Genomic DNA, 52,668 nt, shown 5'->3' with positions numbered 1-52,668 from the left:
CCCGCGGCTTGCGGCTCCTTAGGGCCGGCCGGCACCCCCAGAAAATTTACCCCAATAGGGCGACCGTGTGGAATAAATAACGGGGGTCCCCCGCCCCCGGGGGCCCCCGCCGCCGGGTCCGTTTTCATGTTCAAAGGACTCGGCCGTCATGGACTCCTATCGCAATTCCGATCCGCGGCCGCCGATCATGCAGGGCTCGCCGCCCGCCATGGTACCGCCGAAGCTCGACTGGGACCGGCCGCCGTGGAACCGCTGGGCGTTCCAGAACATCCGTGAAATTCTGCCGACCGCCGAAGTCTGGCGCGGCAATGGCCATCGCCACCGCTTCGAACGCGCCGAGGCCGATCTCGACGGGCTGACGGTCGAGGACAGCACAGGCGCGCCGACGACGCTCGCCGGGCTGCTCGACGAGACCTATACGGACGGCTTCCTGGTGCTCAAGGACGGCAAGGTCGCCTATGAGCGCTACTTCAACGGCATGGATGAGCGCACGCTGCACCTGTCGCAGTCAATGGCGAAGTCCCTTACCGGTTCGGTGTTCGGCATACTGGTTGGGCGCGGCCTGATCGATCCGGCCAGACCGGTAACGGACTACCTGCCGGAGCTCGGCGTTACCGGCTGGGCCGGCGCCAGTGTGCAGCATGTGCTCGACATGACCAGCGGCGTCCGCTTCTCCGAGGAGTACACCGACCGCTATTCGGACATTGGCCAGGTCGATGTCGCCACCGGCTGGAAGCCGGTGCCGCCGGGCAGCGATCCGGCCTTTCGCTGGCCATCGCACATGTTCGAGCTGATCCTGGGCTTGAAGGAAACGATCCGCCCGCACGGTGCCCAATTCGAATACCGCTCGATCGAGACCGACGTGCTTGCCTTCATCATGGAACGGGTGACGGGCAAACGGCTTCCGCAGCTGGTTTCGGAAGAACTCTGGCAAAAGCTCGGCGCTGATGAAAGCGCCTGCTTCACGGTCGACAGCGCCGGCTATGCGGTGGCCGACGGTGGCTTCAACGCGACGCTGCGCGACTATGGCCGCTTCGGCCAGCTGATCCTCGACAATGGTGGCGACGTCGTGCCGTCCGGCTGGGTCGAGGCGACGCGCAACGGCAGGCATGGGCCGGACTTCAGCCCCAGCCTGCCGGAGGGCAGCTATCGCAACCAGTTCTGGATCGAGGACCCGCGCTCGCGCGCACTGATGTGCCGCGGCGTGTTCGGTCAGATGATCCATATCGACTGGAACACCGGAATGGTCGTGGTGAAGCTTTCGACCTGGCCGGATTTCGCCAATGGTGGCTATTCCATAGCGACGCTGAAGGCCGTGCACGCTATCGCCACGGCACTTCGCTGAGCCCCACAAAGAAGAAACGACCCGGAAGGAAACGCCATGACCGGCAAGACCGTGTTCGAGACCCGCTATGGCTTCCGGCGCAACCAGGTGGTGCTCGCCAACTGGCGCGAGAACCCGTTCAACCGGTGGTCGTTCCAGAATCTCGACGAACTGGTGCCGACCGCCCGCGTGGCGGCGACGTCGGGCGTTGTCGAAACCCCCGTTCGCGATATGGGCGGCCTACTCGGCGGAAAGGTCGCGATCGCCGGCACACCGGAGACGGTGGCTGAATTTCTCGCACGTTCGAGCACCGACGCACTGACGGTGATGAAAGGCGGCAAGATCGTCGGCGACTGGTTCGCCCCGCATATGGATTTCGGCGCCCGCCACATCATCTTCTCGATCAGCAAGTCGGTGACAGCCATCATCGCCGGCATATTGCAAGGCGAGGGGATGTTCGACCCGGAAGCGCCTGTGACGGCCTACATCCCTGAAGCCGCCGGCTCTGCCTATGGCGATGCGAGCGTGCGGCATGTGCTCGACATGAGCGTCAGCCTCGATTTCGAGGAGGCCTATCTCGATCCGGAGAGCGCTTTCGCCCGCTATCGTCGCGCCACGTTGTGGAATCCGGGCGGCGGCACGGAGAGCCTGCGCGAATTCATTTTGACCTTGCAACGCCTTGCAGAGCCGCATGGCCAGACCTTCCGCTACCGCTCGCCGAATTCCGACCTGCTCGGCCTGCTGCTCGAGCGTGCGTCGGGCCAGCGTTTTGCCGACCTGATGCGCGAGAAGCTGTGGCTGCCGCTCGGCGCTGTCAGCGAAGCCTCGATCGGCGTCGACATGGAAGGCACGGCGCGCACGGCCGGCGGCATTTCGGTGACGCCGCGCGACCTGGCGCGTGTCGGCGAGATGATGCGGCAAGGCGGGGTGGCCAATGGCCGCCGCATCGTGCCCGAGGTGTGGGTACGCGACACGACCAGCACCGGCGGCAGTGCGGACGCCTGGCAGCGCGGTGCGATGCTGCCACTGTTTCCCAAAGGTCGTTACCGCAACAAATGGTACCAGACCGGTTTGCCGAGCGGCGCCTATTGCGGCATCGGCATCCATGGTCAGTGGCTGTATGTCGATCCCAGGACCGAAGTGGTGATCGCCAAGATGTCGTCGCAGCCCGAGCCGGTCGACGATCCGCTCGATGTCGAGATCGTCGCCTTCTTCGAGGCGCTGAGCCGCATGGTCTAGACTGGGCCCGAGCCGCCACATTAGCGCACGCTTTCCTGTGGACCCGCCGGGCTGATCAAAGCGCGGCGGTTGGCGGGCCGGACGTCTGCGCCTATGGTCGCCGCTCTTTGGGTGAGAGCAGGTACGACATGGCATCCGACATCAAGCGCATTGCAGCCATCATCGCGGCCGAGATCAGCGCGCGGCCCGAACAGGCGGCCGCGGCGATCGAACTGCTCGATGAGGGCGCGACAGTGCCGTTCGTGGCGCGCTACCGCAAGGAAGTCACCGGCGGCCTGGACGACACGCAATTGCGCAATCTTGCCGAACGGCTTGCCTATCTGCGCGAGCTCGACGCGCGCCGCGACACCATCCTTGGCTCGATCCGCGAACAGGGTAAGCTGACCGAGGAGCTTGAAGGCAAGATCGTCGCCGCCACCACCAAGGCTGAGCTGGAAGATATCTACCTGCCCTACAAGCCCAAGCGCCGGACCAAGGCCGAGATCGCCAGGGAACGCGGGCTGGGGCCGCTGGCCGAGGCCATCTTGGCGAACCGCTCATTGGTGCCTGCCGAACTGGCGCTGGCCTATGTCAGCGAAGAGGTGGCCGATACCAAGGCGGCGCTCGAAGGGGCGCGCGACATCCTGTCGGAACAATTCGCCGAGAATGCCGATCTGGTCGGAAAATTGCGCAGCTACATGAAGGAGCGCGCCTTCATGCGGGCCAGGGTGGTCGACGGCAAGCAGGAGGCCGGCGCGAAGTTCTCCGATTATTTCGACCATGTCGAGCGCTGGACAAATGTGCCGAGCCACCGCGCGCTGGCGATGCTGCGCGGCCGCAACGAGGAAGTGCTGTCGCTCGACATCGAGGTCGATGCCGATGACACCTCGCCGGTGAAGCCGGTCGAGCGGATGATCGCCAATGCCTATGCCATCGGCGGCAGCCTGCCCGGCGACCGCTGGCTGATGGACGTCGCCGGCTGGACCTGGCGTATAAAACTGTCACTGCACCTGACACTCGATTTGATGCGCGATCTGCGCGAGCGAGCCGAGGAAGAGGCGATCCATGTCTTTGCCCGCAATTTGAAGGATTTACTGCTGGCGGCGCCCGCCGGCTCGCGCGCGACGATGGGGCTCGACCCCGGCATCCGCACCGGCGTCAAGGTGGCGGTGGTCGACGGCACCGGCAAGGTGCTGACAACAACGACAGTCTATCCGTTTCCGCCGAGGAACGATGTGCGCGGCACCCAGGCCGAACTCGCCAAGCTCATCCGCCTGCACAAGGTCGAGCTGATCTCGATCGGCAACGGCACCGGCAGCCGCGAGACGGAAAAGCTGGTCGCCGACATGCTGTCCGACATGCCGGCGGATGGCGGGCCGAAGCCCTTGAAAGTGATCGTCAGCGAGGCCGGCGCCTCTGTCTATTCGGCATCGGCGACGGCGGCGGCGGAATTCCCCGGCCTCGACGTGTCGTTGCGCGGCGCCGTCTCGATCGCCCGGCGGCTGCAGGATCCGCTGGCCGAATTGGTCAAGATCGAACCCAAATCGATCGGCGTCGGCCAGTACCAGCATGATGTCGACCAGTACCGTCTCGGCCGCTCGCTGGAAGCGGTGGTGGAAGACGCGGTCAACGCCGTCGGCGTCGATCTCAACACCGCCTCGGCGCCGCTGCTGGCGCGCGTTTCAGGTCTCGGCGCGTCGCTGGCCGACGCGATCGTCGCGCATCGCGATGCGACCGGCCCCTTCGCCAGCCGCAAAGACCTGCTCAAGGTGCCGCGGCTCGGACCTCGCGCATTCGAACAATCCGCCGGCTTCCTGCGCATTGCCAATGGCAGCGAGCCGCTCGATGCCTCGTCGGTGCATCCGGAGGCCTATGGCGTGGCCAAGAAGATCGTCGCCGCCTGCGGGCGCGATGTGCGGTCGTTGATGGGCGACAGTGCAGCACTCAAGGCGCTCGATCCGCGCGTTTTCGTCGATGAGCGTTTCGGCCTGCCAACGGTACGCGATATCCTGGCAGAGCTGGAAAAGCCGGGCCGCGACCCACGTCCGGGCTTCAAGACGGCGACGTTTGCCGACGGCATCGACGATATCAAGGATCTGAAGCCCGGCATGCTGCTGGAAGGCACCGTCACCAATGTCGCCGCCTTCGGCGCCTTCGTCGACATCGGTGTCCATCAGGACGGGCTGGTGCATGTCTCTCAGCTGGCCGACCGGTTCATCAAGGACGCGCACGAGGTGGTCAAGGCCGGCGATGTGGTGAAGGTGCGCGTCGTTGATGTCGACATCAAGCGCAAGCGCATCGCGCTATCCATGCGCAAGGATGGTGGCGAAGGGGGCGCGTCGAAAGGTGGGCCGCGCGATACCGGAGGCGGCAGGCCGGCACCGCGTTCGCCGGCGCCTCAGCGCCAGCCGGAGCGGCCGGCACAGCAAGGCGCGTTCGGCGCGGCGCTGGCGGATGCGCTGAAGCGGAAGTAGTTACCACGCCAGAACGGCCGGCTCCTTCTCGACCTGGCCCAGCAGCCAGTCGCGAAAACTGGCGACTGGCGGATGGCCGCGCTTGTCGTGTGGGACGACGAGATAGTAGGCGCTGCGGCTTTGCATGGGCTGGCCTGGCGCCGGCACCAGCTGGCCGCGCTGCAATTCGCCTGCAATGAGGATCAGCGGCAGCAGCGCCACGCCGAGCCCCGCCATGCTGGCCTGGGCGGCGGTGCCGAACTGCTCGAACTGCATGCCAGGCCCGGTCGGCGCGCTCAGGCCCTGATGCTCGAACCATTCGGTCCAGGCGCCAGGACGCGTCGCCATATGCAGCAGCGGCAGGCGGCCGATATCGGCCGGTGAGGCGATGGCGCGGCCAGTGAGGAATTCGGGCGACACGACCGGCGCCACGGTTTCGCGCACCAGCAGTGTGGAGTCGGCCTCAGGCCAGTCCGGCAGGCCATAGTGGATGGCGGCATCCAGCCTCTCCCTGGCGAAGTCGAAGCGACCGACGCGGGTGACGAAATTGATGGTGATATCGGGATTGTTTTCGACGAAATCGGGGATCATCGGCATCAGCCAGCGCGTGCCGAAGGTCGGCAATATGGCAAGGTTCAGGATGCCGCTATGCCGATTGCTCATCAATCCAAGGGCTGCGTCACGCAACTGGCCAAGTGCTGAACGCACCGCCTCGGCGTAGATTTCGCCCGATGTCGACAGCCTGACATTGCGGCTGTCGCGCTCGAATAGCCGGCGGCCGAACTGATCTTCCAGCAACCTGATCTGCCGGCTGACCGCGCCCTGGGTCAGATCGAGCTCCTGGGCGGCAGCGGTGAAACTGCCTAGCCGGGCCACAGCCTCGAAGGCGGCAAGGGCGCTTATGTTGGGCAAAAGGCGGCGCTGGACACTCATGATCCATTCCTAACGCTCATTGATCGGTGAATCAATTTCGTTTGATTTTTTCGAGGCGCAAGCCGATAGAACGGGCCAAGATTTTGCTTCATGCATGTCGTCATTTTGAGCGACATGCATTGTTTGGGAGAAACGCGATGGCCGCCGACAAGAACGCATTCGTCTGGGAAGATCCGTTCCTGATCGAGGGCCAGCTTTCGGAAGACGAGCGCATGGTGCGCGACGGTGCGGCCGCCTTCGCCGCCGACAGACTGGCGCCGCGAATCGAGGATGCCTACCTCAACGAGACATTCGACACCGCGATCTTCCGTGAAATGGGCGAGGCCGGCCTGCTCGGCATCAACATCCCCGAGGAATTCGGCGGGCTTGGCGCGAACTATGTGACCTACGGGCTGGTCGCGCGGGAAGTCGAACGTGTTGACTCGGGTTATCGCTCCATGATGTCAGTGCAGTCGTCGCTGGTGATGTATCCGATCTACGCCTATGGCTCGGACGAGCAGCGCAAGAAGTACCTGCCCAAGCTTGCCAGCGGCGAGTGGATCGGCTGTTTCGGCCTGACCGAGCCGGATGCCGGCTCCGACCCGGGCGGCATGAAGACACGCGCCGAGAAGACCGCCAACGGCTATAAGCTGTCCGGCTCGAAGATGTGGATTTCCAACGCGCCGGTCGCCGATGTGTTCGTCGTCTGGGCGAAGCTGAAGGGCGAGAACGGCAAGGACGAGATCCGCGGCTTCGTGCTGGAAAAGGGCATGAAGGGGCTTTCGGCGCCGAAGATCGGGGGCAAGCTGTCGCTGCGGGCGTCGATCACCGGCGAAGTGGTGATGGAAGGCGTCGAGGTCGGCGAGGACGCGCTGCTGCCCAACGCAAAAGGCCTCGGCGGACCGTTCGGATGCCTCAACCGGGCTCGCTTCGGCATTTCCTGGGGCTCGATGGGCGCCGCCGAGGATTGCTGGCACCGCGCCCGCCAATACGGTCTCGACCGCAAGCAGTTCGGCAAGCCGTTGGCCGGCACGCAGCTTTACCAGAAGAAGCTCGCCGACATGCAGACCGAGATCGCGCTGGGATTGCAGGCATCCTTGCGTGTCGGGCGGTTGCTGGATGAAGGCAAGATGGCGCCGGAAATGATCTCGATCGTCAAGCGCAACAATTGCGGCAAGGCGCTCGACATCGCCCGCCAGGCCCGCGACATGCATGGCGGCAACGGCATCCAGATCGGCTACCACGTCATGCGCCACGCGCAGAACTTGGAGACGGTCAACACCTATGAAGGCACGCATGACGTGCATGCGCTGATCCTGGGAAGGGCGCAGACGGGGATACAGGCGTTTTTCTGAGCCGGCAACCGTTGCTTAAATTAGGTGCACCGCAACATCTCTGCTTGGAGAATGGCGGCCTGATGTGTCAGGGTTCGGCGAAATCGTTGAAACGCTGAATTCCGGGGCTTCATGGCAATTCTGGCAGCCGTCTATCACCTGACCCATTACAAATATGACCGGCCGGTGGTTCTCGGGCCCCAGATCATCAGGCTGCAGCCGGCGCCGCATTCCCGCACCAAGGTGCTCAGTCATTCGCTCAAGGTCGAGCCGGCGAACCATTTCGTCAATCTGCAGCAGGATCCTTACGGCAATTTCCTCGCCCGCTTCGTCTTTCCGGAGCCGGTGACGGAGTTGAAGATCGAGGTCGACCTCGTCGCCGACATGACGGTCTACAACCCGTTTGATTTCTTCGTCGAGCCGTCGGCCGAGGCGTTTCCGTTCGAGTATCCGGAAGAAATCCGCGACGATCTCGCCATCTATCGCACCCCGGAACCGGCGGGACCGCTGCTGTCGGCGCTGCTGAAGACCATCGATCGCAGCGCAGCCAACACCGTCAATTTCCTGGTCGACCTCAATGCGCGGCTGCAGCGCGAGATCGCCTATATCGTGCGCATGGAAACCGGGGTGTTCTCGCCGGAAGAGACCTTGGCCGCGAAAAAGGGGTCTTGCCGGGATTCGAGCTGGCTGCTGGTGCAGATCCTACGCAATCTCGGTATCGCGGCACGCTTCGTTTCCGGCTATCTGGTCCAGTTGAAGCCCGATCTGGTGGCGCTGGACGGTCCGCCGGGAACGGCGACAGACTTCACCGATCTGCATGCGTGGTGCGAGGTCTATCTTCCCGGCGCCGGCTGGATCGGCTTCGATCCGACCTCGGGCCTGCTCACCGGCGAAAGCCATGTGCCGCTGGCCGCCACACCGCATTTCCGCAACGCGGCTCCCATTTCCGGCATGGCGAGCTTCGCCAATGTCGAATTCGGCTTCGAGATGCGGGTCGACCGCATCGCCGAGCATCCGCGCATCACCAAGCCATTTTCGGACGAAAGCTGGCAGGCGCTCGACGCGCTGGGCAACAAGGTCGATGCAGCGCTTGCCGCCGGCGACGTGCGGCTGACCATGGGCGGCGAGCCGACTTTCGTGTCGATCGACGATTTCGAGTCGGCCGAATGGAACACCGCCGCCGTCGGTCCCACCAAGCGTGAAAAGGCGGACGAACTGATCCGTAAACTGCGCGAGCGCTTCGCGCCCGGCGGCTTTCTCCATTACGGCCAGGGCAAATGGTATCCGGGCGAAAGCCTGCCGCGCTGGACCTTTTCGCTCTACTGGCGTGCCGACGGCCAGCCGGTATGGAGCGATCCGTCGCTGATCGCACGCGAAAAGAGCGAGGCCGATATCGGCCCGAAGCAGGCCGAAAGCCTGCTCACCGCGATTGCCGGCGAACTCGGCATCGACAAGGCCATGGTCAGCGAAGCCTATGAGGATCCGGCCGAATGGCTGCTCAAGGAAGGCAAGCTGCCCGACAATGTCGATCCGTCCAACTCCAGGCTGGAGGATCCGGAAGAACGCAGCCGCATGGCGAAAGTGTTTGAACGCGGACTGACCAAGCCGTCCGGCTATGTGCTGCCGGTGCAGCGCTGGAACAGCCAGGCATCGGATCCGCGCTGGCGCTCGGAAAAATGGAAGACGCGGCGCGGCCGGCTGTTTCTGGTGCCAGGCGATTCACCGGTCGGTTACCGCTTGCCGCTCGGCACGTTGCCCTATGTGCCGCCGGAGCAATTCCCCTATATCGTGCCGGTCGACCCGTCGCTACCACGCGGCCCGCTGCCCGCGCGTGAAGCCATACTGGCCGGACCGGCTCCAGCCGAACTCGAAGGCGCCGACGAGATGGCGCGCCGCCAGCAGGCGGCATCGTTCACCGCTGCGACCGGCCAGCAGGAGCGGGTCGAGCAGGAGATCACCGAGATTGGCGGCGCTGTGCGCACCGCGCTTTCGGTCGAACCGCGCGACGGGCGGCTGTGCGTGTTCATGCCGCCTGTCGAGGCGCTGGAAGACTATCTCGAACTGGTCGCGGCGGCCGAGAACGCGGCAAAGGCGATCGGCCTTCCCGTGCATATCGAGGGCTACGGCCCGCCTCACGATCCGCGCCTCAACGTCATCCGCGTTGCGCCTGATCCCGGCGTCATCGAGGTCAACATCCATCCTGCTTCCAACTGGCAGGATTGCGTGGCGACGACGACGGCGATCTATGAGGAAGCGCGGCAGACACGGCTTGGCGCCGACAAGTTCATGATCGATGGGCGCCACACCGGCACCGGCGGCGGCAACCATGTCGTGGTCGGCGGTGCGACACCCAATGACAGCCCGTTCCTGCGAAGGCCGGACCTGTTGAAGAGCCTGGTGCTGCAATGGCAGCGCCATCCGTCGCTGTCCTATCTGTTCTCCGGCCTGTTCATCGGGCCGACCAGCCAGGCGCCACGCTTCGACGAAGCCCGTCACGACTCGCTCTACGAGCTTGAGATCGCGATGGCGCAGGTGCCGCATCCGGACCAGGGCAACGCACCCTTGCCATGGCTGGTCGACCGGCTGTTCCGCAATTTGTTGACCGACGTCACCGGCAATACGCATCGTTCGGAAATCTGCATCGACAAGCTGTTTTCGCCGGACGGACCGACCGGTCGGCTGGGGCTGGTCGAATTCCGCGGCTTCGAGATGCCGCCCAATGCACGCATGAGCCTCGCGCAGCAACTGCTTGTCAGGGCGATCATTGCCCGCGCGTGGAAAAGCCCGCTCGACGGCCGTTTCGTGCGCTGGGGCACATCGCTGCATGACCGCTTCATGCTGCCGCATCATGTCTGGGCCGATTTCCTCGACGTGCTCGACGACCTCAAGCTCAACGGTTTCGAATTCAGGCCCGAATGGTTCGACGCCCAGCTCGAATTCCGCTTCCCGTTCTGCGGCGAGGTTCAGCATGCCGGCATCAAGCTGGAGCTGCGCCAGGCGCTGGAGCCGTGGCATGTGATGGGCGAGCAAGGCGCGATCGGCGGCACCGTGCGCTTCGTCGATTCCTCGGTCGAACGGCTGCAGGTCAAGACCGAAGGGCTGAACCCGGAGCGCCATGCAGTCGTCTGCAACGGCCGCATCGTGCCGATGAAGGTCACCGACAACCGCGAAGTGGCGGTGGCGGGTGTCCGCTTCAAGGCCTGGCAGCCGGCATCGGGCCTGCATCCGGCGCTGCCGGTCAACACGCCACTGGTCTTCGACATCTATGACCGCTGGTCGGGACGTGCGGTCGGCGGCTGCGTCTACCATGTCGCCCATCCCGGCGGGCGCAATTACGACACCTTTCCGGTCAATGGCAACGAGGCGGAAGCTCGGCGGCTCGCCCGCTTCGAACCGCGCGGCCATACGCCATCCGCCTATGTGATCCGTGAAGAACAACCAGCGGAAGACTTCCCGATGACCCTTGACCTTCGGCGGCCGGCAAGACTCTGATCAGCGATGGCAAAGGGGAATCACAAGAGGGGACACGGCAAGCCGCGGACCCACAGCCTGCTGGAGCACTACCAGCCGATCGACGGCGTCGTCGACGAGATGGTCGATGCGTCAGGCAATCCTCGCCCGGCCTGGAAGCATTTTGTCGAGGCGCTCGAGGAACTTGGCGCTGAAAAGCTCGGCCAGCGCTTTGCCCGCGCCGACCAGTATCTGCGCGATGCCGGCGTTTATTACCGCGTCTATGACAAGGCCGGTGCCAATGAGCGCGAATGGCCGCTGGCGCATGTCCCGGTTCTCATCGAGGAGAGCGAGTGGGCGGCGATCAGCGCCGGCCTCGTGCAGCGCGCCGAACTGTTCGAGGAAACCATCGCCGATATCTACGGGCCGAACCGGCTGGTCGAGAAAGGTATCCTGCCGGCGGGATTGATCGCCGCCAGCCCCGAATATTTGCGGCCTGTCGTCGGCACCAGGCCGGCCGGCGGCCACTTCCTGCATTTCTGCGCCTTCGAGCTCGGCCGTGGACCTGACGGCCAGTGGTGGGTGCTGGGCGATCGCACGCAGGCGCCGTCCGGCGCCGGTTTCGCACTGGAAAACCGCGTCGCCACCACACGCGCGCTGTCCGACATCTATGGCGAGATGCATGTGCACCGCCTTGCCGGCTTTTTCCGCCGTTTTCGCGATGCGTTGATCGGCATGGCCAAGGAGACCGACGGCCGCGTCGCCATCCTGACGCCGGGGCCGCTCAACGAAACCTATTACGAACACGCCTACATCGCCCGCTACCTCGGCATCATGCTGCTCGAAGGCGAGGATTTGACCGTCTCCGGCAGCCGGCTGATGGTGCGCACGGTTTCCGGCCTGATGCCGATCAGCGTGTTGTGGCGGCGGCTCGACGCCGCTTTCGCCGACCCGCTCGAACTGCGCCCGGATTCGCAGATCGGAACGCCGGGCCTGATCGAGGCGATCCGCCAGGGCGCGGTTGCTACCGTCAATGCGCTGGGCTCCGGCCTGATGGAGACGCGCGCGCTGCTTGCCTTCCTGCCCAAGATTTCACGGGCCTTGCGTGGCGAGGAATTGCTGCTGCCAAGTGTCGCGACATGGTGGTGCGGGCAAGCTACCGAGCGCGCGCATGTGCTGGCCAATATCGATCGCATGGTGATCGGGCCGGCGCTGTCGACGAGGCTTGCCTTCGAGGACGACGATTCAACGAAGCTAGGCTCGGCTCTGTCGGCCGGGGAGCGGGCGGAACTGGTGGCGCGCATTGAACGTGATGGCGGCGATTTCGTCGGCCAGGAAGCGGTGACGCTTTCGACGACGCCCGTCTATGTCGGCGGCTGGCTGGAGCCGCGGCCAGCGAGCCTGCGCGTCTACCTGGCGCGAACGCCGGAGGGCTGGACGGTGATGCCGGGCGGTTTTGCCCGTATCGGCCTGTCGCTCGACCCGACGGCGATCGCCATGCAGCGTGGCGGCCAGGCGGCGGATGTCTGGGTTGTCAGCGACAAACCGGTGGAGCGCGAGACGCTGCTACCGCAAGAAGGCGACAGTTTCAGCCGCACCAGGCCCGGCAGCCTGCCCAGTCGCGCGGCGGAAAACCTGACCTGGCTCGGCCGCTATATCGAGCGCTCGGAAGACACGGTGCGCATCCTGCGCGCCTACCATGTGCGGCTGGCCGAAACCTCCGACCCGGATATGCCGCTGCTCGCCGACATCAGGGATTATCTCGAACCTTTCGGCATCGATGTGGAGACGGCGATCCCGTCAGGGCTGATCGGCACGCTGGATAGCGCGGTCTACAGTGCCGGGCAGATCCGCGACCGCTTCTCGCCCGATGGCTGGCTGGCGCTGAAGGACCTGTCGAAAACCATCCATCAGTTCGCAACGACGGTCGCGCCCGGCGACGACGCGACCCGGGCGATGACAGTCATCCTGCGTAAGCTCGCCGGCTTTTCCGGCCTGCTGCACGAGAACATGTACCGCTTCGCCGGCTGGCGCTTCCTCGAGATTGGCCGCCGGCTGGAGCGCGGTATCCAGATCTCCCGCACGCTGTCGCGGCTGACCAGCGCCAAGGCGCCGGACGGCGCGCTCGACATGATGCTGGAAATCGGCGACAGCGTGATGACCCATCGCCGCCAATATCCGGTGCAGGCCGGTCGGCGCACGGTGATCGACCTGCTGGCGCTCGATCCGCTTAACCCGCGCTCCATCCTGTTCCAACTTGAAAGGCTGAAGGCCGAAATCGGCCTGTTGCCGTCGCTCGGCGGGGAGGGGCAAATGTCGCCGGCGGCGAAGGAAATCCTGCAGCTCAACACCCAGATTGCCATCAAGGAGCCTTCGGACATGACGGCAAAGGCGCTGGACGACCTCGCCTATGAAATCGGCGGCCTCTACAACAGCCTCGCCAAAGCCTATTTCGGATAAAGCATGCTCTACGACATCAGGCTTCATCTGCATTACGATTACGCTGCGGCGGCCGGCGGCGGTCGTCATCAGGTGCGCGTACTGCCGTCGACGATGTCAGGCGTGCAGCGTGTCATCGCCGCATCCCTGTCCTTTGCGCCGGCACCCAACGAGCGTTCCGACTTTTCCGATTTCTTCGGCAACAACGTCACCTCGATCGCCTTTCGCGACGCGCATGACGCGCTCGACATCAGGATGAGCGCCCGCGTGTCGGTGTCTCGGCCCGAGCCCGGGCTCGACGTGTCGCCCGATATCGCCCGGCTGAGGCAGGAGCTCGCCGCGGTGCGGTCTCTGGCACCTGATGCACCGCACCATTTCCTGACGTCCAGCACCCATGCCGGCATCGACGATGCGATCACCGCTTACGCACGCGACAGCATCGCCGGCTCTGCCGCCGGCACGGTCATGAGCCTGTGCAATCGCATCTATCGCGATTTCACCTATGACGGCGAAGCGACAACGGTGCGGACCCGGGCCAGTGATGCCTTCAAGTTGAAGCGCGGCGTCTGCCAGGACTTTTCGCACATCATGATCGCCGGCCTGCGCGGGCTCGGTATTCCGGCCGGCTATGTCAGCGGCTTCTTGCGCACCATCCCGCCGAAGGGCAAGCCCCGGCTGGAAGGCGCCGATGCCATGCATGCCTGGGTCAAGGTCTGGTGCGGGCGCGATGCAGGCTGGCAGGAATTCGATCCGACCAACGGCATGCGGGCCAGCAACGACCATATCACCGTCGGCCACGGCCGCGACTATTCGGACGTGGCGCCGATCGTCGGCGTGCTCAAGACCACGGGGGGACAGGTTGGCGAGCAAGCTGTCGACGTCATTCCGGTCGTGCTCGAAAGAGCCTGAAGCAGGTCGTACACGCAGGTATTTGCGCTGCAATTCGGGATGGACAAGACTGCTTCTCAAATACCGATGCCGCCGCTAGTCTGTATTCGTTTCGGGGTGACGATAGTTGTATCCTCAAGCGCATGGCGCGAGGTTTTGTAATTGAGAGCAATCAGCGTCGTCATTCCTGCCTGTAACGCGGCGGCGACCATCGCTGCAACGCTGGCGTCGCTACGCAGCGAGGCCGAGATCATCGGCGAGATCTTGCTGGTCGACGACGCGTCGACCGATGGGACGGCAACCATCGCGCGGGAGGCCGCGGCACAACTGTCGTTGCCGCTGCGCGTGCTGTCGGCCAAATGCCGCGATGCAGGCGGTGCCCGCAATTTGGCGCTGGCCGAAGCGGTCTATTCCTGGGTCTACCTGATCGATGCCGACGACCTGCATCTGCGGGGCGGGTTGCGCGCACTGCTCCGCAAGGCCCGGGAGCAGCCGGAGGCCGACATGATCGTCGGTGCCTACCGGCGACGGGTGAACGGCCAGGACCGGCAGATCAAGATGCCGAACGGCTACCAGGCTGCGTGCCTGGCAAATGCTTCGGCCTATGTCAAAGGCGACATACGTTCGGTCGCCGTGGGCAGCGTTCTGGCATCGCGGACCCTGATCGGCGAGACGCGGTTCCCGATCGGAATGGCCTATGACGAGGACACGCTGTTCTGGGCACGGCTGATGAGCAAGGCATCGCTCGCCATGGTTTCGCAACCTGTCATGGTCTACGAGGTTTCGCCGGTACGTTCCGATGACCGCTTTGCCATCAACCCGGTGCGGCGCTTCCTGGACTGGCGCCGGGAACTGCGCACACTCACCGACTGCAACATCCCGTTGTCGGCCCTCAAGGCCAGGGAAGGCCTTGTCGCCCTCAAGATCGCCCGGGTCCACTATGCGCGCGGCGATCTGGGCACCGCGGCGCGCTTCCTGGCGGTAGCCGCGGCCGCGCCAAAGCGGCGCTCAGAAGCTTGGCGCTGCCTGCGCTACAGGTTCAAGCTCGCGGCGCGGCGGCGTTTGTCCGCGCCGCCGATCAAGCTGGAAGGCGCTCTGTAGGCGCCAGCCAACACGATATCGGCGCGAGACGCTTTTCGGACGGCGCGTGGAACCAGCGGTCGGCCAGTGGCTTATCTACGGAATTCGCGTGGAGCCGACATGTTGCAAAAATCCGGATTGTCGCCCAGCCGACCGGCTGGCCAGGATGCTGTGTCGCCAGATGGCGCGCCCAAAAACGGGGCACAAAGCTCGGCCGACCATGCGTCGCTTAGCTATGTCAGTGATGCTGAGCCCGGTATCCGGCGGCTGAAAACAGGCAAGGGGTTTTCCTACCAGGGACCGGACGGAGGGACAGTTTCGGACACTACCAGGGCCCGCATCGAGGCGATCGTCATTCCGCCGGCCTGGAGGGATGTGTGGATTTCGCCGGACGCGGACGGCCATATCCAGGCAACCGGCAGGGACCAGCGCGGACGCAAGCAATACCGCTATCATCCGCAATGGGCCGAAGAGCGCGATGGTGCCAAATATTCGAGCCTGGTTGCTTTCGCCGAGAGCCTGCCGGACCTGCGGCACAGGATCGACAGCGATCTGCGCCGTCGTGGCCTGCCGTTCGAGCGTGTCGTCGCCGCGGTCGTCTGGCTGCTCGACAACACGATGATCCGCGTCGGCAATGCCGCCTACGCCCGTGACAACAAGAGTTTCGGGTTGACCACGTTGCGCGACCGGCATGTGGATATTGTCGGTTCAAGCCTGCGCTTTGCCTTCAAGGGCAAGTCGGGCAAGGAGTGGAAGCTGAAGCTGGTCGACCGCCGCATCGCCAGGATTGTGCGCGGCGCACAGGACCTGCCAGGCCAGAAGCTGTTCCAGTATCTCGATGAGGACGGCAACAGGCGGCCGGTCCGCTCCGAGGACGTCAACCGCTATATCCGTGAGGCGGTCGGTGACGCCTTCAGTTCGAAGCATTTCCGCACCTGGGGCGGCACCATTCACGCCGCGTCGCTGTTTGCCCAAACGGAACTGCCGCAAAGCCGGGCGCAGCGAAACAGGGCGATGAACAGCGTTATCGACAAGGTTGCCGAGCGGCTGGGCAATACGCGTGCCGTCTGCCGCAAATGCTATATCCACCCGCGGGTCTTCGAAGCGTGGTCCGAGGGGCGGTTGCTGAATGAAATGGCGCAAGCCAACAAACGCAAACGCTCAATCGATGGTCTCGATGACGAGGAAGCTCTCGTGCTGCGATGGCTGAAACCGCGAGAAAGCTGACCAGCGCGGCCGGCCGTGGCCAAATCCGCCACATCTGGATTTTTTTATCGACGTGGTGTCGGGATCGGTCTTACTGTTTCGTCCTTTGACAGAGAAAAGGACCAGCCATGCTCTACGCAATCCTCTGCTATGCTTCCGAAGATGTCGTCTGCTCCTGGAGCAAGGCACAGGACGACGAGGTCATGGCCAATATCCTCGGCGTTCAGGAAAAATATGCCAAGGCCGGCCGGCTTGGCCCGGTGGCACGGCTTCTGCCGACGACCGCCGCGACGACCCTGAGAAAGGTCAAGGGTGAATCGGTCGTCATCGATGGGCCGTTCGCCGAGACCAAGGAACAGTTTCTCGGCTTCTACACGCTCGAATGCGCTGATCTCGACGAGGCGGTGGAGTTCGCCCGCGAGCTTTCCGAGGTCAACCCGAGCGGTGGGTCGTATGAAATCCGGCCGGTTTCGGTCTTTAACCCAACAAGGGTTTCCGCATGACCGAAATGGCCTGGATAAGCTCCGCGATCAGCGCCGCCCGCCCGCAGGCCATGGGTGCGCTGCTGCGTTATTTCCGCGATCTCGATACGGCGGAGGAAGCTTTCCAGGACGCGTGCCTCAGGGCGCTGAAGAACTGGCCGCAGAACGGGCCGCCGCGCGACCCGGCGGCCTGGTTGATCTTCGTCGGTCGCAACAGCGGCATCGATGCGGTGCGCAAGCGCGCCAAGCAGGCGCCGATGCCGGAGGAAGACCAGGTTTCCGATCTGGAAGACGCCGAGAGCGATATCGCCGAGCGGCTGGACGGGGCGCACTACCGCGACGACATATTGCGGCTGCTGTTCATCTGCTGCCATCCTGATCTCCCGGCAACGCAGCAGATCGCGGTGGCGCTGCGCATCGTCTCCGGTCTTACGGTCAAGCAGATCGCGCGCGCCTTCCTGGTTGGCGAAAGTGCCATGGAGCAGCGCATCACTCGCGCCAAGGCGCGCATTGCGGACGCCGGCGTGCCGTTCGAGACGCCGGGCGCGGTCGAGCGGTCGGAACGGCTCGCCGCCGTCGCCGCCATGGTCTACTTGGTCTTCAACGAGGGCTATTCGACCAACAGCGGCGAGGCGCCGGCCCGCGCACCGCTGTGCGAGGAGGCGATCCGGCTGGCACGGCTGTTGCTGCGGCTGTTTCAGACCGAGCCGGAGATCATGGGGCTGACGGCGCTGTTGCTTCTGCAGCATGCGCGCGCACCGGCCCGTTTCGACGGGAGCGGCGAGATCGTGCTGCTCGAAGACCAGGATCGCAGCCTGTGGAGCCGCAAGATGATCGATGAGGGGCTGGCGCTGGTCGACAAGGCGCTGCGCCATCGCAAGCCCGGTCCTTACCAGGTGCAAGCGGCGATTGCCGCGCTGCATGCGCGGGCCGAAAAGGCCGAGGACACCGACTGGAACGAGATCGACCTGCTCTATCGCTTGCTCGAGCAGATGCAGCCGTCGCCGGTGGTCACGCTCAACCGGGCCGTCGCGGTCTCGAAGGTGCGTGGACCGGCAGAGGCGCTCGCCATGATCGAGCCGCTGGAAGAACGGCTTTCCGGCTATTTCCATTTTTTCGGCCTCAAGGGCGGCCTCTTGATGCAGCTCGACCGGGGCGACGAGGCGCGCGTCGCCTTCGACCGCGCCATAGCGCTTGCGAACACGGCGGCGGAAGCTGCCCATATCCGCATGCATATCGACCGGCTGATCAAGGACGGTGCGGTACGCCCAGCGGCCAAGAAGGCAAACTGAGCGCCATCTGGCTCAATCGTGCAGTTTGGGCTTAGACCATGCCGGGGTGGTGATTTTCCCTTGAACCGAGTAATGCCACGCGATGATCGTGCCTTAGGTGCCTTTGTGCACGCGGGCAGCATGGCGCCAGGCTTTGACCGGCGTGCCTTTTGTGCATGTCGTTGTCCCAAAACCGCTGGGCACTTTTGGGCGACATGCATTATGAGCGACTGGATCTGAAAGGGACAAGAATGACGATAGGCAAGGAAACGACCGAACTGCTGGCGAAACTGGGTGTGGCCAAGGAGACGCTTGTCGGCGGCGACCTGATCGTGCGCAGCCCGGTGACGGGCGAGCAGATCGCGGCGCTGAAGACGATCTCACCGGCTGACGCGGCCAAGGTGATCGATGCCGCGCACAAGGCCTTCCAGGCCTGGCGCATGGTGCCAGGCCCGCGGCGTGGCGAACTGGTGCGGCTGGTCGGCGAGGAGCTGCGTACGCACAAGGCCGAGCTTGGCCGGCTGGTCTCGATCGAGGTCGGCAAGATCCCGTCCGAGGGGCTCGGCGAAGTGCAGGAGATGATCGACATCTGTGATTTCGCCGTAGGCCTCTCCCGGCAATTGTACGGCCTGACCATCGCCACCGAGCGCCCAGGCCATCGAATGATGGAAACCTGGCATCCGCTCGGCGTCGTCGGCGTCATTTCCGCCTTCAACTTCCCGGTGGCTGTGTGGTCGTGGAATGCCGCCCTGGCACTGGTCTGCGGCGACGCAGTGGTGTGGAAGCCGTCGGAAAAGACGCCGCTGACCGCACTTGCTTGCGAAGCCATCTTCAAACGTGCGGTCAAGCGCTTCGGCGCGGACGCACCTGATGGCCTGGCGCCGGTGCTGATCGGCGATCGCGCCGTCGGCGAGATACTGGTCGATCACCCTAAAGTGCCGCTGGTTTCGGCGACCGGCTCGACCCGCATGGGCCGCGACGTCGGTCCGCGGCTGGCCAAGCGCTTTGCGCGCGCGGTGCTGGAACTCGGCGGCAACAATGCAGGCATCGTCTGCCCGACCGCCGATCTCGACATGGCGCTGCGCGCGATTGCCTTTGGAGCGATGGGCACGGCCGGCCAGCGCTGCACGACGCTGCGGCGCCTGTTCGTGCATGACAGCGTCTACGACGCCTTGGTTCCGCGCCTCAAAAAGGCCTACGAGAGTGTGTCTGTCGGCAATCCGCTGGAGACCTCCTCGCTGGTCGGGCCGCTGATCGACAAGGCGGCCTTCGATGCCATGCAGAAGGCGCTGAAGGAAGCCGCCGCCCATGACGGCAAGGTGACCGGCGGCACGCGGGTCGAGAACGGCCACCCCGATGCCTACTACGTGCACCCGGCGCTGGTCGAAATGCCAAGCCAGGTATCCCCGGTGACGGAAGAGACCTTCGCGCCGATCCTCTATGTGATGAAATATTCGGATTTCGACGCCGTGCTCCACGAGCACAATGCGGTGGGCGCCGGCCTGTCGTCGTCCATCTTCACCCGAGACCTGCAGGAATCCGAGCGTTTCCTGGGTGTCGACGGATCGGATTGCGGCATTGCCAATGTCAACATCGGCACCTCGGGCGCCGAGATCGGCGGTGCCTTTGGCGGCGAAAAGGAAACCGGGGGCGGCCGCGAGAGCGGCTCCGACGCATGGAAGGCCTATATGCGGCGCGCCACCAACACGGTGAACTATTCCAAGGCGCTGCCGCTCGCCCAGGGCGTGTCGTTCGACATCGACTGAAGGGCTCGCCGGCTTGGGCATCCCGCACGGGGGATGCCCACCGGTCAGCTGCCTGCTGGCGAGTCAAAGGCCTTGACGAACGCGGCATCGATGATAGCCAGCTTGACGGCCTGGGCGGTCATGTACTCCCGGTAGAAATCGCCCGACACCCACATCACCGAATTGCCGCGCTGGCCAAGCCAGCCAACGCTGCCGAGGTCTTCGGCATCCCGCAGTTTGCGTGCCAGGTGGGTTCGCGACAGCTTGAGCCATTTGGCGAAATCGCCGATCGAGACGACGCCAGTCGGTATTGCAGCGAGGCCGGCATGGTCGGGATCGACGCCCGATATCAGCCAGTCCATGACGACGCCGCCATTGTTAAGCCAGGTGAACAGCGAAAAGGTCTGCTTGGGCTCGCGCACGGGACTGGAGGAGATCAGCCCGTCAGCCACCAGCGGTTGCACCCTGGCGAGCGCATAGGGCCGCTCCAGAAACGTTGCCAGACGGTTCGCGCCGTCGAGACTGTCCAGTGTGTGCAGATGAGCCATCATCCAGCCGGCGAGCGTGTCCAGCGTGTTCACTGTAGGCTGTATGGGGCGGATGCGGCCATCCTGAGCTGCCGAGAGGTGCTCGATGAAATTGTAGTGCAGCATCTCCTTGAGGAAGGCGTCGGCGGTGTTGCGGCTGGCGACGGAATTCTCCCGGATGACGTCGATGAAACGCGCCGCCGTCAACTGCTTGCGGTAGTCATCGGGCTCCCGTCTGAAATGCAGGGCAAGGCCGATATGCGCCATCAGCCAACGCTGCTGGGTGGCAAATATCGAGGCAAGCCTCGGGTTCGTCTCGTAGGTCTGGATAAGCGCCTGCGCCTGGGCACGGACACAGCGATGCAATGCCGGGTGACCGGCAATATGGTCCAAGGTCAGCGCCATTCTCCCCCCGTGCGTCAAGCCCCCCAACGCGAAGACGCAGATCACATTTTCAGCCTTCAAGGCCCGTGTCCAGACGCGCCCGCTCTATAACAGGTTATGATCGCCAGTAGACAATGTTCACGGCCCGGGCAGATATCGATCGCGCCGATCCTTCAGCGGTCTTCCGGAGCTGGAAAACAGGCGTCGAAGGCCGCATCGACAATGGCCAGCTTGGCGGCCTGGACGGTCATGTACTCCTGGTAGAAAGTGTTCGATACCCACATCACCGAATGGCCGCGCTGGCCGAGCCAGCCGATGCTGCCGAGTTCCTCGGCAGCGCGCAGCTTGCGGGCGAGGTGGGTCCGCGACAGCTTGAGCCATCTGGCGAAATCTCCGATCGAAACCACGCTGGTCGGAATCCGGTGCAGGCCGGCATGATCGGGGTCGATGCCCGACATCAGCCAGTCCATGACGATGCCGCCATTGTTGAGCCAGATGAACAGGGAAAAAGTCTGGTTGGGCTCGCGCACCGGCTTGGAGGCAAGCAGGCCGTCCGCCACCAGAGGCTGCAGCCTGACAACCATGTCGGGCCGCTCCAGGAACCTGGCCAGCCGGTTGCCACCGTCGAGATGATCCAGCGTCTGCAGATGGGCAAGGACCCAGCCGGTGAAAGTCTGCACGGTTGCCGCCGTTGGCTGCAAAGGGTGCGTGCGCCCGTCGCCACCCGAAACATACTCGGCGACATGATAGTGCAGCATCTCCTTGATGAAAGCGTCCGCCGTGTTGCGGCTGGCCACCGCGTGCTGGTGTACGAACTCGATGAAACGCGATACCGTCAGCTCCTTGCGGCGGTCGTGCGGATCGCGCCTGAAATGCATGGCAAGGCCGACATGACCCATCAGCCAACGCTGCTGCGTGGCGAAAATGGAAGCCAGTCGCGGGCTCGTTTCATAGATGTTGATCAGCGCCAACGACTGTGCCTGGACACAGCGATGCAGGGCCGGATGGCCGGCAATGTCTTCCAGATTCAGCGCCATCCTCCTCATGTTCCGAGTTAACTCCAACAGCGGAGTCGCGTCCACATTTTCCAGCCTTCGATAGCTGTGTCCAGAGGCACCAAATGCGAAGAGCAAGCCCAACCCGAACATGGGGCCGGCCACGATCGGTTCATGGGATCCGCTAACCGATTGCTATGGCTTGGAAAACCCCTCCCAATAATAGTCAGCCGGAGGGCCGCCCGTTGAATTGACCTTCCCCAGGGCCCGGCATAGTTTCCGCGACATCCGAGCGGCGGGGGCACGCCTTCCCGGAAGTGAGTTCGAAAGCAGAAGCCAATTAACGAGCGATGAAATCTCGCGCGGTGGCGAAGTTTTGCCGAACTCTACCTCGAAGGACGAGTGATTGAGTGAAGTATACAAGCAAGATCGCGGTTGGCAGGGATAACGACTGTCACCCAGTTTTCGGTGAGCTGGCAGCCCGTAAGGGATGGTTGATCCTGTTTGCCGTCTCGGCGTGCCTGTGGCTTCAAGCCGGCGCGTTTGCGCAGACAGCCAGCCAGATCACGCCGCCCAGCTTTCGGCCGCCGCCGGCAGCCAACACGGCAGGTGTTTCCATTCCCGAAGGTGAGGGCCTCGAGGCGCCGGCGGGCGCCGGGAAGCTCAGGGTCAAGCTCGGGGATGTCAGGGTCGAAGGCGGCTGGCCCGACATGGCTGACGCAACACGCAAGATCGTTGCCGGCCTTGCGCACCGCACGGTGACGGCGGCGGAAATCTTTGCCGCGGCGCGAAAACTCGAAACCGAATATGGACGGGCCGGCTATGCGCTGGCGCGGGTGGTGCTGCCGGCGCAGAAGCTCAACGACGGCGCAGGGCTCCGGCTGGTCGTCGTCGACGGCTTTCTCGAACGGATCGACACCAGCAATCTGCCCGAGCGCATACGCGGGCGGGTCGAGGCAACGCTGGCGCCGCTCGTTGGACAAAAGAGCATCAAGCTGTCGGCGATCGAACGCAAGCTGCTGCTGGCTGGCGATACGCCCGGGGCCCGGCTGCGCTCAACCTTGCAGGCCGGAACAGCCAAAGGCGCCAGCGTGCTGGTCATCGATGGCAAATATCGCCCGATCGGCGGCCAGGCGACCGGGGACAACTCGCTATCGCCGTCGTTGCAGCGCTGGTCTACGGGCGTCGGCGTCGATTTCAACTCATTGCTCGGCCTCGGCGAACTCGTCTATGTCAGGGCAGGCGGCTACCCCGATGGCGGCGAGAGTGGCCTGTTCACGGATGGCCCACGCAATCGCAACTATGCCGCGGGCATCGTCGTGCCGATCGGCTATGACGGGCTGACGCTCAACCTGGAAGCCAGCCGCACGCAGGCCAATCCGACAGCCGAGCCCGGCACGCTCGGCTTCGGCAGCGCCTTCGAGCGTTATTCGGCGCGGCTTCGATATCCCTGGATCCGCAGCCGTGCGCTTACGATCAGCACCGAACTGTCCTTCGACGTGCAGAACGACACGCTCGACGCGGTGACGCCGATTTCGCTGCCGATCGCCGAGGACCGGCTGCGCATTGCCCGGCTCGGTCTCGACGGCATCTGGTTCACACCGCTTGGCGGCGTCTTCATCGGCAACGTCGTTGCGTCCTTCGGTATCGATGGGCTCGGCGCGCGTTCAGCCGCCGATGCGACGCCGCTGCTGCCACTGTCGCGTCAAGGCGCCGACGCCGATTTCCAGAAGCTGGAGGTCTCGGCCAGCTACAGCCAGCCGCTGGCCACCCATCTCGGCCTCGATCTCTACGCCCGCGCGCAGACCTCGTTTGGCAAGCCGCTGCTGCAGTCCGAACAGATCGGGCTGGTCGGCGCGAACGGTCTGTCGAGCTTCGACGCGGGCGCGCTGCAGGGCGATGCCGGCTATGTGCTGCGCGGCGAGCTGTCCTCACCCTGGTACGTGCCGTTCACTGGCGGCATCGTTTTGTTGTCGCCCTACGTGTTCGGCGCTGTCGGCCAGGTCCATCTCGAAATGCCGACCGCGCTCGAGACGGCCAACATCGTCGGCGCGTCATACGGGCTTGGCCTGAAGGTCGGCACCGCGCTGGCGGGCGACGCGACCAACGCCAGCCTGACGCTGGAATGGGGCCGCCAGCATCGTGACAACCATCTGCCGACAAGCGATCGCTTTTCGCTCAGCGGCGCCGTCCAATTCTAGAGAGATGACCATGCAGCGCAAAGCCCACCTCCCACGGCGGCACCTGAACCGCACCGGCGCGCCGTTGATGGCGCTGCTTTTGACGTCGACGGCGCTTGTCGGCTTCACGTCGGCGCGGGCACAGGAACTGCCGACCGGCGGCAGCGTAGCATCCGGCGGCGTCACCATCGCCAACCCATCGTCGTCGCAACTGAACATCAGGCAGTCGACCAGTTCGGCGATCGTCAACTGGCAGAGTTTTTCGATCGGTGCCGGCGCGACAGTCACTATCGACCAGCCATCATCCTCGGCAACGATGCTGAACCGCGTCACCGGCGGTACCAAATCGACCATTGCAGGCCAGCTCAATGCCAATGGCCAGGTGTTCCTGGTCAATCCCAACGGCATTGCCATCTCCAAGACCGGCAAGGTTAGTGCCGCCGGCTTCGTCGCGTCCTCGCTGGGCATCAGCGACGAGGATTTTGAGGCCGGAAAGCTGGAGTTCGAAGGCAATGGAGCTTCCGCTGCCGTCTCCAACCAGGGTGCGATCAGCATCGGGCGTGGCGGCTATGCCGCATTGATCGGTGGCAGCGTCGACAATGCCGGCTCGATCACCGTGCCGCTTGGAAAGGTCGGGCTCGGATCGGGTGAGAAGGCGGCGCTTGATTTGTCCGGCGACGGCTTCCTGCAGGTCTCCGTGCCGACCAAGGCTGACGGCAGCAATGCGCTGGTCAGCAATTCCGGACGTATCAGTGCCGATGGCGGGCTGGTCGAACTCAAGGCGGCTGCGGTGCGCGATGCCGCACGCCAAGCCGTCAACATGTCCGGTGTCATCGAGGCACGCACGGTGTCAGGTCAATCCGGCGCCATCGTACTCGGCGGCGATGAAGGCTCGGTCGAAATCACCGGCATGCTCGACGCTTCGGCCAAGGCCGGCGGCAAGGGCGGCAAGGTCACGGTCACCGGCCGCAAACTGAAGCTCAAAGCCGCCAAGGTCGATGCCTCGGGCAAGGATGGCGGCGGCAGCGTCAGGATCGGCGGTGACAAGCAGGGCAAGGGCACCTTGCAACGCGCGGTCACAACCGAGATCGATGCGAAGACGACAATCAGTGCCGATGCGACCGGCAACGGCACCGGCGGCACGGTCATCGTCTGGTCGGACGAGCAAACAAAGTTCGCCGGCAAGATTTCCGCACGCGGCGGTGATGACGGCGGCAATGGCGGCTTTGCGGAAGTGTCCGGCAAGCAGCGCCTCGACTTCACCGGTGAGGTCGATCTGCGCGCCCGCTTCGGCGACACCGGTGACCTTTTGCTCGATCCCTACAACGTCACTATATCGAACGCTGCCGGCAACACCGGCGGCAGCATGTCCGCCAACACCAATGACAGCGTCATCAACGTCACCACGCTGCAGAACCTTCTCGCAACCGCTAACGTCACCATCTCGACCGGCAGCGGCGGTTCGCAGGCCGGCGACATCACCATTGCCGCGCCGATCGCCTGGAACGCCAACACGCTGACGCTCAGCGCCTCTCATTCGATTGTCTTCAATGCGAACGCCACGATCGGCGGCGTCGGCGGACTGGCGCTCATCACCAACAATGGCGGCACCGGCGGCACGATCTCCTATGCCTTGGGCGCATCGGCGACCTTCACCGGCACGCCCGGTGCGCAGGCGCTGTCGGTCAACGGCCAGAGCTACACGCTGATCTATGATGTCAACGGCCTGCAGGCGATCAACAGCGGGCTCACCGGCAGCTACGCGCTGGCCAAGAATATCGATGCCAGTTCCACGTCCAGCTGGAACAGCGGTCTCGGCTTCATATCACTGGGCACCGACGGCAACAGCAACATCCAGAACGGCGGCAACGGCTTCACCGGCTCGTTCGACGGGCTCGGCCACACCGTCGACAGCCTGTCGGTGACGCAGTCCGCTGCCCAGTATGTCGGCCTATTCGGCTATATCGGCGCGGGCGGCCTGGTCCAGAATGTCGGCGTCACCAATGTGACGGTCCGGGGGTTTAGGACCCTTGGCGGGATCGCCGGGTTCAATGCCGGCACGGTGGCCCAGAGTTATTCGACTGGTCAGCTGTTCACCACGCAATACGGGTCCACCTCAGGCGGTCTGATCGGCGAGAACGATGGCGCACTCTCCGACAGCTTCTCGACAGTGGTCATCAACGCACGCGACACAAATGCCGCGGGCGGCGCGGTGGGCTTCAACAATTTCGGCACCATCGATCGCGTCTATGCCATGGGCGCTGTCGATATCGGCAGCGGCGGCGCGGCCGTCGGCGGCCTCGTCGGATCGAATTATGGCTATTCGTTTGTCGGCGAGGGCGGCAGGATAACCGACAGCTATTCGACCGGCGCGGTCAGCGGCGGATGGAATGTCGGCGCGTTCATCGGCAACAACCTTTACGATGGCGTGGTCACGGGCGCGTACGACACGTCGACATCCGGCCCCTACAACACCACATCCAGCGCCAAGCCTGCGATCGGCGGTGGCACCACCGGCCCCAATGTCAATGTCGTCGGCCTGTCGACCTCCAGCTTCCAGAATGGCGGCGCCAATGGACTGAGTGCCGCCTTTGGCGGCGGGACTGGCGGCCTCTATCCCTATCTGAAGAGCTTCTACCCCAATGGCGTCCAGGCGATCTCCGGAATTGCTTACAAGGATGCCGGCAACACGCCGCTGATTTCCGGTACCGGCCAACCCTATTACACAAAGAATCCCGGGCTGGTGTCCGTCGTCTCCGGCGGCGTGAACCTCGGCACAGTCTCGACCGGCGTCAACGGCTACTATTATCTCGCTCTGCCGGCCGGCGCGGTCTCGAACTCGGTGCTCGCTTACACCGTTGCCGAAGCGGACTCGGGCGCCAAGAATGGCGTGACCTTCCGGACCGGCCTGTCCGGCAGCAATGTCTCGAACCTCAACGTCTATGGCGACTGGCGGCTCGACGAGGCGGATGGCTCGATCGCCTCGCTGTCGGCGCTGAGCAGCGCCTATAGCGCGGCGATTGGGTCAACCTCTGTCGGCAGCCTGTCCTTCGCCAATCGCCAGATTGAAACCGCAGCAGCCACCTTCGCCCTCAACCAGGCGCTGTCGGTCGGCACCGGCACGCTGGCGCTGTCGTCGAATGGCGTGGTGACGCAGACTAGTGGCCTGACGGCGGCGTCGCTGGTTCTCGGTGGCACGGGTAGCTTCACCCTGACCAACGCCGGCAACCAGGTCGGCAACGTCGCCGGCAACGCCGGTTCCGTCGATCTGCGCGATGGTGCAAGCCTGACGATCGCCAGTGCTTCCAGCGCCCGTGGGGTTATGGCGACCGGGGTGAACACCACCGGTTCGGTGAAGCTTCAGACGACGGGCGATTTGACCATTGCGGCAAATGCGACAATCAGCGGAACGGATCCAGTGCTCTCGGCCGCTGGCCTGTTCGTCAACAACCGGGGCAGTGACGCCGTCGCCGCCACCAGCGGACGCTGGCTGATCTATGCGGCAAATCCCACCGGCAATACATTCGGCAATCTGGACAGTGGCAACACGGCCGTCTGGAACACGTCGGCGGGTGGTCTGGTGAGTGCGACAGGCAACCGCTATGTCTTTGCCTATCAGCCGACACTGACCTTCAAATCCAGCAATGCGACCAAAACCTATGGCGATACCGCCCTGCCGGCACTGACCTATTCAGTGGCGGGCTACCAGGCAGGCGTGATCGGCGCCTATCTCGGCGACACCGCCGCCACGACCTTCAGCGGCGGCCCAAGCGTCACGTCCGTCAATCCGCCGGGCAATACACAGGCCGGAGCAGGATCCTATGCAATCACCGTCGGCGCCGGCAATCTCGCGGCGTTGAGCGGCTATGGCTTCGCCTACAACAGCGCGGGCCTGCTTACCATCGGCAAGCGCGCGGTGACGGTGACGGTGACGCCGGGCCAGGGAAAGATCTATGGAGACGCCAATCCATCATCCTATGCATACACCGTTTCGGATCTCGGCGCCGGCACGGCCTTGGTCGGTAGCCTTAGCCGCACGGCAGGGAACAGCGCCGGGACTTATGCCATCAACCAGGGCAGCATCACCAACACCAGCAATTCGAACTACGACATCACCTATGTCGGCGCCAATTTCACCATCGCCAAGCGCGCGATCACGGTAACGGCCGATGCCAAGAGCCGTACCTATGGCAACTCCAATCCGACGCTGACCTATCAACTCACAACAGGCAGCCTCGTCAGTGGCGACAGCTTGGGCGGTTCTCTGACGACATCGGCGACGACGGCATCCGGTGTCGGCAGCTACGGCATTGCGCAGGGCACACTCAACAACAACAACTATGCGATCAACTATGTCGCCGCCAATTTGTCGGTGACGCCGCGCGCCATCACGGTGACAGCCAACGCCAAGAGCCGCATCTATGGCGACAGCAATCCGGCTCTGACCTATCAGCTGACATCAGGCAATTTCGTCAATGGCGACAGCCTGAGCGGCGCACTGGCAACAACGGCGACGACGGCATCCGGTGTCGGCAGCTACGGCATCACGCAGGGCACACTCGCCAACGGCAACTATACGATCAGCTATGTCGGCGCCAATCTGTCGGTGGCGAAGCGCGCCATCACGGTGACAGCCGATGCCAAGAGCCGCATCTATGGCGATGCCATTCCAACGCTGACCTATCAGCTGACCACGGGCAATTTCGTCAATGGCGACAGCCTGAGCGGCGCGCTGGCGACGTCGGCCACGACAGCATCCGGTGTCGGCAGTTACGGCATTACGCAAGGCACACTCGCCAACAGCAACTATGCGATCAGCTATGCCGGCGCCAATCTGTCGGTGACGAAACGGGCGATCACGGTGACGGCCGATGCCAAGAGCCGCATCTATGGCGACGCCAATCCGGCGCTGACCTATCAGCTGACCTCGGGCAATTTCGTCAATGGCGACAGTCTCGCCGGTGCGCTCGCTACAACGGCCACGACAGCATCCGGTGTCGGCAGCTACGGCATCACGCAAGGCACACTCGCCAACAGCAATTATGCGATCAGCTATGTCGGCGGCAATCTCGCGTTGACCCCGCGCGCGATCACGGTGACGGCCGATGCCAAGAGCCGCATTTATGGCGATGCCAACCCGGCGCTGACCTATCAGCTGACATCAGGCAATTTCGTCAATGGCGACAGCCTGAACGGTGCGCTGGCGACTTCGGCAACGACAGCATCCGGTGTCGGCAGCTACGGCATCACGCAGGGCACACTCGCCAACAGCAACTACGCGATCAGCTATGTCGGCGGAAACCTGTCAGTGGCACAGCGCGCGATTACGGTGACGGCCGATGCCAAGAGCCGTGTCTATGGCGATGACAATCCAACGCTGACCTATCAGCTGACCTCGGGCGATTTCGCCAATGGCGACAGTCTGAGCGGTGCGCTGGCAACGACCGCCACGGGATCATCCGATGTCGGCGGCTACAGCATCACGCAAGGCACGCTTGCCAACGGCAATTACGCCATCAGCTATATCGGCGCGGACCTTTCGGTGACACAGCGCGCCATCACGGTCACGGCCGATGCGGGCCAGAGCAAGATCTATGGGGACAGTGATCCGCTGTCCTACGGCTATGCGGTTTCCGGTCTTGGCGGCGGGACGGCGCTGGTCGGCACGCTTGATCGCGCCGAGGGCGAGAATGTCGGGACCTATGACATTGGCCGCGGCACCCTCAGCGATGCTGCCAACGGCAATTACGACATCACCTATGTCGGTGCCGGTTTCAGCATCGGCAAGCGATCCGTGACCGTCATTGCCAGCTCGGGTCAGGGCAAGACCTACGGCAATGCCGATCCGTTGTCCTATGGCTACACCTTCACCGATCTCGGCAATGGCGCGGCGCTGGTTGGCGCTCTCGACCGCACGACCGGCGAAGATGTCGGCGCCTATCAGATCGGGCAGGGCACACTCGCCAACGCGGCCAACTCGAACTACGACATCAGCTATGTCGGCGCCGATTTCAGCATCGGCAGGCGTGCCGTGACAGTCACGGCCAATTCGGGCCAGGGCAAGATTTACGGCGATGCCGACCCCTCCTCCTATGGCTACACCAGCACCGATCTCGGCAGTGGTGTGGCGTTGGTCGGCGCTCTCGATCGCGCCTTGGGAGAGAACGCCGGAGCCTACGCGATCGGCCAGGGCACGCTCACCGACAGCGCCAATGCGAACTACGAGATCAGCTATGCCGATGCCGACTTCAGCATCGGCAAGCGGGCGATCACCATAGTGGCGGATGCGCAGAGCCGGCCGCAGGGCATGCCCAATCCACCACTCACCTATTCGATCGGCGGTCTGGGGTTGGTCAACGGGGATACCTTCCTTGGCGCGCTCTCGACTGAGGCGACACAGGCTAGCCCTGCTGGCAACTATGCCATCGAACAGGGGAGCCTGACCCTCTCGGCCAACTATGAGCTGGCCTATGTCGGTGCCGATCTGGTGGTCTCGCCGCCCAACACGGTGCCGGCACCGGATGCGGCCAGCACGGTCGCGTACAACGCCGATGCCCATGCTGCCGGCGGGCCGGCTCGGGTTTTCTTCACCGGGCAGCCGGTGGATGGCGATGCGCAAACGCTGGTCGAAGACCCGCGCCTTGACGGTCCCGCCTTCTGCCAGGGCGTGGCGGACGCAGCTTCCGTCTGCAGCGTTGCCTCGGTCCGGTGGGAAATGGGGACGCGCTGGTTGGCGCCTTGACCGCGTTGCCGGCGAGACTGTCGGCAGCTATACCATCGCCCAGGGCGGCATCACCAACGCCGCCAATCCGAACGGCGATATCACCTATGACCTAATGCCATGGCCGCTTGGGACCCGGCCGTCCTTGCCGCGTTGCCACGGTCCGGTGAGCGTGCGGGCGACCACGATTTGACGCGGTCAATTATCACCTCTCACATCAGCGCTACTTCGTCAGCCGATCATGCAGGGCCGGCTTTCGCCGGCCGGTTGCTCCGATCGGGATCAGCCGCAGACGCGGACCTCTTCGATCACCCTGTGGTGGTGGCGCCAATGCTTGACCAGTTCGATATGGCAGCGATGATGCCGGTGATGGCGGCGATATTCGCCGTACCGGTATTCGCCATTGTCATATTGAACGTTCTGGTCGCCATCATACTGATTGTCATAATAGCGATCGCGGTGGTGGCGGCGAATAACGATCCCACTATCGGAATCGTCATCCGGCAAATATCGGTCGCCGTCGTCGGACTGGATGGTCACGCTTGCCGCTTGCGTCGGCGCAGTGATCCCCGCTGTCGCGGCCAATGCCAACAGGGAAGCCAGAATCAGCTTTTTCATCTCGTCCTCCTGCGTGTTCAAGACATGTTAACTCGCGGAAGAACCGGGCGTTCCGCTTAACTTTACACGCTTTGCGACGCGGAAGACATCAAGGCGTCATCGTCCACCCGTTCCAGGCGTACGAAGGCCGTCAGCGGCAGGTGGTCGGAGGCAACGCGCGAAAGCGGCGTGTCATGCGCGTTGATGGCGGCAATCATGCCGTGCCTGTTGGCCATGATCCGGTCGAGCGCCAGCAGCGGCAGGTTCGACGGGAAGGTGGGGACCGCCGGCGGCTGCGGGCCGAACGTCGCATGCAGCGTGTTGAGAGCGGAGCGGTTGCCAAGTCGCCATTCGTTGAGGTCGCCGAGCAGCAAGGTCGGTCTTTCGTCCGGGCTGTTCATCAGGTCGAGCACGACGCGCGCCTGCTGGGAGCGCGAGCGGCGCAGCAGACCAAGATGAGCGGCGATGATGCGCAGCGTCCGGCTTCCATCGAGGTCGATCTCCGCCACCACCGCGCCGCGCGGCTCCAGCCCCGGAAGCTTGATCTGGTGCACGTCGCGAACGACGCCCTTCTTGAACAGCAAGACGTTGCCATGCCAGCCATGGCCCTTGCCGGTGGCCGAAATCGGCACCGGAACCAGGCCGGTTTCCCGTTCGAGCCGGGGCAGGTCGAGAAGTCCGTCACGGTCGCCGAAGCGGTTGTCGGCTTCCTGCAACGCAATGACATCCGGGTCGATTTCGCGGATGACCCGGATGATCCGCTCCGGGTCGAATTTCCTGTCGACGCCGATGCATTTGTGGACATTGTAGGAGGCGACCAGCGTGCCGGTGGTGGCTGTCGTCTTGAGTGCGGCGGCGTTGGCCTTCTGCATCCGGCGGTCACGAAGGGAGAGAAGCATGCTTGCCGGGAGGCTGCGTCCAATTCTGTGCATCTCTGTGCTGCTCGTCCTCGCTGGCTTCAATTCAGAAGCAAGATACAGTCAAAATAGGCAATTTCGGCGTATGTTCCATGACAGACGAGTTCCTCAAGCGCACCTCCGCCTTAGAGATAGGGTGAACCGAGCCACAATGCCCGGTCGAACAGCCGGATAAGAAACGGCCGGGCTCGCAAGGCTTCCAGCGTCACCGGCACGGCGGAGGCAATCGCCGACCCGATGCGCACCTCGATCTCGCTGGCAAAGCCGGCATCGAGCACTTCCAGGTCGATCTCGAAGTTCAGCCGCAGCGATCGGGCGTCAAGATTGGAAGATCCGACATAGGCCCAGACCCCGTCGATCGACAGCAGCTTCGAATGATCGAAGGGTCCCTCGGTTCGCCAGACGCGGCAATAGTGTTTGAGCACCTGATCGAACTGCGCCATCATCGCGCGGTCGACGAGGAAAAGATTGTTCACCGCCGGCACCACGATGTCGATTTCGACCCCGCGCCTGCCGGCGGTGATCAGCGCGCTGATCAGTTCCCGATCCGGCAGGAAATAGGGCGACATCACGCGTATCGACTTGCGGGCGACCGAGAATGCACCGATCAGCAGCTTGTGGTTGGTCTCGTTGCTGGCATCCGGGCCGGAAGCGACTGCCCGCACCATCATCGGTGCGCCTGGCGATGGCGACAGCGGGGCAATGCGCCAGGCGTCGCCCTTCAGCGCCTCGTTGGTGGCGAAACGCCAGTCCTCGGCGGCGACCGAAAAGAGGTCGGCGACGATCGGGCCGGTCACCCGGAAATGCGTGTCCCTGGCGCTGTTGGAGCCGGCGAATTCGGCGGAGAAGCCTTTGCGGATGTTCATGCCCCCCGTGAAGGCGGCGACGCCGTCGACCACCAGGATCTTCCGGTGGGTCCTCAAATTGGCGTAGGGCAGGCGCAGGCCCATGACGATGTTGCCGTTGAAGACATCGGCGGGGATGTTGGCCTCGCGCAAATGCCCCAGGATGCTCGGCACCGAGTAGCGGGCGCCGACGGCATCGATCAGCACGCGGACGGTGACGCCGCGCCGGACGGCGCCGGCCAGCGCCTCGACGAAGAGCAGGCCGACGGCGTCATTGTCGAAAATATAGGTCTCGAGCAGGACGCTGCGCTCGGCGCCATCGATCGCCGCGCACATGGCGGCATAGGCCTCGTCGCCGGTCTCCAGCACATCGATTGCATTTCCAGGGTTGAGCGCGCGCCGCGCCACCCTGTCGCCGAGTGTCCGCAAGCCCGTGAACCGTTGCCCGTACCGCTCGACGATCAGGGCCTCTTCGACAGCGACGTCGCGCTCATGCTTGGCGGACACCGCGCCGTCGGCAAACGGGCGCTGGGCGGTGATCGTGGCACGGCGGATGCGGTTGATGCCGGCGACGGCATAGATCAGCACGCCGAGTATCGGGGACAGCACCATCACGCCGACCCAGCCGGTGGCGGCACGGACATCTTCCTTGGTCATGACGGCATGGACGATGCCGACCGTCGCCATCACCACGGAGATGATCGCCAGAATTTGAGGCCAGTGAGTCGCCAGGGTCTCCAACATGCCGAGACTATCCAGCGAGCGGTTGCAGAAGGCAATGCAGCCGCTCGTGCCGCGCATTCGGTGGATGGTGGCCTGCGGCCCTGGCTGAAGAGTTCGACCAGCCGCAGAGATCGATGGGTTGAAGCACCCCGATAGATCCTGTTCAGAAGGACAAACCTGACCCAGGGGAAGCATAGAGCCTGGCATCGTCCTGTTCTGCTCGGGGCCTCCGAAGCCTCTTATGCTTTGGTACCACCTCTATTGTATATCAGGAGGAATGATTTTAGTGATATAAACACTTTGATTGATGGCGAGGGGGGCGCCGAATGATGAAATTCAACTTCGATGGACCTCCCGGCGATGACGCAGCTGCCGACACGTCGGCAGAATGCCAACGCCAATTGCTGCCTCTCGTCCGTGAGATCGTTCAGGCAGCCGTCGCTGCCGGGTGGAGCGAGGAAGACGTTCTTCTGGGTTTTGTGGAACTTACATGGGATTTGTATGAGAATCGTCGCGACGATCTGCAATGACCGGCGGCAATCCGGTAGCTCTACATTGTTGAATGGCCGCCAAATGGCCAAATTGTCCCCTGAAGCAGGGCTCCGAATTCAGGTCAACCAGAGGCCTCGCGGCAGTTGGCAACTTTTGCGCGCGCAGCTTTTCACGATAGGAATTTTTTCTTGACTCGGTGACCTCAGCTATAGTACATATTCGCCCATGGTGTTGATTTGCGCCAGTGACCCGCCGCGCAGGCGGGTTTTTCGTTGATGCTCCGTCAGCCAATGCGCCGGCGAAGGTGTCGAAAAATGTTCCAGTCCCTCCCTTGTGACTGGTTCCTCTTATCCCGAACAAAATTTTTTCTTTGCGTACGGATGTTATTCACTATCCGTGGCATGTGCGTTACGCTGGGTCCGGGTCGGGCTAAGGGGGATTTCAGGCAGCGGACAAAGCGGCAGAGGCCAGGCATGAAAAATACGGACGATGCTCGGGACAGCGGCGATTCCTGGGGCGTCAATCGAGAACGGACAGCTCGATATGTCCTGGACATAATTCCTGAAAGCGCAGGTCCCAGGAGGGCCACCACGCGGAGGAGTGTCATATACTCCGTCCGCGATCCCGTCTCGCAGAAATTCCTGGCCAAGAAGCGTTCCACCGGAATTGTGCTGAGGCCCGCACGCGGAATGAGAGCCTCGCCCGGCAGCGACAAGATCACAGAATACGTCGCGCCACGCGTGCGGGAATATCTCGACGAAAACTTCGCGCGAAAAGTCGTCGCCGGATTGGCATTCGTCGCGGGAGTTTCACCGGACCCATTTCATAGCAAGGTTCGCCATGGCATTCGGCATGCCGCCACATCGCGGCGAGTTGCCGAAATCGCCTATCTCGCCGGCTTTTCGGATCAGAGCCATCTGGCCGTGGCGCTGAAGAAATACAGAGTGAGAACGCCGACCGGGGCCGGGCATGCTTCCCTCAAGAACTGAGGGCCCGGCCATGGCAAAATGGCAACGCCTGCTCGCCCGCGACGCGAGACCGGAATTTTCTACAAGGCTTGCTGAGTTTTTCAAAATACGTCCCGCTGCAAATCTGCCCCAAGCTCCGCAGGAGTCCTCTGGAATGTCATGCAGTCCGCGTATTGTTCGCCGTCCGGCCGGAACGATCCGATGACTGGCGATGCCGGTCAGCTTCGATCAATCACGAATTGTTTTTCAGGGGAACATGGAAGGAAGCCTTGGGTTGAACCTCATCTGGGACGTATCGGGAGGCCGAAAAATGCCGGGCGATGATGGTTTCCCCGGACCGGTTTCCGGAACCAACTCGCGACAGCCGACGCTCAACGCGAAAGGCGGGCTTTCCGTCCGCGCCGCGCGCCGCGTGCAGCAATTCCTGGACGAGAACTTTACGCGCAAGCTGGCGCTGGCTGATATGGCCGCGGTTTGCGGGCTTTCCCCCTATCATTTTGTGCGGGCTTTCTCGAGGACGTTCGGAATGCCGCCGCACCAGTACGTCCTCGACCTGCGGCTGGATTTCGCTGAAAGACTGCTTGCAGACAGCCGCATGACGATCACCGACATCGCCCACTCGAGCGGGTTTTCAAGTCAGAGCCATTTTACCACCGTGATGAAGAAATACCGGCAGCGGACCCCGTTGCAGGCACGGGTGGGAAAGCTTAACGCCAAGGTTAGGTGAGGCGACGCTTATTTCATTGCTTTGTTTCTTGGTTTTAAAGCATTGGCTAAGGTAACAAGCCGTTAACCTCTGTAGGTTTGCTGCGCTCTTTTCTCACAAGGCAGCAATTTCGTGAAATACCGCGGGCAGGAATCATGTCTTCCTGCGGTGGAGCGGAATTGTCAGACATTTCGTGCCGGCCAGCGGAGAGGGAACCATGACCGACAATCAGATTTCGAACGGCTCGCTTCTTGTTCAGCGTCGCGCGGCGCATTTCGCCGGGCACTGGATCGCGGGGGCCGATCATGGCTCACGCTCGACGCGCCGCCGCCTAATGGCGGTGCTGCGCATGGCTCATTGCGTGCTGGGCATGGGGCGCAAGCGCCTGGGGCTGGGAACGCTGGGCGTCGGCGGGATGTCGGCGGCGGCGCTTGCCGTGATGGGGATCATGATCCCGCAAACGGCTTTCGCGCAGCTCGCCATTGGCAACGGGACTGTGACCAACGTCGCGAACTGCACGACTCCCTCCGCAGGGATACAAAGCACTGCCATCGGTTGTGCCAGCACCGCCACCGGGTCCGCCTCAACCGCCGTCGGCGATGGTGCCAAAGTGAATGGCGACGACGGCGTGGCACTGGGCACCGGTGCCACGGCAACGGGCAACGCTTCGATCGCTATCGGCTACACGATGAGTGCCAATGGCCTCAACGCCATAGGCATAGGTGTCTTCGCGGGCGCAACCGGCGTCAACGCGCTCGCTGTAGGCGGTAACGCCAAGGCCAACGGGGACGGAGCAAGCTCCATTGGCGTCAACTCAGTTGCAACCACAGGCGCGGCCGCCTTTGGCCTGAACGCGCGTGCCGACGGATTGAACTCGACGGCGATCGGCTATGTTACCCGGGCGACCGGGCTGCGCGCCACCGCTCTCGGGTTCGGGGCAACTGCATCCGGGCTGGATTCGCTTGCCCAAGGTAACAGCGCCACCGCAACCAACCAGAATGCCATCGCCATCGGATTCCAGGCGACCGCGACCGCGATCAACGCCGTCAATCTTGGCAACCGAACTGTTGCGGGAGGGGGCGCGCTGGCCCAGAGTGCCATCGCCATCGGTACGGATGTGACGGCGTCCCAGGTTGACTCCACCGCGATCGGGCGCGCGAGCAAGGCAACGGGAACGTCCGCCATAGCGATGGGCGCGACCTCGATTGCGAGCGGCTCTGCCAGCACCGCGGTCGGCAACGCGTCCGCTGCCAGCGGCATAAACGCCTCCTCATTCGGGACGGGTGCAAATGCGATAGGAGACAATTCTCTCGCAGCCGGCGTCAGTGCCAACGCCGGCGGAGTCGGCAGCACCGCGCTCGGCATAGGTACGTCGGCCGGCGGCGCCAGTTCGGCAGCCGTGGGCTTCCAGGCCCAGGCCGCCGGCACCAATGCCGCAGCCGTTGGTCCCCAGGCAAATGCATCGGCGATAAACTCGGCAGCGTTCGGCAACGTCGCCACGGCTTCGGGCCAATTCGCGCTGGCCCTGGGCAATTCGGCCGTATCGAGCGGAGTAGGCTCGGTCGCGGCGGGCTCTGGAGCCCAGGCCACGGACGTCTCCACCACGGCTTTGGGTAACAACGCCGCGGCGACCGCCGCAAATGCCAGTGCGCTGGGATTGGGCGCCACGGCCAGCGGAGTGTACGCCACTTCGCTCGGTTCCACATCCAAGGCCACCGGTGCCCGTGCGTTCGCCGGTGGCCGTTCGTCCACTGCGGGAGGCGACGACTCCATTGCCATAGGCACGACATCCATCGCGACAGCGGCGAGCTCGACAGCAGTTGGAGCGGGCGCTGTGGCACAAGACGTCAATGCGATTGCCATCGGTACCGCCGCCGGCGCTATCTCCGCCGACTCCGTCGCCATCGGCACGGGCGCGACCGCCGATGGCGGCAAGGCGGTCGCGATCGGCTACGGCAACGTTGCCTATGGCGACGGCGCGGTCGCCATAGGCGATCCGAGCTATGCCAGCGGCACCGGCGCCTTCACCGGTGGCGCCAACAACATCGCCAACAGTGACGGCACGGCGAGCGCCACCGCGGCCAATACGGCCAACGGCGCCGTCGCCATCGGCAACAACAACAAGGCCATCGGGCAGGGCTCGGTGGCACTGGGCAACGGCTCGACCGCGGGTGCGGCCGGCCTCGCCGGCAATGTCGCGCTGGGTAATGGCGCGACAGCGGCGGCGAGCTCCGGCGACGTGGCGCTCGGCTCCGGCTCGGTGACCACCACGGCCGTCGGCACGGCGAGCGGCGTGGTCAACGGCACGACCTACGCCTTCCAGGGCACCAACCCGCTCTCGACCGTCAGCATCGGCGCGGTCGGTGCGGAACGCACGCTCACCAACCTGGCGGCGGGGCGCGTCAGCGCGCTCTCGACCGATGCGATCAACGGCTCTCAGCTCTTCGCCACCAACCAGGCCGTCGACGCCATTGGCGTCACGCTCAGCAACATCAATGTCGGCGGCGGCATCAAGTATTTCCACGCCAACTCGACCCTGGCGGATTCACAGGCTCTCGGAACGGATTCCGTCGCGGTCGGCCCGAACGCCGTGGCCAACAATGACGGCGACGTGGCGATCGGCCTGAATTCGACATCGGGCGCAACGACCGCCGTCGGTGGCACAACGATCGGCGGCGTCAACTACACCTTTGCCGGCGCCACACCGGCCGGTGCCTTCTCGGTCGGCTCGGCGGGCGCCGAACGCCAGATCCAGAATGTCGCGGCCGGGCAGTTGAACGGCGGTTCGACCGATGCGGTCAATGGTTCGCAGCTCTTCGCCACCAACCAGCAGGTCACGCAGAATACGACCGATATCGCCAATATCGGCAGTGGCGTGACCGATCTCGGCAACACGATCAACAACATCGCCGGCGACACGTCGACCGCCTATACCGACGCCAATGGTGTGGGCATCCGCTACGCCCGCACCAACGAGGCAGGCTTGGCGCAAACCGATTCCTTCGCACAAGGCGTCGGCTCCACCGCCGTCGGCTACCAGGCGACCGCCACCGGCGTCAGCGCACTGGCGCTCGGCCGCGACAGCAATGTCAGCATCGACGGCGGCGTGGCGCTTGGCTCGGGTTCGGTCTCCGATCGCGCGATCGCTCCGCTTACCGGGCAACTGCCCGCCGGCCCAGCCAACTTCATCCAGTACAACACGACCGACAAGACGCTGCTCGGCGCCGTTTCGGTCGGCGATGCTACCTCGTATCGGCAGATCACCAATGTGGCCGACGGCACGCAATCTCAGGATGCGGTAACGCTTCGGCAGCTGCAGGGCGCCATCGCCTCCGTCTCGGTGACGTCGACGAAATACTTCCATGCCAATTCGGCGGCGGGCGACTCGCTGGCGGTCGGCGCGGAATCGGTCGCGGTCGGCCCGACGACGGTCGTCAACGGCGACAACGGCATCGGCATCGGCAATGGCGCCACTGTCGAGCAGGATGCACCCGGCGGCACAGCGATCGGCCAAGGCGCCCACGTGATGCTGGCCGACGGCCTGGCGCTCGGCACCAATTCGCTGGCGTCCGGCATCCAGTCGGTGGCGCTCGGCGCCGGCGCCCAGAGCACCTTCATCAACAGCGTTGCGCTCGGCGCGCAGTCCATCACCAGCGTCGGCGCGCAGGCCGGCTACACGGCCTTTGCGCTCGCCGGTTCGCAGACCTCGGTCGGCGAGGTGTCGATCGGCGCCGCCGGGGCCGAACGCAAGCTCACCAACGTCGCGGCGGGCTCGGCCGATACCGACGGCGTCAACGTCTCGCAATTGCGCGGCGTGACGCAAAACGTCAGCAACCTGTTCGGCGGCGGCACGACCGTCAATCCCGACGGCTCCATCACCGGCCCGACCTACACCATCCAGGGCAACAACTATTCCACCGTCTATGACGGCTTCACGGCCGTCGACAATGCGCTGACCAGCATCAGCAATGGCGGCGGCATCAAATATTTCCACGCCAACTCTACGCTGGCCGACAGCATCGCCGGCGGCACCAACGCCGTGGCGATCGGGCCGGAGAGTGTGGCGAGCGGCACCGACAGCCTGGCTGCGGGACATGGCTCGACGGCCACCGGGCAGGGCGCCGTCGCGCTCGGCCAAGGCGCCAAGGCCAACAACGCCAACGATGTGGCGCTCGGTTCCGGTTCGGTGACACAGACCGCCGTCGGGACCTCCAGCACCGTCATCAACGGCAAGACCTACACTTATGCCGGGACGACGCCGACCGGAACCGTCAGCGTCGGCGACGCCGGCGCCGAGCGGACGATCACCAATGTCGCCGCCGGCCGCGTCGATGCCGGCAGCACCGATGCGATCAACGGCTCGCAGCTCTACGCCACCAACACGGCGATCGAGGATCTGAAAGCCGGCGTCGGAAACCTTACCCAGAACGCGGTGACCTATGACACCCAGGGCGGCAACAAGACGAACACCATCACGCTGCAAGGTGGCGACGTCAACGCGCCGGTCGTCATCTCCAATGTCGGCCCCGGCGTCAAAGGGACCGATGCGGTCAACGTCGACCAGATGAACCAGGGCCTGACCGCGGGCAAGAGCTATACGGACAACCGCGTGGCCTACGCTATCGATACGTCCAACGACTACACCGACAAGGTGGCGGTCACGACCTTGCAGCAGGCCAACGACTATACCGACCAGAAGCTCAGCCAGCTCAATTCGGACATCAGCGGCATCCGCGACGAGGCGCGGCAGGCGGCCGCGATAGGCCTTGCGGCCGCCTCGCTGCGCTATGACGACCGGCCCGGAAAGCTGAGCGTCGCGGCGGGTGGCGGCTTGTGGCGGGACGCAGGCGCGTTCGCCTTCGGCGCTGGTTACACCAGTGAAGACGGCCGCATCCGGGGCAATCTGTCGGGCACGGCCGCGGGTGGGCATGTCGGTGTCGGCGCCGGCATCAGCTTCACCTTGAACTGAGGCAGGAATGAAAGGACTTGTTGCCCTGACCTGCCTGGCGCTCTGCGGCGGCCTCGTGCCGTCCGCCGGGCAGGTCGCGTCGACCTACAGGATCAAGCCATCGGACGTAGTGGTGCCGCCCGAGGTCAAGCTCGGAGACTATCAGCGCACCATCCGCCCATTCGATAACTGGACGCTGATCTGCGACGAGAACCTCAAGGCTCGCAAGAAGGTCTGCAACGTCTCGCAGATCATCGAGGACGCATCAGGCAAGATGGCTTTCAGCTGGTCGCTCGCCGCCACCCAGGACGGCAAGCCGTATATGATCCTGCGCACCGCTCCGAACGCCAGGAGCGATGGCCTGGTGTCACTGAAGTTCGATGGACAGAAGCAGCCGATCGACGTGCACCTGAACGGCTGCAACGAAATGGTCTGCGTCGGCATGTTGCCGGTAGGCCCCGTCATGCGCCGACAGATCTCGCAGAATGCGACACCGGCGATCTCCTATTCGACGGTCGACGGTCAGACGATCACCGTGACCGCAACGCTCAAGGGGCTGTCAGAGGCCCTTTCACCACTCAAATAACCGGGGCATCACCATGAGCCAGCAGGACCAGTTCACGTCCGCGAAACGCACTGCGACCGTCGAGGCGGATCGGCAGAGGCGGGCCGAGTCCCCAAGGCGGCGCTGGCCACGCGTGGCCGGATATTCACTTCTGGGATTGGTCGTGGCGGGCCTTGGCTTCGCCGCAGGGAACTATGCCGCCATCGCCAATCTGGTCGGCGGCGCGACGGCCGCACCCGCAGAAACTGCGGCGGCCCCCGTGCTTCCGGACACGCCCTTCCTCGAGCATGTCAAGCAGGCCGGAGTGCAGGCCTGCTCGACCGTCTATCCGGCGCTCGGACAGATTCTGACGAACGGCACGAAATACAGCGTCAAATCCCTGTGGAACGACCAGGCCGCCGACAAGCACGCCATCCAGGCCTTTGTCGGCATGGATTATGCGTCGGAACGCTATAGCGGACCGGCCGCCGGCATCGTCTTCGCATCGCCCACCGCCACGGGTTGCGAAGGGGCGATGGTGCGGGTGGCGCCATTCGCCAGCCCGTGCGCCGACATCGCATCCATCCTGCCGCAGGGCAGCAAGATTACCGACCATCTCGGGCAGGTCGAGGTCTACGAGCTCGGCGGCAATGCCGGTGAAGCGCTTCTCCTGCCGACGGGCAAAAGCTGTGTGGTGATCTCCCTCGCTTCGGCGGCGAAGTAGGACGCGAAGCGATTGAGGTTAAGGAAAGGATGCCGACCATGAGATTGCAGGCTTTGGCAGTTTTGGGCTTGACCCTGTTGTGGAGCGGACAAGTCGTCTCGGCCGACCTTGTGGCCCCATCGGAACCGCAACAGGAGGAAAAAGGCATCTGGGCGGCCATTGCCTATTCGCAGGCCGATAGCAAATACGGCTTCTTCTGGGGCGCCGACAAGCGGCAGGAAGCGAAGGACATCGCACAGAAATATTGCGAGAACGCGGGCGGAAAGGCCTGCAACGTCGTCACCGTCTTCCGCAACCACCGCCATTGGAATGATGACGACGAGACCGGCTTTCCCTACAAGCACTGCGGTGCACTCGCCGTGGCAGACAAGGTGGAGAACCGTTTCACGCCCTGGGGCGTGAACTCGGCCGAGACCCGTCGCGAAGCGGAGGATCTCGCTTTGCAGGCCTGCGAGGCGGCGGGAGAGAAATGCAAGATCCGCGAGTGGGTCTGCACATGAAGCCTGGCCCGAAGGCCGTCTCCGCATGTGGGGCAATTCTATTCTCGTTGATGTCGCCGGTGTCTGCCCAGCAACAGGTGGCGGCTGTCCCGGATGGACCCTCATCGCTGCGTGAAGTCTATCAGGATTGGAGTGTGACCTGCTCGGTTCGAGAGAAGGCGAGAGTGTGCTCGCTCGCGCAAGATCAGGTCCAGCAGAACGGGCAGAGGCTTCTTGCCGTGGAGATCGCGGCACGCCCGGACGGCTCGACGACGGCTACCCTGCTTCTGCCCTTCGGCATCCTGCTCGACCCGGGCGTGACGCTGCAGATCGACGATCAGCCGCCACTGTCCCCGCAGCGCTTCAGGACCTGCCTGCCGACGGGTTGCGTCTCGGTCTTTACCGTCGATCGGCCGACGCTTGGAAAGCTGAGGGGAGGCTCGGTGCTGAAGCTCAATGTGACGACGGACGCCGAGACCCCGCTGAGCTTCCCGGTCTCGCTTCGCGGCCTGACCGCGGCGCTCGACCGCATGGTGGCGTTGAGCGCAAATTAGGGTGCGCGCTGACCCAGCTTTTGGCCGCAATCAGCGACATGACGCGCACGCCGGCCGCCGCGACGGAGTATTTTGGGGCGGCTGCCGAGAGGGCGTACCTGAAAATGGCTCAACTTCAGGTTGGGTCATCAACAGCCGCCATACCCACATGGCATGATTCTGGCCATATCGGCCCACTGACCTGCCGTTTTTCGGGCTATCCCGCAGAGTGCGGCGTCCGGATACAACCGTAGCGAGCCGACGTTATGTGCTATTTTTGCTACATCTCGCAGCCTTGTTGCCCAAAAAGGCTATTTAGCGACTTCTAAATCAATAATCGCTCACATATTTCGTGAATTTGTGAATAATCCACCGACGGGCAGGCCTTGGCTTGGTTAGCGCTCTGAAAAGGACGCTGGGGAAACGTTAGGGTGGGATTGATGAATACGACAAACATGTCGACCATAGGCAGGCGCCTTGGTCTTTTGATGGCGGCCACCATGCTGACCTGCGGGAGTGCTCATGCGCTTACGCTCAAGGAGGCGATGGCTGTCGCGGTGGAATCCAATCCCGAGATTGGACAGGCGATCGAAAATCGCGAAGCAATCGAGTTCGAGTTGCGGCAGGCCAAGGGCCTTTATCTTCCCAGTGTCGATGTCGAGGCATCGGCCGGCGTTCGCCGGCTCGACAATTCATCCCGGCGCTCCCTTTCCATCGAAGACGATGCGCTCTATCCGGCTGAAACGGATCTTACAGTTTCGCAGACGCTTTATGACAGCGGCGCAAGGCGGGCCGAATTGAACCGCCAGGCATCGCGCGTCGACGGCGCTTCGTTCCGTGTGCTGGAACGGTCCGAATTCATCGGGCTGTCCGTTGTCCAGGACTATCTGGAGTACATGCTGCAGGCTTCGATCGTTGTCGAAGCGAAGAAAAATCTCGGCTTCCACCAGGGAATTCTCGGCGACATCCGGCAAGGCATTTCGGGCGGCGCGCTGAACGAGGCCGACCGGCAGCAGGCCGAGGAACGGCTGTTTGCCGCCAAGGCGCGCATGCAGGAGGCGACCGAGGAACTGGAAGCGGCCAAGATCCGCTTCTTCAAGACCGTCGGAAAGCCACTGACCAGCCCATCGAGGCCGGGCGATGTCTCGGCTGCGCTCCCGCGATCGCTTGACGAGGCAATAGGGTTGGCGCGCGAAAGCAATCCGCGCGTGCACATGGCCAACAGCGACATCGACGCGGCGGCTTCCCTCGTGGATGCCGCACGGGCAAAATTCGGCCCCTCCATCATCGCTGAAGGTCGCGCCCGGGCGGGAACTGACATTGACGGCGACGATGGCGACACCAGCGACCTTCAGGCGCGCGTGGTCCTGCGGTGGAATCTCTACCGCGGTGGTATTGACAAGGCCAACGAGCAGGAGCAGATCCGCCGCACCAGCGAACAGCGCCTGGCGCTGCATCAGGTGCAGCGCGAAATCGAGGAAGCCGTTCGCACGTCATGGGATCGCCGTTTCCGGCAAGCCGATCTGGCAAAGACCCTGAGGCAGCAAGCCGCCGCCAATGAGAAGCTGGTCGCTTCCTATCGCGAGCAGTTCAAGGTTGGACAGCGCTCGCTGCTCGACGTGCTGGATGCGCAGAATACGCGGTTCAACACGGCAACGCTGGCGGATACCGCGTCCTACGCATCGCTGTTTGCCCAGTACCGGCTTCTGGCCGCGACCGGACAGTTGCTGAAAACGATGAACCTTCAGCCGGCAAAGCAAGCGACAGCCTATGCACGCACCGAGTTCGCAGCACCGGAAACCGCGGACACTGAAACTTATGCGCGGACGCCATCGGAGCAGAAGAACGACCTGCCATTCGATATTCTCGCCCCGGTGAGGAAGAAGTAAGACGACGCAAGGCCCAGCGAGCGTCCTGACGGGCAGATCGTGAACCAGCAACCCAACATCCTCTCCCCCAAGGAGGCGTTCAAGGCCTGTTTCTCAGCCGTTGCCGGATATCTCGGCAGGCCGAGCGCGGAGACCGTGCTGTTTGCCGGCGTGCCGCTCTCGGACACGCGAATTGCGGTCGACGACATCAGGCACCTTGCCGAACGCATCGGCCTGGAAGTCACCGAGTTCAACCACCGGGATTTTCTCAGGGGGCGTATCGATCTGCCCGCAATCGTCTTTCGCGTCAGCCAATTGCCCGTTGCCCTGCTCGCTCTAGGCGAAGACGATGCGTATATCACCGCGCCCCAGGAAGACGGCCGCACCGCGATCGGCCGATCGGAACTGGCCGCCAGCTACATCAGCGGCGGCGCTTCCTTCTCGATCACCTACGCCAATGCCGCCGAGACCATGTCGGTCGGCTCGGCGGCCAGGATCGAGCGGAGACATTGGCTCACGGGGACGATGGGCGCTTTCTGGCGCACCTATTCGAAAGTCGTCCTGGCGGCGGTGTTCATCAATCTGCTGGCCATAGCCTCGCCGATCTTCACCATGAACGTCTACGACAGGATCCTGCCGAACAAGGCAATATCGACACTGTGGGTGCTGGCTCTCGGCATCGGTGCGGTCATCCTGTTCGACCTGCTTTTGAAGACGGCCAGGGCCTCCCTCATCGACTATGCCGGGCGCAAGGCGGATCTCCGAATATCCTATCTGCTGTTTGAGAAAGTGTTGAACTCGTCGCTGTCGGCGCGCCCCGGATCAACCGGTGAATACGCAAACAGGGTCACGCAATATGAATTCGTCAGGGAGTTCTTCACCTCCAACACCATAAGCGTGTTCATCGACACGGCATTCGTCTTCGTCTTTCTCCTTGTGATCTATGCAATAGGCGGCTGGCTGGTGATCATACCGGCGCTGGCCTTCGTGATGTCCGTCATCGTCGGCCTGATCACCCAGCGCCGCATCGGCAAGCGCGTCGCCGCCTCGATGAACGAAGCGTCGCAGCGCCAGGCCCTGCTGGTCGAATCCATCTCGACGCTGGAGACCATCAAGTCGCTGCGCGCCGAGGCGTATCTGCTGCGAAAATGGGGAGAGCACTCCAAGAACGCCGCCAACACGTCCGAGAAGATCAAGCAGCTTTCGGCGGCGGCGGGCAACATCACCCAGTCCATACAACAGCTGGTCACCGTCGCCCTGGTCGTGGCCGGCGCTTATGCCTTCTCGGAAGGGCATGTTTCGACAGGAGCAATCATAGGAACGGTGATGCTGGCGAGCAGGGCAGTGGCGCCGCTCGGCCAGATCGCCATAACGTTGTCCCGGTTTCGCCAGGCCATGCTCTCGCTGAGAATGGTGAATTCGATCATGGCTCAACCGGAAGACCGACCCGACACGGTGGGCTTCGTCAACCGCCCCATTCGCAAGGGGGCGATGGTGTTCAGGAATGTCGGGTTTGTCTATCCAGGCTCGGAAAACGAGGTTTTGACCGGCCTGAATTTCTCGGTCAAGCCGGGTGAGCGGATCGGCATCATCGGCCGCATAGGATCGGGAAAGACGACGATGGGCCGCCTGATCGGCCGGCTTTTCCTGCCGACTTCCGGTGAGTTGCTGCTGGATGGGATCGACATTCGCCAATATCACCCGTCGGAGGTTCGTGCTGCGGTCGGCATCGTCGCGCAGGCTGGCGATCTGTTCTCGGGCACCATCAAGGAAAACCTCCTGATGGCATGCCCCGAGGCTACAGACGAACAGATCATCGAAGCGGCAAAGGCGGCCGGCGTCGACGATTTCGTTTCACGCCACCCGCGCGGCTACGACATGAATGTCGGCGAGCGCGGCACCAATCTTTCCGGCGGCCAGAGGCAGACCGTGGCGATCGCACGCCTGCTTTTGACCAAACCGAAAATCGTCTTTCTGGATGAGCCGTCGGGCTCGATGGATCTTGCCTCGGAACGCCAGTTGATCAAGCAGCTCAAAGTCGCTTTCGACCGCGACACGACGCTGATCGTCTCCACACATCGGTTCAGCATGCTTGAGCTGGCCGACCGCCTGATCGTTATCGAACGGGGCAAGATCGTTGCCGACGGACCGAAGGACCAAGTCATACAGGCGTTGCAGAAAACAAGCGCCTGACAAAACAATTATTGCTGCATCCAATGCGTTGGGGCGTGGGAAATGCTTGCCAGGGAAGATCGACCGCCGCTGTTTGCGTCGGCGTCCATATTCATCATCGGAGCGCTCTTCGTGGTCTTTGTCGCCTGGGCGTCCTTTGCCGAAGTCGATGAGATCGCACGCGGCGACGGCAAGGTCATACCCGCTTCCAAGACCCAGATCATCCAGGCGAGTGAAGCCGGTGTCGTTCAGGAAATCGCCGTGACGATTGGCCAGGTCGTCAAGAAGAACGATCTCATCATTCGTCTGGACAACACGCTCAATACGTCCAGTCTCGGCGAGCAGCAGGCCAAGGCGCGCGCGCTGGAAGTGCGCATAGCAAGGCTGAAATACGAACAGGCCGGCAATCTCTCGGGCCCATTTCCGTGCCCGCAGGACATCCAGTCGGTCGCTCCGCAAATCTGCGACAATGAACAGAAGCTGCTCATTGCCCGGCGCGGGAACTTCGACAACAAGCTGTCCGTGCTCAAGTCACGCCTTGATCAGCGCGAGAGGGAACTGGCCGAGGCGGTGGCCAATTCCGACCGTCTGACCAAGAACCTGGTCGTCAGCGACCAGGAGGCAAAACTGGTCGACGCGATGGTCAAGAAAGGCCTGATGGCAAGGACCGAGCAGCTCCGGGTAGAGCGCGAACAGACCGAACTCAACGGCCAGCTGAACCTGGCCGGCGAAACAATAAAGAAAGCCAAGGCCGCGATCACGGAAGCCCAGCTGCAGGTCGAGGAACTCGGCCTGCAACTGCAGCAGGAGGCGTTGGACGACCTTACCCAGGCGCTGGCGGAACTTTCGGTGGTGGATGAAACCATAAGGGGGGCCACCGACAAGGTCGCGCGCACTGACATCCGGTCTCCCGTGGATGGCATCGTCAACACGCTGGAGCTCAACACGGTCGGGGCCTTCGTCCAGCCTGGCGCCGTCGTCGCCGGCATCGTGCCGACCTCCGAGACGTTGCTGGTGGAGGCACGGGTCTCGCCACGGGATGTCGCGTTCATCCGCCCCGACCAGGAAGCCCTTATCAAGGTCACCGCCTATGATTTCTCGATCTTCGGCGGCATCGAGGGCAAGGTCTCCAACATCACTGCCGACAGCCTGGTCGATCAGAAAACCGGGGAACCCTACTATCAGGTGCGCGTGGCGACGGACAAATCCACTCTTCAAAGAGACGGCAAGGCCTATTCGATCATTCCCGGCATGATCTGCTCGGTCGACATCAAGACCGGGCGCAAGACGATCCTGCACTACCTCCTGAAGCCGATCAACAAGGCGCGCGAGGAGGCAATGAGTGAGCGGTAGCGCCAGCCCTCATCCTGATGGCGAGCGACTGCTTCCGCCAGTCGCGGCCGAGGATTTTGGGCTTGAATTTCGGGTCGTGGCGCGTGGCGGCATAAGACGCGGCATCCGCTTGGAGCGGGCATTCTGGTTGTCGCTGAAGCAGATGGCCGAACGCAGGAAATGCACGATCGGCATGCTCATCGACGAGATCGCCGAAAGCCAGGCACAGACAGGCAATTTGACATCCGCGATCCGGGTGGCCTGCATGCGTGGATTGGCGGATGAAAACCTGACCTTGCGAAGGCTTGCATCGATCAACACCATCAACGCCATACTGGTCGCTTGCCCGTCCCCGGCCTTTGCGCTGGCATCGTCGAAGAAGATCCTGTCGTTCAACGCGCCGTTCCAGCAACTGGTCAAACGTCAATTGCCGATCGCCCCAAGCGATGACGCACGGCACGATCTCAAGCTGGCATTGGACCTCAACGTAGCCGACATCTTCGCGCGGCTCGATGCCAATGGCGAATCGCCGGTGGCCACCGGCTTTGTCATCGGTGCGGGTGACCGTCGTTACCGGGGGCAATTGAATGCGGTGCGGGCTCCGGTGCTCGAGCCAGAGCTGCTGATGGCGTTCGTCTTCGGCGGTTGAATCACCACCAATCCAACGAGAACTTATGGCTGAAAACCTTCGCCAGGTGCGACGGTTGCGAAACCGCCTTTGATGTCAGCCATCTGGGCTCCGCCCGGTCTTGAACCGTGGATCCAGGCCCGGTCCGTGCTGAACGAATAAAGCGGAACATAATCCGGGAGATCGCTGTCACGCACCACAGTGTTGCTGAGGCTGTCGAGAATGAAGGTGCCGCTGCCTGTGCTCACCGACAGCACTGCGTGAAAGAAGCCTCGCTTGCGATCCTGGAGGACGACAAGCGCCATGCTCTGCGTCGGGATGCCGGCCCTCAGCAGGGCCGTCATCTTGAGAATGGCGAAATCCTCGCAATCGCCGGCTCGCCGCTCGAGAATCTCCGAAGGCTTCGCCCAATAGTCGAGCTTGCCGTAGACGACGCTATCTTTCCTGTAGGCGATCAGGCGATTTACGCTGCTGTTGACGAAGGACAGCTTCTCGCTGAATCCCTTGCCTTGAGCGGCGGCGACCATGCCGGCAAAAGCTGTGCTCTTGCGCTCGCAGGGGCTGCCCGCCGAACAAGCGGTGATTGCCCGGTACACGGGCGCCCAGCGCGCCGCGACGGGAAAATTGCGCATGGACAAGGCAACCGATCCGAAGACCCCCGGAATGATCGACGCGGTCTGCACCGGATCTATCCCGGTGTCATCTCGCGCCGTTGACGAGCCATCCCCGCGGTCAGCATCTGCCGGGCCATAGCTGCTGATGACCTGACCGATCCGGTAAGCGCCCGCAGGCTGCCTGGGCTGGGGCCTCGCCAGCGAAACACCGCCGAGACAGGGCGGCGTCTGGACCTTCTCCTGAGGCCAGCCGGATGCGGCGATATCGCTCGCGAATGACGGCCCCGCCAGGCCGACAAGCCCGATTGCCAGCAGGAGCATCTGGAGCCGGGTTTTTCCCGGAACTGGTTTTTGCTTTTTCATAACGCCCACCTTTGACTGTGGACGCTACCAATCTTGTCTCAAATTATTGGAAAGGAAGGTGGATAAATATCCAGCAACTGTCTTTATCCAGTTTGTCTAAAATTTTATTCAAATTTATACTTTGGTTCACCAAAAAGATGCCGACTAGTCATCCGTCAACCAGACCTCCAGAAACCAACATATATCAGGTTATATTGTTGCGGTTTACCACGTGTAAAAAATGCCGGGCAATGCATATCATAATATATGAAATAGATTAGGGGGCAGTTGCAAAGTAGAAGTGGCCGCTGTCTCTATCCGGTAAATATCGGAGGGGTTTCAGCCATGACGAACAATATCGAGTTGGACAGCTTTTCGGCTTCCTTGAACGAGCATTCCGCGTCCAATGAACACGCCGATCAGGCGTCGCCGGCGGAGATCCGGGTCGCACAGGCAAATTCGACGCAGCCCGCGCCGGCAGCGTCCGAACCGGTGCCGGTCGATGTCGGCGGCGGAGCGCCTGTCAAGCCAGAAGCCCCCGCGGAAGCAAAGGCACCGCCGGCAGCTGCGCCGCACGAATACGTAGCCGACGCCAGCCATGTGGTGAGGCTTCCCGCCAACGCCTCCATCGACAACATCAAGGTCGATGGCCAAAACCTTCTGCTCGAACAGGCCGACGGCTCGGTGATCGTGGTCAAGGATGGCGCCCTGAACGTGCCGACCTTCATCATCGGCGACGTCGAGGTGCCGCGCGTTGCTTTGCTGGCGGCACTCGAAGCCAGCCATGTCGATGTCGCCTTCGGCGCCGACGGTTCCATATCGGCCGGCCCGGGCGGTTCGAATTCAAGCGCGGGCGGAGACTTCTCGGTTCCCCCCGGCGGCATCGGCGACGGGTTCGACCTGTCGGCCCTGTTGCCCCCGACGGCCTTGCAGTTCGGGCTTCTGGAGCGGCGCGAGCTATTTCCCTCGATCGTCGACAGGCAGGTTACAGTGACGGCCACGTCATTGCTTGCCCCATCCGAAGCGGCCAGTGAAACAGGCCTTGATGGCGATGAGAATCAGTCGCCCGGCAGTGACGCGCTAAGCGATGCTGAAACGTCCGGCACTGGAACGATCAACATCGATGCGCCGGATGGAATTGGGTCGATTGTCATCAATGGCGTCACCGTCACCGCCGTCGGCGATCAGATACAAGGGCAGTACGGCTTCCTGACGATCGTCTCCTTCAATCCGAGCACCGGTGCCATCGAATACAATTACACGGTGACCGAATCGGTCTCCCACACGGATCAGACACCCGGCTATGATCCGAGCACCGATACGGTTCCTGACAATTTCAGCATCACTGTCACGGATGTCGACGGCGATTCGGCCAGCACCACCTTTGCCGTCGCCATCGTCGACGACGTGCCGACGGCGGTTGCCGATATTGACAGCATTGCGGCGGGCCAATTCGGCCCCGCGACGGGCAATGTGCTGGTTGGCGGCACCGATGTCGTCGACGCCAACACGACAGACGGCGTTGCCGATACCCAAGGCGCCGACGGCGCGACCGTGGTGGGCGTTGCCAAGGGCACGACGAATGTCGATCTGGACAGCACGGCCACGCTCAACAACCCTCTCCAGGGTGAATATGGCAAGCTGACGCTGCTCAGCGACGGCAGCTATACCTATGTGCGCGACGCCGGCACGCCTGGCGGCGTCAACGACGTCTTCACCTACACCATCAAGGACGGCGACGGCGACACCTCGCACACCACGCTGACGATCTCGATCGGCAACTCGACGCCTGTGATCACCGACCTGACGCCGGAGGCCAATGGCGGCGACGTCATCGTCAACGAAGCGGCATTGAATGTCGGCACGCCGGGCGGACCTGGCTCAGATCCGGCAAGCACGGCGGAAATCGGCGCCGGCACCTTCACCATCTCCTCGCCCGACGGCATCCACTCGCTGGCAATCGAGGGCAACGCCTTCATTACCGACGGCGTGTTCACCGCGGGCTCGTTCACCACCGCGCTCGGCAACACACTCAACGTGACGGGTTACAATGCCGCCACCGGCCAGGTGAGCTACACCTACACGCTGGTCGACAACGAGGCGCATGATCCCATTCAGGGCACCAATAACCTGTTCGAGAACTTCACCGTCACGCTGACCGACCAGGATCTGCAGAGCGCCAACGCCACGCTATCCGTCAAGATCGTTGACGACGTGCCGACGGCGCATGATGAAGCCTCGCAGTCGATTGCGGAAGGTGCCCCAGCGCTTACGGGAACATTGGACTTCGTCGCCGGCGCCGACGGCGCGACGGTGACGCATGTCAACGGCACGCCGCTGATCTTCGATCCCGGCACGGGCTACTCGCAGTCCATCGACATCGGCGCCGGCACCATCCAGGTGAAGGCGGACGGTTCCTACACGTTCACGCCGGATGCCTCGGTCGACAACAGCTCCGGTCCGGTGGCGGTCAACGCGACCTACACGGTGACGGATGGCGACCTCGATACTTCGACGGCCAACATCGCCTTCTCAATCACCGACGGCGCAGGCCCGGTTGCGGGTGCTCCGATCACGCTGGCGCTTGACGACCAGAACCTGAGCGACGGCTCGACACCGGCCGGCCC

At 63.3% G+C, this 52,668-nt stretch carries 34 protein-coding genes; 27 read left to right on the top strand and 7 right to left on the bottom strand.

The window, feature by feature from the left end; genetic code table 11:
- The first annotated feature begins 148 nt into the window (after positions 1 to 148).
- The 3 genes from NKI99_RS30290 to NKI99_RS30280 all read left to right on the top strand — a co-directional run bounded on the left by NKI99_RS30290 (position 149) and on the right by NKI99_RS30280 (position 5,016).
- Positions 149 to 1,345 carry a serine hydrolase domain-containing protein gene (locus NKI99_RS30290; RefSeq protein ID WP_352613216.1) on the top strand — a complete coding sequence of 399 codons (1,197 nt, stop codon included), beginning with the start codon at positions 149 to 151 and terminating at the stop codon, positions 1,343 to 1,345.
- 36 nt (positions 1,346 to 1,381) lie between these two features.
- A complete protein-coding gene (locus NKI99_RS30285; protein ID WP_352613214.1) occupies positions 1,382 to 2,563 on the top strand; it encodes a serine hydrolase domain-containing protein in 1,182 nt (393 codons plus the stop codon).
- A gap of 128 nt (positions 2,564 to 2,691) precedes the next feature.
- Positions 2,692 to 5,016: a Tex family protein gene (locus NKI99_RS30280; protein WP_352613213.1), complete on the top strand. Its 2,325-nt coding sequence runs from the start codon at positions 2,692 to 2,694 to the stop codon at positions 5,014 to 5,016.
- On the opposite strand, the gene NKI99_RS30275 is transcribed toward NKI99_RS30280, so the two are convergent.
- Entirely contained in the window at positions 5,017 to 5,928 is a 912-nt protein-coding gene (locus NKI99_RS30275; RefSeq protein WP_352613211.1) for a LysR family transcriptional regulator, read from the bottom strand. It lies immediately after the preceding gene.
- A gap of 137 nt (positions 5,929 to 6,065) precedes the next feature.
- Here NKI99_RS30275 and NKI99_RS30270 point away from each other — a divergent pair, with 137 nt between their 5' ends.
- From NKI99_RS30270 to amaB, 9 genes are all read left to right on the top strand, one after another.
- The gene (locus NKI99_RS30270; RefSeq protein ID WP_352441916.1) at positions 6,066 to 7,262 is read left to right on the top strand and encodes an acyl-CoA dehydrogenase; all 1,197 of its coding nucleotides are present in this window, start codon (positions 6,066 to 6,068) and stop codon (positions 7,260 to 7,262) included.
- 111 nt (positions 7,263 to 7,373) lie between these two features.
- Positions 7,374 to 10,733: a transglutaminase family protein gene (locus tag NKI99_RS30265; RefSeq protein WP_352613209.1), complete on the top strand. Its 3,360-nt coding sequence runs from the start codon at positions 7,374 to 7,376 to the stop codon at positions 10,731 to 10,733.
- A 6-nt stretch (positions 10,734 to 10,739) separates the two neighbouring features.
- A complete protein-coding gene (locus tag NKI99_RS30260) occupies positions 10,740 to 13,151 on the top strand; it encodes a circularly permuted type 2 ATP-grasp protein (RefSeq protein ID WP_352613208.1) in 2,412 nt (803 codons plus the stop codon).
- A gap of 3 nt (positions 13,152 to 13,154) precedes the next feature.
- Positions 13,155 to 14,039, top strand: coding sequence for a transglutaminase family protein (locus NKI99_RS30255; protein ID WP_128304937.1), 885 nt, complete (start codon positions 13,155 to 13,157; stop codon positions 14,037 to 14,039).
- Positions 14,040 to 14,180: 141 nt separating this feature from the next.
- The gene (locus tag NKI99_RS30250; RefSeq protein ID WP_023809973.1) at positions 14,181 to 15,119 is read left to right on the top strand and encodes a glycosyltransferase family 2 protein; all 939 of its coding nucleotides are present in this window, start codon (positions 14,181 to 14,183) and stop codon (positions 15,117 to 15,119) included.
- Positions 15,120 to 15,218: 99 nt separating this feature from the next.
- Entirely contained in the window at positions 15,219 to 16,325 is a 1,107-nt protein-coding gene (locus NKI99_RS30245; RefSeq protein ID WP_023809972.1) for a DNA topoisomerase IB, read from the top strand.
- A 107-nt stretch (positions 16,326 to 16,432) separates the two neighbouring features.
- Positions 16,433 to 16,807 (top strand): YciI family protein, encoded by a 375-nt coding sequence (locus NKI99_RS30240; RefSeq protein WP_023809971.1) that lies wholly within the window; start codon positions 16,433 to 16,435, stop codon positions 16,805 to 16,807.
- On the top strand, positions 16,804 to 18,078 hold the full coding sequence (locus NKI99_RS30235; protein WP_352613207.1) for an RNA polymerase sigma factor: 1,275 nt from the start codon (positions 16,804 to 16,806) through the stop codon (positions 18,076 to 18,078). Before NKI99_RS30240 ends, NKI99_RS30235 begins: the two co-directional genes overlap by 4 nt.
- Positions 18,079 to 18,308: 230 nt before the next feature.
- A complete protein-coding gene (gene amaB, locus NKI99_RS30230; RefSeq protein ID WP_502905563.1) occupies positions 18,309 to 19,823 on the top strand; it encodes an L-piperidine-6-carboxylate dehydrogenase in 1,515 nt (504 codons plus the stop codon).
- A gap of 44 nt (positions 19,824 to 19,867) precedes the next feature.
- On the opposite strand, the gene NKI99_RS30225 is transcribed toward amaB, so the two are convergent.
- Together NKI99_RS30225 and NKI99_RS30220 are read right to left on the bottom strand one after the other, a co-directional pair.
- A complete protein-coding gene (locus NKI99_RS30225) occupies positions 19,868 to 20,734 on the bottom strand; it encodes a hypothetical protein (protein ID WP_352441921.1) in 867 nt (288 codons plus the stop codon).
- Between the two features lie 152 nt (positions 20,735 to 20,886).
- Entirely contained in the window at positions 20,887 to 21,750 is an 864-nt protein-coding gene (locus NKI99_RS30220; protein ID WP_352613205.1) for a hypothetical protein, read from the bottom strand.
- Between the two features lie 368 nt (positions 21,751 to 22,118).
- On the opposite strand from NKI99_RS30220, the gene NKI99_RS30215 reads away from it, so the two are divergent.
- Together NKI99_RS30215 and NKI99_RS30210 are read left to right on the top strand one after the other, a co-directional pair.
- Entirely contained in the window at positions 22,119 to 23,909 is a 1,791-nt protein-coding gene (locus NKI99_RS30215; RefSeq protein WP_352613203.1) for a ShlB/FhaC/HecB family hemolysin secretion/activation protein, read from the top strand.
- Between the two features lie 10 nt (positions 23,910 to 23,919).
- The gene (locus tag NKI99_RS30210; protein WP_352613201.1) at positions 23,920 to 30,630 is read left to right on the top strand and encodes an MBG domain-containing protein; all 6,711 of its coding nucleotides are present in this window, start codon (positions 23,920 to 23,922) and stop codon (positions 30,628 to 30,630) included.
- 261 nt (positions 30,631 to 30,891) lie between these two features.
- Here the strand turns inward: NKI99_RS30210 and NKI99_RS30205 are convergent, their stop codons facing one another.
- From NKI99_RS30205 to NKI99_RS30195, 3 genes are all read right to left on the bottom strand, one after another.
- Positions 30,892 to 31,227, bottom strand: coding sequence for a hypothetical protein (locus tag NKI99_RS30205; RefSeq protein WP_023809964.1), 336 nt, complete (start codon positions 31,225 to 31,227; stop codon positions 30,892 to 30,894).
- 62 nt (positions 31,228 to 31,289) lie between these two features.
- Positions 31,290 to 32,138 (bottom strand): endonuclease/exonuclease/phosphatase family protein, encoded by an 849-nt coding sequence (locus NKI99_RS30200; RefSeq protein ID WP_352613199.1) that lies wholly within the window; start codon positions 32,136 to 32,138, stop codon positions 31,290 to 31,292.
- 110 nt (positions 32,139 to 32,248) lie between these two features.
- On the bottom strand, positions 32,249 to 33,712 hold the full coding sequence (locus NKI99_RS30195; RefSeq protein WP_352613197.1) for a phospholipase D-like domain-containing protein: 1,464 nt from the start codon (positions 33,710 to 33,712) through the stop codon (positions 32,249 to 32,251).
- 305 nt (positions 33,713 to 34,017) lie between these two features.
- Between NKI99_RS30195 and NKI99_RS30190 the strand changes: the two genes are divergently transcribed.
- The 12 genes from NKI99_RS30190 to NKI99_RS30135 all read left to right on the top strand — a co-directional run bounded on the left by NKI99_RS30190 (position 34,018) and on the right by NKI99_RS30135 (position 49,106).
- The gene (locus NKI99_RS30190; RefSeq protein WP_164779989.1) at positions 34,018 to 34,221 is read left to right on the top strand and encodes a hypothetical protein; all 204 of its coding nucleotides are present in this window, start codon (positions 34,018 to 34,020) and stop codon (positions 34,219 to 34,221) included.
- A 651-nt stretch (positions 34,222 to 34,872) separates the two neighbouring features.
- On the top strand, positions 34,873 to 35,172 hold the full coding sequence (locus tag NKI99_RS30185) for a hypothetical protein (RefSeq protein WP_352613195.1): 300 nt from the start codon (positions 34,873 to 34,875) through the stop codon (positions 35,170 to 35,172).
- 190 nt (positions 35,173 to 35,362) lie between these two features.
- On the top strand, positions 35,363 to 35,878 hold the full coding sequence (locus tag NKI99_RS30180; RefSeq protein ID WP_352441928.1) for a helix-turn-helix transcriptional regulator: 516 nt from the start codon (positions 35,363 to 35,365) through the stop codon (positions 35,876 to 35,878).
- A gap of 268 nt (positions 35,879 to 36,146) precedes the next feature.
- Entirely contained in the window at positions 36,147 to 40,826 is a 4,680-nt protein-coding gene (locus NKI99_RS30175; protein ID WP_502900937.1) for a YadA-like family protein, read from the top strand.
- Positions 40,827 to 40,833: 7 nt separating this feature from the next.
- On the top strand, positions 40,834 to 41,391 hold the full coding sequence (locus tag NKI99_RS30170) for an invasion associated locus B family protein (RefSeq protein WP_023809958.1): 558 nt from the start codon (positions 40,834 to 40,836) through the stop codon (positions 41,389 to 41,391).
- 13 nt (positions 41,392 to 41,404) lie between these two features.
- Entirely contained in the window at positions 41,405 to 42,073 is a 669-nt protein-coding gene (locus tag NKI99_RS30165) for a hypothetical protein (RefSeq protein WP_023809957.1), read from the top strand.
- A gap of 38 nt (positions 42,074 to 42,111) precedes the next feature.
- Positions 42,112 to 42,573 (top strand): DUF4189 domain-containing protein, encoded by a 462-nt coding sequence (locus NKI99_RS30160; protein WP_023809956.1) that lies wholly within the window; start codon positions 42,112 to 42,114, stop codon positions 42,571 to 42,573.
- A complete protein-coding gene (locus NKI99_RS30155; protein WP_196815310.1) occupies positions 42,543 to 43,106 on the top strand; it encodes an invasion associated locus B family protein in 564 nt (187 codons plus the stop codon). The genes NKI99_RS30160 and NKI99_RS30155 overlap by 31 nt, the downstream gene beginning before the upstream one ends.
- 419 nt (positions 43,107 to 43,525) lie before the next feature.
- Positions 43,526 to 44,974 (top strand): TolC family protein, encoded by a 1,449-nt coding sequence (locus NKI99_RS30150; protein WP_352441933.1) that lies wholly within the window; start codon positions 43,526 to 43,528, stop codon positions 44,972 to 44,974.
- Between the two features lie 39 nt (positions 44,975 to 45,013).
- On the top strand, positions 45,014 to 47,146 hold the full coding sequence (locus NKI99_RS30145; protein ID WP_128304950.1) for a type I secretion system permease/ATPase: 2,133 nt from the start codon (positions 45,014 to 45,016) through the stop codon (positions 47,144 to 47,146).
- A 42-nt stretch (positions 47,147 to 47,188) separates the two neighbouring features.
- On the top strand, positions 47,189 to 48,478 hold the full coding sequence (locus tag NKI99_RS30140; RefSeq protein ID WP_128304951.1) for an HlyD family type I secretion periplasmic adaptor subunit: 1,290 nt from the start codon (positions 47,189 to 47,191) through the stop codon (positions 48,476 to 48,478).
- The gene (locus NKI99_RS30135) at positions 48,468 to 49,106 is read left to right on the top strand and encodes a ribbon-helix-helix domain-containing protein (protein ID WP_128304952.1); all 639 of its coding nucleotides are present in this window, start codon (positions 48,468 to 48,470) and stop codon (positions 49,104 to 49,106) included. Before NKI99_RS30140 ends, NKI99_RS30135 begins: the two co-directional genes overlap by 11 nt.
- 23 nt (positions 49,107 to 49,129) lie before the next feature.
- On the opposite strand, the gene NKI99_RS30130 is transcribed toward NKI99_RS30135, so the two are convergent.
- On the bottom strand, positions 49,130 to 50,020 hold the full coding sequence (locus tag NKI99_RS30130; protein WP_502897949.1) for a transglutaminase-like cysteine peptidase: 891 nt from the start codon (positions 50,018 to 50,020) through the stop codon (positions 49,130 to 49,132).
- A 366-nt stretch (positions 50,021 to 50,386) separates the two neighbouring features.
- On the opposite strand from NKI99_RS30130, the gene NKI99_RS30125 reads away from it, so the two are divergent.
- Positions 50,387 to 52,668 (top strand): Ig-like domain-containing protein (locus tag NKI99_RS30125; protein ID WP_352613190.1); only part of this gene is annotated, 2,282 nt, incomplete at its 3' end.

This window comes from Mesorhizobium sp. M0239, from assembly GCF_040321815.1.
In the GTDB taxonomy this organism is placed as follows: Bacteria; Pseudomonadota; Alphaproteobacteria; order Rhizobiales; family Rhizobiaceae; genus Mesorhizobium.
Note: the sequence above shows the minus strand (reverse complement) of the source record. Positions and strands in the feature narration are given on the sequence as shown.

Coding starts and splice junctions, on each gene's coding strand:
- NKI99_RS30245 (WP_023809972.1), top strand. CDS start 15,219: ATGTTGCAAAAATCCGGATTGTCGCCCAGCCGACCGGCTGGCCAGGAT.
- NKI99_RS30165 (WP_023809957.1), top strand. CDS start 41,405: ATGAGCCAGCAGGACCAGTTCACGTCCGCGAAACGCACTGCGACCGTC.
- amaB (WP_502905563.1), top strand. CDS start 18,309: ATGACGATAGGCAAGGAAACGACCGAACTGCTGGCGAAACTGGGTGTG.
- NKI99_RS30130 (WP_502897949.1), bottom strand. CDS start 50,020: ATGCTCCTGCTGGCAATCGGGCTTGTCGGCCTGGCGGGGCCGTCATTC.
- NKI99_RS30205 (WP_023809964.1), bottom strand. CDS start 31,227: ATGAAAAAGCTGATTCTGGCTTCCCTGTTGGCATTGGCCGCGACAGCG.
- NKI99_RS30260 (WP_352613208.1), top strand. CDS start 10,740: ATGGCAAAGGGGAATCACAAGAGGGGACACGGCAAGCCGCGGACCCAC.
- NKI99_RS30155 (WP_196815310.1), top strand. CDS start 42,543: ATGCAAGATCCGCGAGTGGGTCTGCACATGAAGCCTGGCCCGAAGGCC.
- NKI99_RS30285 (WP_352613214.1), top strand. CDS start 1,382: ATGACCGGCAAGACCGTGTTCGAGACCCGCTATGGCTTCCGGCGCAAC.
- NKI99_RS30200 (WP_352613199.1), bottom strand. CDS start 32,138: ATGCACAGAATTGGACGCAGCCTCCCGGCAAGCATGCTTCTCTCCCTT.
- NKI99_RS30240 (WP_023809971.1), top strand. CDS start 16,433: ATGCTCTACGCAATCCTCTGCTATGCTTCCGAAGATGTCGTCTGCTCC.
- NKI99_RS30270 (WP_352441916.1), top strand. CDS start 6,066: ATGGCCGCCGACAAGAACGCATTCGTCTGGGAAGATCCGTTCCTGATC.
- NKI99_RS30220 (WP_352613205.1), bottom strand. CDS start 21,750: ATGGCGCTGAATCTGGAAGACATTGCCGGCCATCCGGCCCTGCATCGC.
- NKI99_RS30280 (WP_352613213.1), top strand. CDS start 2,692: ATGGCATCCGACATCAAGCGCATTGCAGCCATCATCGCGGCCGAGATC.
- NKI99_RS30290 (WP_352613216.1), top strand. CDS start 149: ATGGACTCCTATCGCAATTCCGATCCGCGGCCGCCGATCATGCAGGGC.
- NKI99_RS30185 (WP_352613195.1), top strand. CDS start 34,873: ATGAGAGCCTCGCCCGGCAGCGACAAGATCACAGAATACGTCGCGCCA.
- NKI99_RS30255 (WP_128304937.1), top strand. CDS start 13,155: ATGCTCTACGACATCAGGCTTCATCTGCATTACGATTACGCTGCGGCG.
- NKI99_RS30140 (WP_128304951.1), top strand. CDS start 47,189: ATGCTTGCCAGGGAAGATCGACCGCCGCTGTTTGCGTCGGCGTCCATA.
- NKI99_RS30225 (WP_352441921.1), bottom strand. CDS start 20,734: ATGGCGCTGACCTTGGACCATATTGCCGGTCACCCGGCATTGCATCGC.
- NKI99_RS30170 (WP_023809958.1), top strand. CDS start 40,834: ATGAAAGGACTTGTTGCCCTGACCTGCCTGGCGCTCTGCGGCGGCCTC.
- NKI99_RS30180 (WP_352441928.1), top strand. CDS start 35,363: ATGCCGGTCAGCTTCGATCAATCACGAATTGTTTTTCAGGGGAACATG.
- NKI99_RS30160 (WP_023809956.1), top strand. CDS start 42,112: ATGAGATTGCAGGCTTTGGCAGTTTTGGGCTTGACCCTGTTGTGGAGC.
- NKI99_RS30150 (WP_352441933.1), top strand. CDS start 43,526: ATGAATACGACAAACATGTCGACCATAGGCAGGCGCCTTGGTCTTTTG.
- NKI99_RS30210 (WP_352613201.1), top strand. CDS start 23,920: ATGCAGCGCAAAGCCCACCTCCCACGGCGGCACCTGAACCGCACCGGC.
- NKI99_RS30275 (WP_352613211.1), bottom strand. CDS start 5,928: ATGAGTGTCCAGCGCCGCCTTTTGCCCAACATAAGCGCCCTTGCCGCC.
- NKI99_RS30265 (WP_352613209.1), top strand. CDS start 7,374: ATGGCAATTCTGGCAGCCGTCTATCACCTGACCCATTACAAATATGAC.
- NKI99_RS30190 (WP_164779989.1), top strand. CDS start 34,018: ATGATGAAATTCAACTTCGATGGACCTCCCGGCGATGACGCAGCTGCC.
- NKI99_RS30195 (WP_352613197.1), bottom strand. CDS start 33,712: ATGTTGGAGACCCTGGCGACTCACTGGCCTCAAATTCTGGCGATCATC.
- NKI99_RS30235 (WP_352613207.1), top strand. CDS start 16,804: ATGACCGAAATGGCCTGGATAAGCTCCGCGATCAGCGCCGCCCGCCCG.